We start from the raw sequence: 57671 nt of genomic DNA, 5'->3' as shown, positions 1-57671 counted from the left end.
CGCGGGTGAGCAGGCCGTCGGCGACGAGTCCGACGTCGAGGTCGCCTTGGCGGGGGCCGCCGAGGACGCCCTGGGCGACGGCCTCGTGCGGGAGTCTGCCGAGCGGTTCGACGACGCCGGGCCGCACCAGGTACTCGCCCCAGGGCCGCCGCCGGTCGGGTCCGGTGCCGGGCAGGCGGCAGTGCGCGGAGGTCTGCAACACGCGGCCCTCGGTGAGCGCGGCGTGGGCGGTGACGGTGCCGACGGCGCGGACGCGGGCGCCGTTGACGCTGGGCAGGGGGCAGTCGACGCCGGTGAGGGTGTCGGGGGAACGCGCGTAGAGGCCGGGGCGTTCGGAGAGCAGGACGCGTTCGCCGGCGCGCAGGCCGAGGAGCTGGGCGGCGGAGCGGCTGTCGAGGGCCTGCCGGGCGGGCAGCAGGCAGGTGCGGATCTCGCCGCAGGCGAGGACGGCGGGCGGGGTGCTCTGCCGCGGCGCCATGTCAGGGCCCCGAGTAGTACACGTAGGAGATGCGGTCGGCGACCGAGTCGGGGACGGGCATGCGTTCCTTCCCGGAGCGGTCGGCGACCTGCGCCAGTGCTCCCGGGTCGACCTCGACCTGGTCGAGGATCACACGGACGGCGTGTTCGACGGGGAGGAAGCGGGTGGGCAGGACGGAACAGGTGCGGTAGGCGGCGAAGGGGTCCGCGCGGTCGTGGAGCTTCAGCAGGGTGGGCAGATCGTCCCACCGGTCGGGGAAGCCACCGGGGGTGTGGGGCTGGGGGACGAGGACGGCCTCGCCCTCGTTGCGCAGGAGTCCGAGGCGGGCGAGCTGCCAGACGGCGGCGAGGAAGGGGCAGGACCACAGGCGCTGTCCGTCGGCGTCGTCGCTCCACAGCTCCACGTCGAGGAAGACGGAGTGGCGGCGGGCGGCGGTCTCGTGCGGGGGCTGCCAGGGCACGGCCCGTTTCATGGCCTGCGGGGCGCGGGCGACGGGGCTGCGTTCACCGTTGGCGAGCCAGCCGGTCTGCGCGGCGGGCGGACGCAGGCCGTAGCTGCCGGGCGGCGGGGACTCGACGATGCGGGCGGCCACCGCCTCGGCGACGGGGATCTTGCCGGTGACGGCGCAGCCGGACTCGCGGGCCAGGTAGTCGACGGTCAGTCCGGCCCGCTCGGCCTCCGCGAGGAGCATGGGGACGACCTCGGCGGGGGTGGAGAAACGGGTGAAGTAGTCGTCGATGAGGAAGCAGGTGCTGATGCGGGGCCGCTTGCCGCCGGACCGGGCGGTGGCGGCGGTACGGGCCGCCTCCACCCAGGGCCGTACTTCGGCGAAGTGCGCGCGCAGCCGCTCCGGGCCGGCCTCGAAGTCCTCCATGTAGAGGTGGCCGAGCTCCACGGAGAGGTGGGCCAGCGGCACGGACCGCGTGCCCGGCTCGGCGGCGGTCTCGCGGAACACGCCGTCCCTCACAGACACATCAGCTCCCTGCGTTCCGTGGCCGAAGGACTCTTGGAGACCTGTGTCGATCGGTAACATACAAGCCCGGAGACTCAGGCTGACCGGAATGGACGAACATGCCCGCATGGTCCACCAGGAAGGCCGACGCTTCCGACCGGGCCCGGCTGCAATCGCTGCTGATGGACTCGTGTGCCGCGGCCGCCATCCCTTCCTCCGGCCGACTGGACACCGCCGTGGCGCGCGGCTTGGTCCGAGTCGCGGAAACCGACGGCGTGTTGACGGGCTGCCTCGTGGCCGAGGCACCGTCGGAGGGCCATGTGCGCCTTTCCGTGATAGCGGTGCACCCGGCGAGGCGCCGTCGGGGCGTCGCCGCCCAGCTGCTGGCCGATGCCGTGCGGGACTTCTCCGGCCGGCAGTCCGAGCCGCCGCTCATATCCGTGTTGGCCGATCCCCGGGACACGGCGCTGTCACGGCTCTTCCTGTCGTGCGGCTTCCTGGGCACCAGGCTCATGCGCACCGGTGGTTCCGAGGAGGACGTACGCATTCACTACCAGCACAAGCCACGCATCGCGTATGTGGACCCGGACGCCCGGCATCTCGTCCCGGTGGAGGACCGGGAGCAACTCGCCGAGTCCCTGGCCCCGTCCGACCACGCGGTGACGGCGCTGCTGCCGCTGGGCGGCGGATCGGCGTTCGAGGTGGCCCGGTTCGAACAGGACGATCCGGCCACGCTTCAGTCCGGGGAGGCGGCGGCGGGCATCGCCTTCGCGGGATCCATCCTCGCCGCCATCACCTTCCTCCTCGGCTTCGCCTTCTCGTCGACCCGCTTCCCCGACGACGTGCGTCTGCTCCTCATCGGGGCGACGTTCAGCACGGTGCTCTCCCTGATCGTGTACGCGAGTGCTTCCGGCGAGCTGGCCCGTATCCGCTCCAACTCGTTCGGGAAGGTCATGAAATGGGGCAACGTGCTGTCCGAGTACGGTGGCGTGCTCCCCTTCCTGATCTCCCTTCCCGTGACGTACGCACAGGCCAGCGGGAATCTCTGGACGACGATGGTGCTGGCCGTCGCGCTCAGCGCCGCCATCGCCTGGTACGAACGGTCCGAGTTCTCCATCGCCCACCGCTTCCGACGGAGCCTGGCCGAGCGGGCATTGACGGTGCTCACCGCGGCCTCGCCGGCAGTCGGCGCGGGCCTGGTGGCCGCCGATGCCACCAGTTGGCCGTGGACCACCGTCCTGGTCCTCACCCTTGCGGCCCGCACCTGGCTGTATCTCTTCCACCGGGGGTCCGAGGCCGACATCGCGGAGCGTCGGCAGTGGCGCATCGGTCAGTCACCCGGTTGACCGCACCCGTTCCACCACTTCTCGCGCACAGCCCCAGGAAAGAGTCACTCCGGCCCCACCGTGGCCGTAGTTGTGCACCAGCAGCCCGTCCTCGTGCCGCTCGTCCGTCAGTCGGACGCGCTTGCGCACCGGCCTCAGCCCCACCCGCTGTTCGAGGACCCGGGCACCGGCGAGGGACGGCTCCACGGCAACGCACCGGCGGACGATCTGCTCGGCAGCCCCGTCGTCGAACGTGACGTCCCACTCGCCCCGGCCGGATGTTCCGCCGAGCACCACGGTGTCGGAGTGCGGGTAGATGTAGGTGAGTTGGTCCGCTCCCGGGGTGTCGTCGCAGAAGAACGACGCGATGCCGGGGTTCTCCACCACGACGAGCCGGCCCCGCACCGCCTCGACCTCGGGGTCGTCCACCAGGGCTCGTGCTCCCGTACCGGAGCAGTTGACCACCACCGGTGCCTCACGCATCGCGTCCGCCACCGTCTCGTAGCGATGACGGCGGAACGTGCCTCCCGCCCGAGTGAACCGCCGGGCCAGGTAATCCAGGTAGCGCGGCATGTCGACGACGGGAGCACGGTAGCGCCATCCGGTGACGAAGCCCTGCCTGAGCTCTTCCGGCGTGCACCGGCGCGCGCCGACGGCGCCGGCCCATGTCGGCAGGGGGCAGGGGGTCCTGGACTCCTGGGTCCCCTCCACGATGCGGATCCCCGTGTCGCCGTCGGAGCTCAGGGAGGTGAGTTCCGCCAGGGTCGTCACTGCCCAGCGCTCCACCAGTGCGCGGGGCTCGGCCAGGTAGGGGTCCCACATCGCGCCCGCGGCCGCCGAGGTCGTCTCACCGGGGGCGAGGTCGGCGTCCACCCTCACCCGCATTCCCGACTCCGCGAGACACAGCGCTGTCGTCAGACCTGCGACTCCGGCACCGATCACCACCGCGTTGGCCGACACTGCTCGCCTCCGTCATGAGCGCGGTCGGAACCGGGCGGGTCGGCACCGATTCCCTGATCACCGAGGCTAACCGAACCGTGTCCGGCGGCAAGGAACGGCGCTGCGTCACGGCCGCCCCCAGCAGGAGTCGTCGGTCAGCCGCCGGGCGATCTCCTCCAGCGCCTCGAGGGTCTCCTTGTTCGCCGTCTGGTGGATGAGGACGTCCTCATCCGTGATCAGCTGCTCGCGCCACTGGAGTGTGGGTTCCAGGGGTACGACGCCGAGGACGACGTCGTCGCCGACCCGGTGCTCGGCGGCGAGTCGGCGCAGCGCCTCGTCGCAGGCCCGCATCCAGCCGGACTGGGCGGGCGAGAGCATGGGCCACAGGGGCGAGTCGAGGTCGGGGACCGCCGCTCGTACGAAGCGCAGGGCGGACCGCAGGGCCTCCTCGTGGTGGCCGCGTTCCACCCCGCCTCGGACGATGCCGTGCTCGCCGTGGACCAGTCCGGCGGCGGCGATCACGTGCTGGCGGGTCCAGCGGTGGAAGACGAGCCACCGGAAGACGGTGTGGCGCATCCGGGGGCGGGCGGTGGCGGTGAGCACCATGTCGACGGCGTAGCTGCGGCCGGCGGTGAGGTCCACGACGGTGAGGTCGAACTCTGCGTCGAGCTTCAGCAACAGATCGACGCACCGCTCCAGACCGTCCTCACCGGCGGCGATCTCGCCGCCTCCGATGTCGCCGGGGAACAGGACGAGACGACCGGAGCGGGCGGGGCGGGAGTGCGGCGAAGTGCGCTCGGTCCGCCGCCAGACGTCGATCCTGGCCGGCTCGGCCGTCTCGCCCTCCAGGTAGGAATGCAGACCGCGCTCTCCGGTGCCGCGCGGGGCGTCGGCCACGTCGAAGACGGCGGGGACGGTCGGCGAGCCCAAGTCGAGATCCAGGTAGGCGACATGGTCGCCGCCCAGCGCGCGACGGTAGGCGAGGTTCGCACTGGTCACCGAGCGTCCCGTGCCCCCTTTGTCGGAGGCGGCGAAGACGAGCACGGCTCACGCCTCCCGGGTTGCCGCGAGGGCGGGGCCGTGGTGGGGCCCGGCGTGGCCGCGCGGGAACCGGGAGGGTGTGGTGATCAGGTGCGCCTCCGTACGTCGAACCGAGACCACGGCGCGGCGGCGTCGCGGGCCGTGGACGGGGGAATCACGACGGCGTCCCCGCCGACTCCAGGAGGCGGGTGACGTCGTCGGAGCAGAGGGTCAGGGCCGCGCCGACCGTGGCCAGGGCGTCGCGTTCGGCGGGGGTGTAGGGGCCGTCGGCCAGGGCGATGCGGGCGCCCTGGAGGAGGATCGACTCGCGGCCGACGGCGGCGAGGTGCGGGGCCAGCGGGTCCAGGGCCTCGTGCAGTTCTATCGCCAGGCCCGGCACGCAGGGTTCGCCGCGGACCCGGCCGGTGTCCGCCTCCAGGGCCTCGACGAGCGCGTTCAGCCGGTCCTCGGTGCAGTCGTCGAAGCCGGCCGCGCGCACCGCCACGGCGGCGGTCTCCAGAGAGGTGCGGGAGCAGGTGCCGCCCGCGGTCAGGACCGCGAGGGCGACGGTGTGGACGGCGTCGCGGAGCATCGCGGAGAAGCGGGTGGTGGTCGGGTGGTCGAGGACGTCGGTGCCGTAGTGGCGGCGGCAGGCCGCGCACTCGACGGCCGGCGCCGACTCGCCGCGCGGCAGCACGGGCACGCCGAGCACGGTGAAGCGGCGGTGGCCGGTGAGCCGGGTGTAGTTGCGGTCGCCGCCGCAGCCGGGGCAGAAGAACTCGCCGTCGCCCACGGGTGTCCACGCGGTGCGGGTGCCCAGGATGCGTGGCAGCCGGACAGCTCGGCTGGTTCGTCCCCGTCCAGGCAGCACGTCGCACCTCCGTAACGGCGCGACAGCATCGTCGCGCTGGCGTGATGTTAGCCACATCACCGACGTGGAGTCAGTACCCGGGACGAGACCTTTTCGTGACCATCACAGATATATGGCCGGTATATGACGGGGCCCCGCCCGCCGTTTTCCGGCGAGCGGGACCTCAAACCACTGATTCGGCTGGTCAGCGCGCCGCGCGGTTGACGGCGGAGACGACGGCCTTCAGCGAGGCGCGCGTGGTGTTCGCGTCGATTCCGATGCCCCACAGCACCTTGTCGCCGATGGCGCACTCGATGTAGGAGGCGGCCTGCGCGGAGGCGCCCTCGCTCATCGTGTGCTCCTGGTAGTCCAGCAGCCGTACGTCGATGCCGACGCCCTGCAGCGCGTGGAAGAACGCCGAGATCGGGCCGTTGCCGGTGCCGACCAGGGTGGTCTCCTCGCCGTCGACCGTGGCGTCGACGGTGAGGGTGTCGACGCCGTCGCGGTCGGTCGTGGTCTGCCCGTTGGCGACCTGGATGCGGCCCCAGGGGTTGTCCGGGTTGGGCAGGTACTCGTCCTGGAAGACGTCCCAGATCGCGGTCGGGGTGATCTCGCCGCCCTCGGCGTCCGTCTTGGCCTGGATGATCTTCGAGAACTCGATCTGCATCCGGCGCGGCAGGTCCAGGCTGTGGTCGTTCTTCAGGACGTAGGCGATGCCGCCCTTGCCGGACTGCGAGTTGACGCGGATGACCGCCTCGTAGGAGCGGCCGACGTCCTTGGGGTCGATCGGCAGGTAGGGGACGGCCCACTCGATGTCGTCGACGGTGACCCCGCGAGCCGCCGCGTCGGCCTCCATCGCGTCGAAGCCCTTCTTGATGGCGTCCTGGTGGGAGCCGGAGAAGGACGTGTAGACCAGGTCGCCCACGTACGGGTGGCGCGGGTGGACCTCCATCTGGTTGCAGTACTCCCACGTGCGACGGATCTCGTCGATGTCGGAGAAGTCGATCTGCGGGTCGACGCCCTGGGAGAACAGGTTCATGCCCAGCGTGACCAGGTCGACGTTGCCGGTGCGCTCGCCCTGCCCGAACAGGCAGCCCTCGATGCGGTCGGCGCCGGCCATCAGCGCCAGTTCGGCCGCCGCCACCGCCGTGCCGCGGTCGTTGTGCGGGTGGACGGACAGGCAGACGTGCTCGCGGCGGGACAGGTTGCGGCCCATCCACTCGAAGCGGTCGGCGTGCGTGGACGGGGTGGAACGCTCCACGGTGGCGGGCAGGTTGAGGATGATCTCGCGGCCGGGGCCGGGCTGGTAGGTGTCCATCACCGCCTCGCAGACCTCCAGGGCGAAGTCCAGCTCGGTGTCGGTGAAGATCTCCGGCGAGTACTGGTAGCCGAACTCCGTCTCCGGGCCCAGCAGTTTCTCGGCGTACTCCATGACCAGGCGGGTGCCGTCGACCGCGATCTGCTTGATGTCGTCGCGCGAGCCGCGGAAGACGACCCGGCGGAAGACCGGCGCGGTCGCGTTGTACAGGTGGACGGTGGCCCGCCTGGCGCCCTTCAGGGACTCCACCGTGCGCTCGATCAGGTCCTCGCGGGCCTGGGTCAGTACGGAGATGGTGACGTCGTCCGGGATGGCGTCCGGGTCCTCGATGATGGACCGTACGAAGTCGAAGTCGGTCTGGCCGGAGGCCGGGAAGCCGACCTCGATCTCCTTGTAGCCCATCTTGACCAGCAGGTCGAACATGGCGCGCTTGCGGACCGGCGACATGGGATCGATCAGGGCCTGGTTGCCGTCGCGCAGATCGGTGGAGAGCCAGCGGGGAGCGGTGGTGATCCGCTGGTCGGGCCAGGTGCGGTCGGCGATGTCGACCTGGTCGTAGCCGCGGTACTTGGCGGTCGGCATGGGGCTGGGCTGCTGGCGGTTGGCCATGATGGCGTGGGCTCCTCGTGATGTCCGCGGATCTCGGCGGTGTCCGCGTCGTCCGCGTGTCCGGAAGGACGGCCGACGGCACCACCAAGCTCCGCGGGGAGGGAGTCGGCCTCTACAGGCCCTCGCCGCGGCAGCTAAGGAGAAGCAGCCCGAATCGCATGATGCCCAGCACCTTAGCCGAGTCACGCGGGTCACGCGGGTCCGTATCAGTATGCGGGACCGAGGCCGGAACCGGGACAAAAAGTGCCGTATACCACTCGTGGCCGGATCGCGGGGCCACCTTGGCGCCGTCGTGCACCAATCGTGGTTGCGGGTGGTGACAGCACGGTCACACAGTGCGAAAGTGCCGGACATGACGACATACGGGGGCTTCCAGCCCGTCTTCTGCACCATCGTGCCGCCCCACGTGCTCGACCGGCTCGCCCAGCACGCGGATCCCGTGCTCGCCGGGCCCGCCCGGCGCACGCTCCAGCGCGACGCCCTGGAGCGCACCCGCCGCGGTCTGACCACGGTCATCGGCGCCCCCTCCGTGGCCCCGCTCGCCGGCGCCGAGCCCGGGAAGCCGCAGCGCACGATCTACGACGCCCGGCACGGCACCGACCTGCCGGGCCGCAAGGTGCGCGGCGAGGGCGACGAGCCCGGCCAGGACGCCACCGTGAACCGCGCCTACGCGGGCCTGGGCGCCACCTTCGAGCACTACCTCACGGTGTACCGGCGCGACTCCATCGACGGCGCCGGACTGCCGCTGGACGCGACCGTGCACTACGACCGCGAGTACAACAACGCGTTCTGGAACGGCGAGCAGATGGTCTTCGGCGACGGGGACGGGGAGATCTTCCTCGACTTCACCGTGGCCCTGGACGTGATCGGCCACGAGCTGACCCACGGCGTCACCCAGCACACCGCCAACCTGACCTACTACGGCCAGCCCGGCGCGCTCAACGAGTCGGTGTCGGACGTCTTCGGCTCCCTCATCAAGCAGTACGCGCAGGGCCAGACCGCCGCCGAGGCCGACTGGCTGATCGGCGCCGGGCTGCTCGCACCCCGCGTGACCGGCGAGGCCCTGCGCTCCATGAAGGCGCCGGGCACGGCCTACGACGACGACGTGCTCGGCAAGGACCCGCAGCCCGCGACGATGGACGACTTCGTGCGCACCGGCCGGGACAACGGCGGCGTGCACATCAACTCCGGCATCCCCAACCACGCCTTCTACCTCCTCGCCACCGCGCTCGGCGGGCACGCCTGGGAGCGCGCCGGGCAGATCTGGTACGACGTGCTGACCGGCGGCGAGCTGGCCCAGGACGCGCTGTTCGCGGACTTCGCGACGCTGACCCTGAAGGCCGCCCGGGAGCGCTACGGCGACGCGGACGAGCTGGAGGCGGTGCGCAAGGCCTGGGAGCAGGTCGGGGTGCGGACGCTGTAGTTCCGTACTAGACACGGGTCCATGCGGATTCAGGTGAGGCGCACAGGAGGCTTCGCGGGCATCGAACGCCACGCGGAGGTCGACACGGCGGGACGCCCCGACGCGGGCGAGTGGCACGCCCTGGCCGAGCGGGCGGTCGCCGACGGCCGGACCACCCCGCCGGTCGGGGTGCCGGACGGGTTCAGCTACCAGCTCACCGTGGACGGGCGGACGGTGTACGCCGCCGACCCCCGGCTCACCGACGAGCAGCGGGCGCTGATCTCGCGGGTACTGAAGGAGGGCGCGTAACGCCGCCCGCGTGCACGGGCGTTGACTTCGCTCACCGCGGGTACGGATGATCCGCGCATGGCGACTGACGACGCACTGCCGACGCAGCCGATGCCGCGGTTCCCGGACGGCTTCCTGTGGGGCGTGTCCACGTCCGCGCACCAGATCGAGGGCGCGGCCGGACTGCGGGGGCCGTCCGTGTGGGACGCCTTCACGGCCGAGCCCGGGCGGGTGAAGGACGGCTCGACGGCGGCCGTGGCCTGCGACCACTACCACCGCTACCGCGAGGACGTCGCCCTGCTCGCGGACCTCGGCGTGGACGCCTACCGCTTCTCGGTCTCCTGGCCCCGGGTGGACTCCCCCGGCGGCCTCGACTTCTACGACCGCCTGGTGGACGAGCTGTGCGCGGCGGGCGTGCGGCCGGTGCCGACCCTCTTCCACTGGGACCTGCCGGCCGGCCTCGACTGGCTGGAGCGGGACACGGCGGCCCGGTTCGCCGCGTACGTGTCGGTCGTCGCGGGGCGCCTCGGCGACCGGGTCGGCAAGTGGATCACCCTCAACGAGCCCGCCGAGCACACCCTGCTCGGCCACGCCCTGGGCACCCACGCCCCCGGCCGGAAGCTGCTGTTCGACGCGCTGCCGACCGCCCACCACCAGCTGCTCGCACACGGGCTCGCGGTACGGGCCCTGCGCGCGGCCGGGGCCACGGACGTCGGCATCGCCAATTCGCACGGCCCGACCTGGCCCGCCTCCGACGACCCGGCGGACCGGGAGGCGGCGGAGTTCTACGACCTCCTGCTGAACCGGATGTTCGCCGACCCGCTCCTCACGGGGCGGTACCCGGAGGGCATCGGCGATCTCATGCCGGGTGATGTGGCGGCCGACCTGGAGATCATCGCCGAGCCCCTGGACTGGTACGGCGTGAACTACTACGCGCCGACGCGGGCGGGCGCCCCGCAGGGTGCCGAGATCGAGTTCGGCGGGGTGACGCTCCCGGCCGAACTGCCCTTCTCGGTGCGCGAGATCGAAGGGCGGCCGCTGACGGACTTCGGCTGGCCGGTCGTCCCCGAGGGACTGACGGAGCTGCTCACCGGCTTCCGCGAGCGCTACGGCGACCGCCTCCCGCCGGTCGTGATCACGGAGAACGGCTGCTCCTACGAGGGCCTCGACGACCGCGACCGCATCGCCTACCTCGACGGGCACGTGCGCGCCCTGCACCGGGCGATGGAGGCGGGCGTGGACGTGCGCGGTTACTTCGTGTGGTCACTCCTGGACAACTTCGAGTGGGCCGAGGGGTACGCCCGCCGCTTCGGACTGGTCCACGTGGACTTCGGGACGCTCCGGCGCACGCCCAAGGCGTCGTACGGCTGGTTCCGGGATCTGCTCGCCGAGCAGCGGCGGGTACCGGTCGGATAAACGACTCGGTGCTGTGGACGGGGAGTCGTACGCTGGAGTCAGCAGACACACCCGTCACGCGGCGCACGCCGCAGAGGAGGACGAGCAGGCCTAGAGCGCCGGCCCATGACTCAGACACCCTCAGCCCACACCCCCGCGCAGGGGCAGGCGAGAGCACAGATCACCGTCCCCGCCCAGCACCCGATGGTGACCGTTCTGGGCTCCGGAGACTCCCTCCTGCGCGTGATCGAGAAGGCCTTCCCGGCGGCCGACATCCACGTCCGGGGCAATGAGATCAGCGCCGTCGGTGACACGCATGAGGTCGCCCTCGTACAGCGCGTGTTCGACGAGATGATGCTGGTGCTGCGCACCGGGCAGCCGATGACGGAGGACGCAGTGGAACGCTCGATCGCCATGCTCAAGGCGAGCGAGAACGGGGAGAGCGACGGCCAGGAGACCCCGGCCGAGGTGCTCACGCAGAACATCCTGTCCTCGCGCGGCCGCACGATCCGCCCCAAGACGCTGAACCAGAAGCGGTACGTCGACGCGATCGACAAGCACACCATCGTCTTCGGCATCGGCCCCGCGGGCACCGGCAAGACCTACCTGGCGATGGCCAAGGCGGTGCAGGCCCTGCAGTCCAAGCAGGTCAACCGCATCATCCTGACCCGCCCGGCGGTCGAGGCCGGCGAGCGGCTCGGCTTCCTGCCGGGCACGCTGTACGAGAAGATCGACCCGTATCTGCGCCCGCTGTACGACGCGCTGCACGACATGCTCGACCCGGACTCGATCCCGCGGCTGATGGCGGCCGGGACGATCGAGGTCGCCCCGCTGGCGTACATGCGCGGCCGCACGCTGAACGACGCCTTCATCATCCTGGACGAGGCGCAGAACACCAGCCCCGAGCAGATGAAGATGTTCCTGACCCGGCTCGGCTTCGACTCGAAGATCGTGATCACGGGTGACGTGACCCAGGTCGACCTGCCCGGCGGCACGAAGTCGGGTCTGCGGCAGGTGCAGGACATCCTGGAGGGCGTCGAGGACGTCCACTTCTCCCGGCTGACGTCGCACGACGTCGTCCGGCACAAGCTGGTGGGCCGTATCGTCGACGCCTACGAGCAGTACGACAGCAGGAACGGCACCGAGAACGGCGGCCACAACGGCGGCCGGACACCCAGACACGGTGCCAAGGCCAAGGGGAAGTAGACCAGCACGACCATGTCGATCGACGTCAACAACGAGTCCGGAACCGAGGTCGACGAGCAGGCGATCCTCGACATCGCCCGCTACGCGCTCGCGCGGATGCGCATCCACCCGCTCTCCGAGCTCTCGGTGATCGTCGTGGACGCCGGCGCCATGGAGCAGCTGCACATCCAGTGGATGGACCTGCCGGGCCCCACCGACGTGATGTCCTTCCCGATGGACGAGCTGCGTCCGCCGTCCAAGGACGAGGAGGAACCGCCGCAGGGGCTGCTCGGCGACATCGTGCTCTGCCCGGAGGTCGCCACCAAGCAGGGCGCGGAGGCGGCGACGCAGCACTCCATGGACGAGGAGCTCCAGCTCCTGACCGTCCACGGGGTGCTGCACCTGCTCGGGTACGACCACGAGGAGCCCGACGAGAAGGCCGAGATGTTCGGTCTGCAGGCCGCCATCGTGGACGGCTGGCGTGCGGAGCGGGGCCTGACCGGTCCGTCCCCGGCCCCGACGGTCTCATGAGTCTCCCGCTCGTCGCCGGCGCCGTCGCCCTGGTGGTGGTCGCCTGGCTGGCCGCGTGCGCGGAGGCGGGGCTCGCGAGGGTCTCCAGCTTCCGCGCCGAGGAGGCGGTACGGTCCGGGCGCCGGGGCGGCGAGAAGCTCGCCCAGGTCGCCGCGGACCCGACGCGCTACCTCAACGTGGCGCTGCTGGTCCGCGTCGCCTGCGAGATGGCGGCCGCAGCGCTGGTCACGTACGGCTGTCTGAGACAGTTCGACGGCACCGGCGAGGCGCTGATCATCGCCATCGCGGTGATGGTGCTGCTCTCCTACGTCGCCGTCGGGGTCTCCCCGCGCACCATCGGCCGCCAGCACCCGCTGAACACGGCGACCGCGGCGGCGTACGTACTGCTGCCGCTGGCCCGGATCATGGGCCCGATCCCCTCGCTGCTCATCCTCATCGGCAACGCGCTCACCCCCGGCAAGGGCTTCCGCCGGGGCCCCTTCGCCTCGGAGGCGGAGCTGCGGGCGCTGGTGGACTACGCCGAGGCGGAGTCGCTGATCGAAGCCGAGGAGCGCCGCATGGTGCACTCGGTGTTCGAGCTGGGCGACACGCTGGTGCGGGAGGTCATGGTGCCGCGCACCGACCTCGTGGTCATCGAGCGCTACAAGACCATCCGGCAGGCCCTCACCCTCGCCCTGCGCTCAGGTTTCTCCCGGATACCGGTGACCGGCGACAGCGAGGACGACATCGTCGGCATCGTCTACCTGAAGGACCTGGTCCGCAGGACGCACATCAGCCGGGACGCGGAGAGCGACCTCGTGTCCACCGCGATGCGCCCGGCGTCCTTCGTGCCGGACACCAAGAACGCCGGTGACCTGCTGCGCGAGATGCAGAAGGAGCGCAACCACGTCGCCGTCGTCATCGACGAGTACGGCGGCACGGCCGGCATCGTCACCATCGAGGACATCCTCGAGGAGATCGTCGGCGAGATCACCGACGAGTACGACCGGGAGCTGCCGCCGGTGGAGGAGCTGGGCGGGGACCGCTTCCGGGTCACCGCCCGCCTGGACATCGGCGACCTGGGCGAGCTGTACGGCCTGGACGAGTACGACGACGAGGACGTGGAGACGGTCGGCGGCCTGCTCGCGAAGGCGCTGGGCCGGGTCCCGATCGCCGGGGCCTCGTCGATCGTGGAGCTGCCCGACGGCCGTGAGCTGCGGCTGACGGCGGAGGCCGCGGCGGGCCGCCGGAACAAGATCGTGACGGTGCTGGTGGAGCCGGTCGCCGCGGAGAAGCCGGCTTCGGCCGAGGAGGCCGTGTCGGAATGACCCCCGGGGAACTGCGCGGCTTCTGTCTCTCCTTCAACGCCGCGGTGGAGGACTTCCCCTTCAGCCCGGAGATCTCGGTCTTCAAGGTGCTGGGGAAGATGTTCGCGCTCACCTCGCTGGACGGGCGCCCGCTCACCGTCAACCTCAAGTGCGACCCGGACGACGCGATCCGGCTGCGGCGCGAGCACCCGGGCCTGATCGTCCCGGGCTGGCACATGAACAAGCGGCACTGGAACACGGTGACGGTGGCCGGCGGACCGGACGGAGGACGGCTCCCGGACCGCGTGGTCCGGGAGCTCGTGGAGGACTCGTACGACCTGGTCGTCGCCGGTCTACCGCGCGCCGACCGGCTCCGCCTCGACCGTCCCTGAGCCCGCCGTCCGGTTGCCACGCAGCCCCACCGCGACCAGTACGGCCGCCGCCAGCACGATCGCCGCGTCCAGGACCAGCACCGTGTGGACGCCGGAGCGCAGGTCCGCGGCGGTGGTGGCGAGCACGCCGAGCAGCGGGATGCCGACGGTGATGCCGACCTGCTGGGTGGAGGTGACCAGGCCGGTCGCCAGTCCCTGCTCCTCGTCGGGGACGCCGGAGGTGACGGTCAGGCCGTAGGAGATGATCGCGCCCAGGTGGCACATGCTGGCCAGGGACACGGCGGCGGTGGCGAGCAGCACCGACCAGCCGCCCTCCCCCAGGGCCAGCAGGGACAGGCCGAGGGTCCCCTGCCCGGCGAGCGCGCCGACCAGGGTGCGGCGGGCGCCGAAGCGGCCGATGACGCGGGGGGCGAGGGAGCCGGCCACCACCGACAGCACGCCCTGCACGCCGAAGACCAGACCGGTCTCGAAGGCGCTCAGGCGCAGGATCTCCTGCAAGTACAGGGTGAGCACGAAGACGATCGTCGACATCATCGAGAAGGTGACCAGTCCGCCCAGGTTGCCCCAGGCCACCGTGCGGCGGCGCAGCATCGGCAGCGAGACGAGCGGCGCGGCGGTGCGCGACTCGACGGCCACGAACGCGGCCAGGAGCAGCAGGCCCGCGACGAGGGTGACGACGACGTCGGTACGGCCGAAGCCGTGCTCGGCGGCCGTGGTCAGGGCGTAGATGAGGGAGAGCAGGCCGCCGGTGACGGTGACCGCGCCGGGGACGTCGAGGCGGGGCCGCTCCGGGGTCCGCGACTCGGGCAGCAGACGGGGCGCGAGGGGCAGCACGATCAGGGCGAACAGGGCGAGCAGGCCCATGGTGGAGCGCCAGCTCAGCAGGTCGGTCAGGACGCCGCCGGCCACCATGCCGACGGTGAAGCCGAGCGAGAGCAGGGTGCCGGAGATGCCGAGGGCGCGGTCGCGGGCGGGGCCCTCGGGGAAGGTCGTGGTCAGCAGGGACATGCCGGTCGGGACGATGGCCGCCGCGCCGAGCCCCTGGAGGGCGCGTCCGGCGAGGAAGGAGGCCGGGTCCCAGGCGAGCGTGGCCAGCAGGGAGGCGGCGCCGAAGAGCGCGAGCCCGGCCAGGAAGAGCCGGCGGCGGCCGTAGAGGTCGCCCATGCGGCCGAAGAGCAGCAGAAACCCGCCGGACGGCAGCGCGAACGCCGTGACCGCCCACTGGAGGGCGGAGGTGCTCATGCCGAGGTCCGCGCCGAGCACGGGCAGGGCGACGTTCAGGACGGAGAAGTCGAGCGCGACCATGAACTGGGCCGCGCAGAGCACGAACAGGACGAGCCGGTCGCGGGCCGAGAGCCGCGGGGCGGCCTGCTGTCCGGCCGCGGGGGCCGGGGTGGAAGTCGGGGTGGTGTCGATCGCCATGGACATGAGCCTCGGGCCCCCGGAATAGTTGTGGGGAGACGCCGATTGTCCTGGTGGTGCCACCACCAGGCACCGGGATGATCGGGATGACTACGGGGGGAGTACGTACGTGCCGGACGTGATCACGCGGGCGGAGGCGTCGTCGGGCCGGGACCGGCGCCGCAGTGAGCTGCGGGAGTTCCTGATGAGCCGGCGGGCGCGGGTGTCCCCGGCCGAGGTCGGTCTGCCGGACGGCGGGGCGCGGCGGCGGACGCCGGGGCTGCGCCGCGAGGAGGTGGCCGTGCTCGCCGGGGTGGGCGCGTCCTGGTACCAGTGGCTGGAGCAGGGCCGCGACATCTCCGTCTCCCCGCAGGTCCTGGACGCGGTGGGCCGGGTGCTGCGGCTCAGCAACGCCGAGCGCCGCCACCTGTACGTGCTGGCCGGGCTGAACCCGCCCGCCGCCGAGGTGGAGCCGGCCAAGCGGGACATGTGCGAGGGACTGCGGCGGCTGATCGACACCTGGATGCCGTATCCGGCGCACATCATGGACCGGTACTACAACTGCGTGCTGTACAACGACGCGGCCGCGATGGTGCTGGGCATGCGGCCCGAGACGACGTGGAACTGCATCCTCGACTTCTTCACCGACCCGCTGTACCGCTCCCGCGCCCGCAACTGGGAGCACAACGCGCGCACGGTCGTCGCCCAGTTCCGCGCGACCTGCGCGGCCAATCCGGACGACGAGGGGTTCCAGCAGGTGCTGGCCGATCTGAGGGAGGCCAGTGCCGAGTTCGCCGCGCTGTGGGAGGAGCGGGACATCGAGGACGCGGGGCAGATCCGCAAGGAGCTGGACCACCCGCTGGTCGGCCTGCTGAGCCTGGAGTCGACGGCGCTCCAGGTGCCCGCGCGGCCGGACCTGACGATCGTGCTGCACACACCGCTGGACGAGGCGAACACGGCGGCGAAGCTGGAGTGGCTGGCCTCGCCGGAGGGCCGGCGCGGGGCGATGTACCCGGTGGCGGGATGAGGGCGGGCCGGTGTCCGGGCGGGAGCGGACCGGTGCCGGGGCGAGCGGACCGGCGCCCGGCGGGGCTACGTATGCTCACCCCATGACCACCGAGACCCCCGGCCTCGACCCCGAGGACCGCAAGATCGTCACCCTGGCCCGCTCGGCCCGCGCCCGCAACGGCGTCTCCGAGGGCGCCGCCGTACGCGACGAGACCGGCCGCACGTACGTCGCCGGGACCGTCGCCCTGGACTCCCTGCGGCTCAGCGCGTTGCGCACGGCGGTGGCGATGGCGGTGGCGTCCGGTGCGAAGTCCCTGGAGGCGGCGGCCGTGGTGACCGAGTCGCAGTCGGCGTCGGCGGAGGACCGGGCGGCGGTGCGCGACCTGGGCGGCCCGCAGACGCCGGTGCTGGTGGCCTCGCCCGACGGGACGGTGCGGGAGACGGTCAGCGCGGGCTGACGCTCGCGGGCCCGGCGGGCGACCGTGGTACGGCGGGGCTTCGGGGATCAGGGACAATGGGCGCCATGAGCGTTCGTACCCAGTCATCCGAAGAACCGGCCGAGGCTGTTCACCGGGCCGGCTTCGCCTGCTTCGTGGGCCGCCCCAACGCGGGCAAGTCCACCCTCACGAACGCTCTGGTCGGGCAGAAGGTGGCGATCACGTCCAACCGCCCGCAGACCACCCGGCACACGGTGCGGGGCATCGTGCACCGCGAGGACGCCCAGCTGATCCTGGTGGACACCCCGGGGCTGCACAAGCCGCGCACGCTGCTGGGCGAGCGGCTCAACGACGTGGTGCGCACCACGTGGGCCGAGGTGGACGTGATCGGCTTCTGCCTGCCGGCCAACGAGAAGCTGGGCCCCGGTGACCGCTTCATCGCGAAGGAGCTGGCGGGGATCAAGAAGACCCCGAAGATCGCGATCGTCACCAAGACCGACCTGGTGGACTCCAAGGCCCTGGCCGAGCAGCTGATCGCCGTCGACCAGCTGGGCAAGGAGCTGGGCATCACCTGGGCGGAGATCGTCCCGGTGTCCGCCACGACCGACCAGCAGGTGGACCTCCTGGCCGACCTCCTCACCCCGCTGCTGCCCGAGGGCCCCGCGCTCTATCCCGAGGGCGACCTGACCGACGAGCCCGAGCAGGTCATGGTCGCGGAGCTGATCCGCGAGGCCGCGCTGGAGGGCGTACGGGACGAGCTGCCGCACTCCATCGCGGTGGTCGTCGAGGAGATGCTCCCGCGCGAGGACCGCCCGGCGGACAAGCCCCTCCTCGACATCCACGCGAACGTCTACATCGAGCGCCCCAGCCAGAAGGGCATCATCATCGGCCCCAAGGGCAAGCGCCTGAAGGACGTCGGCATCAAGTCCCGCAAGCAGATCGAGGCGCTCCTCGGCACCCCGGTCTTCCTGGACCTGCACGTGAAGGTCGCCAAGGACTGGCAGCGCGACCCGAAGCAGCTGCGACGGCTCGGGTTCTGAGGCGCCCCGGCGGCGCCCGTGGTCAGGGCGTCGGGGGGCGGTAGCCGATGGTGGGGACCGCGCGGCGCAGGGGCCAGGGTGCCACCAGGTCGTCCGGGACCAGGCCGGCCAGGAAGGCGTAGCGGCTGAGGGCCGCCGGGTCCTGGTCGTCCAGCGACTGGACCTTGCGCCACCAGGTGGCGATCTCGCACCAGCCCGGTGCCGACAGCGAGCCGCCGAACTCCTGGACGGAGAGCGCGGCGGTCAGGCCCGCGAAGGCCAGGCGGTCGGCCAGCGGCCAGCCGGCCAGGGTGCCGGTGACGAAGCCGGCCACGAAGACGTCCCCGGCGCCGGTCGGGTCCAGGGCCTCCACCTCGATGGCGGGGACCTCGGCGCTCTCCCCCGTGCGCCGGTCGACCGCGTAGGCGCCGTCCGCGCCGAGGGTGACCACGGCGAGCGGCACGTGCTCGGTCAGGGCGTGCGCGGCGGCGCGGGGGCAGCCGGCGCCGGTGTAGCGCATGGCCTCCTCCGCGTTGGGCAGGAAGGCCTCGCAGTGCGCGAGGTCGGGCAGCGCGGCCAGGTCCCAGGCGCCGGTGTCGTCCCAGCCCACGTCGGCGAAGACCCGGGTGCCGCGGGCGGCGGCCTGGGCGATCCAGGGGGCGCGGACGCCGGGCGTGAGGGAGGCGACGGCGGCACGGGCCCGGGGCGGGCAGTCGGGCGACGGCTCCTCCGGCGGCGGCTCGTGACCGTGGGAGACCATCGTGCGCTCCCCCTCGTACGCCATCGAGACCGTCACCGGCGAGTGCCAGCCGGGCACGGTGCGGGACGGGGACAGGTCGATGCCCTCGCCCTGGGCGAGCGCGTCCCAGCAGTAGTCGCCGTAGTGGTCGTCGCCGAACGCGGCGGCCAGCGAGGTGCGCAGGCCGAGGCGGGCCAGCGCGGTCGCCATGTTGGCGATGCCGCCCGGGCTCGACCCCATCCCCCGGGCCCAGGACTCGGTCCCGCGCACCGGGGCGGAGTCGAGCCCGGTGAAGATCACGTCGAGGAAGACGGTGCCGGTCAGGTACACGTCCCACGGCGGGTCCTGCGGTGTGCGCAGGCCGGCGAGGGGATCGACCTGGGGATGGCGGTGCGATCCCTCGGGCGGGACGTGGCGGTGCGTTCTCTCGTCGGCCGGCATGACGGGCACGCCGGGCACGTCGGTGGACACGGTGGACGCTGTCACGGTGCGCTCCCTGGCATGGTGCGGACCCCGCCAGTGTGCACCACGCCACCGACGGTGCGGTGGTGCCGGCCGCCGTGGTGTCACGCCGGGGCGGGCCCCGGGTCCGCGCGCCGGGCCGCCCCCGGAGTGGACTCCGGCGCCGGGGCGGCGGGTGCCTTCGCCGGGCGGGTGCGCACCCGGTCGTTGCGCCCGCCGCCGCGCACCAGCAGGACGCTCAGCGCGGCCAGGAAGCCCAGGACGGTGAGGCCGACCAGGCCGCCCTTGGTCGAGCCGGTCGAGTCCTCGATGATGCCGAACGCGGTGGGGGCGACGAACCCGCCGAGGTTGCCGATGGAGTTGATCAGCGCGATGCCGGGGGCCGCGGCCCGGGCGTCCAGGTAGCTCTGCGGGATCGTCCAGAAGACCGGGGAAGCCGGTTTGAAGCCCATCGCGGCCAGGCACAGCGCGCCGAGCCCCACCCAGGGCGAGACGAACACGGCGAGGAGGGTGCCGCAGCCGCCGAGCAGGAGCAGGACCACCAGCACGGGCCTGCGCCTGCCGATGCGGTCGGAGACCCGGCCGCTGACGAACAGGGCGACCAGCGCGCACAGCCACGGCACGGCGGTCAGCAGCCCGATGGCGAAGTAGATCCACAGGAAGAGCAGCATCTGGGGGTCGGCGAGCAGCTTCCAGCGGGAGACCCTGGCCGCCTTCTCCCCGCGCCGCGCGTCCCGTTCCTCCTGCTCGGCGTCGACGGCCGCGACCAGGCCGGACTTCTCCTCGTCGGTCAGCCATGTCGCCTGTTCGACGCCCGAGTCGAGGAAGCGGTAGACGACGAAGCCGAGCACGACGGAGAAGACGCCCTCGACGAAGAACATCCACTGCCAGCCCGCGTGGCCCCAGATCCCGTGCATCTCCATCAGCGCGCCCGAGATCGGGCCGACGATGACGGTGGCGGTGCCCGAACCCATCAGGAAGATCGACGTGGCCCGGCCCCGGTGGGAGTCGGGGAGCCAGCGGCTGAAGTAGTAGATGACGGCCGGGAAGAAGCCCGCCTCGGCGACGCCGAGCAGGAAGCGCAGGGCGTAGAACATCTCCACGCTGTTGACGAAGGCCATCGCGGTGGCGACGACACCCCAGCTGATCATGATGCGGGTGAGCCACACCTTGGCCCCGAACCGCTCTGTTTGTGCGGCTAACCCGCCGCCGCTCTCGCGGAGGTGGTTGCGCGCCGTCGGGGTCCTCAATTGATGGTTGCGGTCACAGCCGCACACCGCGCGGCTCCGGCCCTATGTACCCACGCCAGTGCCCAGCCACCACAGATGCCGGCCACGCAGCAGCCTTGCCCACGGTGTCCGGGCATGAAGGTGCACCACCTCGGTCCCGGAGATCACCAGCGCGGACCCGAAGGCGTCACCCACTCCGGGTCGGCGACCCGCATCGCCGCCGCGTCGTCGCGGTCGCGGAGGGTGCCGTCGTCGTCGAGCCAGCGGCGGTGGAGGAACGCCAGCTTGTCGCCGTCGAGTTGGACACCGAGGCCGGGGGCGTCGGAGACGGCGACCTTGCCGCCGTCGAAGGTGAGCCGTTCGGTGAGCACGTCCTCGGACTGCCAGGGGTAGTGGGAGTCGCAGGCGTGGTGGAGGTTGGGCACGGTGGCCGCGACGTGGGTCATGGCGGCGAGACTGATGCCGAGGTGGGTGTTGGAATGCATGGAGACACCGACGCCGAAGGTGCGGCAGACGGCGGCGAGTTGCTGGGTGTTGCGCAGTCCGCCCCAGTAGTGGTGGTCGGAGAGCACGACCTGGACGGCGCCCTTGGTGAACGCCTCCGGGATCTCGGCGAACGTCGTGACGCACATGTTGGTCGCGAGCGGCACGCCGGTCCGCGCGGCGACCTCGGCCATCGCCGGGGTGCCGAGCGCGGGGTCCTCCAGGTACTCCAGGACGTCCCCGAGTTCCGCCGCGACCCTCAGCGAGGTCTCCACGGACCATGCGCCGTTGGGGTCCAGCCGCAGGGGGTGGCCGGGGAAGGCCGCGGCGAGGGCCTTGACGGCGGCGATCTCCTCGTCGGGCGGGAAGACGCCGCCCTTGAGCTTGAAGGAGGTGAAGCCGTACCGCTCGGTGAAGGCGCGGGCCTGGGCGACGACGCCGGCCGGGTCGACAGCCGCTCCCCAGTCGTCCTTCTCACTCGCCACGCCCTCGGGGTGCTCGGCCCACTTGTAGAAGAGGTAGGCGCTGTACTCGACGGCGTCGCGGACCTTGCCACCGAGCAGGGCGTGCACGGGCAGGCCGAGCGCCTTGCCGAGAGCGTCGAGGCAGGCGACCTCGAAGCCGGAGACGACGGACAGGCGCAGCTTGTCGGCGGTCTGGACGCCGCGCAGCCCGCCGACGTCGACCTGTCCGGAGACCCGGGAGTCGTCCACGGCGACCTCGTCGGCGACGGTGAACAGGCCGTTGAGGTCGCTCACCCGACGGCCCACCAGCCGCTCCGCGAACGGGCGGGCCAGCTCCAGGTACTTGGCGTCGCCGTAGGTCTCGCCGACGCCGGTGGCCCCGCCGGCGGTCTCGACCTCGACGATCAGCCGGGGCGTGTACGGCTGGTGCACGCCCTGGGTGTTGAGGAGTGGCGGGTCCGCGACGAGGATCGGCGTGAGGTGGACGGCCGTGATGGTGAGGTCGGCGGTCACAGGGCGGCTCCTACGAGGTCGAGTCCGGCGGTGAGCAGGGTCTTCAGTTCGGCCGACTCGGCGGCCGTGGGGTCGGTGAGCGGGGCGCGCACGGGGCCGACGGAGCAGCCGCGCAGCCGGGCCGCGGCCTTCACGAGGGAGACCCCGTACCCGGGGACCCGGTCGCGCAGTTCGACGAAGGGCACGTAGAAGTCGCGCAGCAGCTTGTCGACCGTGCCGCGGTCGCCGGCGCGCAGGGCGGCGAGGAAGGCGTTCGCGATCTCGGGGGCGAAGGCGTGCACGGCGGAGGAGTAGGCGGGGACGCCGACGGCGGCGTAGGCACGGGCCTGGATCTCGGCGGTGGCGGCGCCGTTGAAGAACAGGAAGTCGTCGGGGGCGGCGAGGACCATGCGCTGGAGGCGGTCCAGGTCGCTGTGGCCGTCCTTGAGGCCGACGACACCGGGGACGCGGGACAGGCGACGGAGGGACTCGGCGGTGTAGGCGACCTGGCCGCGCTGGTAGGCGATCAGCGGCAGCCGGGTGCCGGCGGCGATCCTCTCCACCTGCGCGACCAGGCCCTCCTGCGGGGCAGCGGTGAGGTAGTGCGGCATGACGAGCAGGGCGTCGGCGCCGGCGTCCTCGGCGATGCGCGCGAACCGCAGGGCCTGTGCCCAGCCGTATCCGGTCCCGGCGACGACCGGCACGCTCCCGGCCGTCTCCTCGACGGCGATGGCGACGGCCTGCCGGTACTCGTCCTCGTCCAGGGAGAAGAACTCGCCGGTGCCGCAGGCGGGGAAGAGGGCGCCGGGACCGGCGGCGAGCCGTTCGGCGACGTAGGCCCGGTATCCGTCGGCGTCGAAGGAGCCGTCCTCGTGGAAGCTGGTCAGCGGGAAGGACAGCACGCTCGCCGCCATGCCTTCGCGCAGCCGCCGGACGACGGCCGCCCGACCGGTGTCCGGATCGGGATCGGGGACGGGATCGGGGACGGGGCCCACACGCGTCATCTCCACCACTCTCTGTCTCCGTATGTAGATGGCGTCTACGTATGGAGATGGAGATTAGAGAGGTGACCGTCGGGCGTCAATGGGTCGAGGGCATCCGTTTACGATCGGCCCATGTCGGAGACTGGGGACGCGACGCCGGGCGGCGTCCGCGAGGTGAAGTCCGCGGCGCGCACGGTCGAACTGCTGGAGGTACTGGCCGCGCGCGGCGACCGTCCGGCCCGCCTCCAGGAACTGGCGGACGAACTGGGGGTGCCGCGCAGCTCGATGTACGCGCTGCTGCAGACCCTGATCTCGCGCGGCTGGGTCCGCACCGACGTCACCGGCTCCCTCTACGGCATCGGCATCCACGCCCTGCTGACCGGCACCAGCTACCTCGACTCGGACCCGCGGGTGCGGGCGGCGCGGCCGTTCCTCGACGAGGCGTCAGAGGCGCTGGGCGAGACGATCCACCTGGGACGGCTGGACGGCTACGACGTGGCCTATCTGGCGACCCGCGAGTCGCACGAATACCTGCGCACCATCAGCAGGGTGGGCCGCCGGCTGCCCGCGCACGCGGGCGCGCTGGGCAAGGCGCTGCTCGCCGAGCGCCCGGACGCGGAGCTGCCGGACGGCCCCTACGAGGCGCTGACCCCGAACACGCACACCACCAGGGAGTCCCTGGCGGCCGATCTCGCCCGGACCCGCGAGCGCGGCCACTCCGTCGACCGCGAGGAGGGCGTGACGGGCATCGTCGGTTTCGGCTTCGCGCTGCGGTACGAGGTTCCGGCACTGGACGCGGTCAGCTGCTCGGTGCCGGTGGCCCGGCTGACGCCGGATCACGAGGCGCGGATCGTGGCGGTGATGCGGGAGACCAGGGCCAAACTGGAGGCGACGGTTCCGGCCGGGAGCGGCTCGGTCCACTGGCGTTAGCGCTCGCTGCTACCCGGCTTCCAAACCCCCAAACGCATATGTGATCCAGATCACACCTGCCCAGCTGTTTCGCGCCTCCCCGCGCTTGATACAAATTGCCCGCGCGTTCCGGTCAGTCGACGGTCGTCGCCCCCTCCCCTCCTCCCGTCCCTTTCGCATGCCCTGGGAACGCCCGTGTTCGCCGCCCGCACCACTCCCTGGCCCCTCGTCGCCCTTTTCACGGCCGGGTACCTGCCTCCGTATCTGCTGCCCACCACCGTCGGCAGACTCGACACCAGCCTTCCGCTGTCCACCACGCAGGCGGGCGCCGTCGGCAGCGCGCTGCTGCTGAGTTCGGCGACCGCGGGCTTCCTGCTGGCCTCCCGCATCCAGCAGGTCGGCGCCCGGACACTGGCCCGCTTCGGGCTCGCGCTGGCCGTCCTCGGCTACGGCGCCGCCGCGTGCACCACCGCCCTCCCTGCCGTCGTCGTCGGCGCGGTCGTGGGCGGTTTCGGTTCGGGGACGGCCAGCACGGTCGCCGCCGGCCGGATCGCCGCCGAGCACCAGCCGCACCGCGCCTCGACCGCGGGCCTGCTGAGCGTGTCGGCGCTGGCCGGCGCGGTGTACCTGACGATCCCGCACTTCGGCCGGTCGCACGGCCTGCCGCTGGCCGCGATCGCGCTGACCGCGCTCGTGGTCTGGCCGCTGACCGGCCGGCTGCCGGGCGCCGCGGCCACGTCGGCGGGCGGGCCCGGCACCGCAAGCACCGCCCCGCTCCCCCACCGCCGTTCGGGACTGGTCCTCGCCACCACCGTCCTGCTCTGGTCGCTCGCGCAGAACTCTCTGTGGGGTGTCAGCAGCCGCATCGGACTGACGCAGGCGAAGCTGGGCGACGCCGCACTCGGAGCCGTCCTGGCCGCCGCACTGTGCGCGGGGCTGGTGGGCGTGCTGGCGGCCGGGGCCCTCGGGCCGCGGCTGGGGCGGGCGATGCCGATAGGCGGGGGCACCGCACTGATCGCGGTGTGCATCGCGCTGACCGCGTCCGCGACTGCCCCCGCGACCTTCGCGACCGGCCAGATCGCCTGGAACACGCTGTACCCGGTCGTCCTGTCGTACCTGATCGGCCTCGCCGCCTCGCTCGACCCGCGCGGCCGGTGGGCGGTCCTCGTCGGTTCGGCGTCCTCGCTGGGCACGGCGGCCGGGCCGCTGACCGGCACCACGCTGGCCGCGCACGCCGGGTACGCCGGCATGGGCCTGGTGCTCGGCGCGGGGCTGCTGCTGGTCGCCGCGCCGATGACCGCCGTCGCCCTGCACACCGGCGGACGCCCGCTGCTGCCCGGCGCGATCCGCCGCCGCGGCGGCACCCCGGCCGCGCTGGTCGCCGCCGCCACGGGCACGCCGAGCGGTGCGGTGCCGGAGGTCGGCGCCGTGGAGCAGCCGGTGGTGGAGATCGACGTGGAGGCCCCGGCGGTGGCCGTCCGGCGCGCCTACGACACGGCGGGACCCCGGCAGGCGGCGGCCGCGCCGGGGTCCGGGACGGGCTGAGCCCTACGCCGTCGGGAAGGTGTAAGCCTCGACCTCCGCGAGATACCGCGCCCGCAGCTCCTCGTCGTCCTCCAGGAAGGAGGCGAGGAACGAGTTGCGGGCCAGCTCCCGCAGCCGCTCCTCGGTGAGGCCGAGGGCCTCGCGCACCGCGTCGAAGTTGTCGCCCGCGTAACCGCCGAAGTAGGCCGGGTCGTCGGAGTTCACCGTGCACATGAGGCCCGCGTCGAGCATCGCGGGCAGCGGGTGGTCGGCGAGCGTGTCGACCGTGCGCAGCCGCACGTTGGACAGCGGGCACAGGGTGAGCGGGACGCGCTCGCGCACCAGCCGCTCGACCAGCGCCGGGTCCTCCACGGAGCGCAGCCCGTGGTCGATCCGTTCCACGCCGAGGACGTCGAGGGCCTCGACGACGTAGGCGGGCGGCCCCTCCTCGCCCGCGTGCGCGACCCGGCGCAGCCCGAGGGCGGCGGCGGCCTCGTACACCTCGCGGAACTTGACCGGCGGGTGGCCGACCTCGGCGGAGTCCAGGCCGACGCCGGTGATGCGGTCGAGGTACGGCTTGGCGGCGTCCAGCGTCGCCAGCGCCGACTCGGCGGACTCGTCGCGCAGGAAACAGAGGATCAGCCGGGTGGAGACGCCGTGGTTCTCGCGACTGGCGCCCAGCGCCCGCCACAGCCCGTCCACCACCGTGCCCATCTCCACGCCCCGGGCCAGGTGGGCCTGCGGGTCGAAGAAGATCTCCGCGTGCCGGACACCCTGCGCGGCGGCGCGGGCGAGGTAGGCGTTGGCCAGGTCCTCGAAGTCCCGCTCGGTGCGCAGGACGGCCATCAGCTCGTAGTACAGGTTCAGGAAGGACTGGAGGTCCTCGAAGCGGTACGCCTCGCGCAGGGCGTCCTCGTCCGCATACGGCAGGGACACGCCGTTGCGGGCGGCCAGCGCGAAGGCCAGCTCGGGTTCCAGGGTGCCTTCGATGTGGAGGTGCAGTTCAGCTTTGGGCAGGGGCATCAGAGCATCGTACGGCCGTTCTACCGGCGTTTCGGAACCGGGACGCGGGTGAGGTCCCGGGCCACCGTCAGCTCCCCCTCGTACCCGGCCGCGCGCGCCTGCCGCTCGAACTCCTCGGGGTCGGAGTAGCGCTGGCTGAAGTGGGTGAGCACCAGGTGCCGTACGCCCGCGTCCCGGGCCACCCGCGCGGCCTGCCCGGCGGTGAGGTGGCCGTGGTCAGTGGCGAGCGTCTCGTCCTCGTCGAGGAAGGTCGACTCGATGACGAGCAGGTCGCAGCCCTCGGCGAGCGCGTGCACGCCCTCGCAGAGCCGGGTGTCCATGACGAACGCGAACCGCTGGCCGCGGCGGACCTCGCTGACCGCGTCGAGGGGTACGCCGTTCAGCGAGCCCTCGCGCTGGACGCGGCCGACGTCGGGCCCCTCGATGCCGTGCGCGGCCAGGCGGTCGGGCAGCATGCGGCGGCCGTCGGGCTCGGTGAGCCGGTAGCCGTACGACTCGACGGGGTGGGAGAGCCTGCGGGCGTCCAGGGTGTAGGCGGGGGTGACCGCGAGCGGGCCGTCGGCGGCGACCGGGGCCTCGGTGAGGGCGACGGTCTCGCGGTAGGCGGTGGCGTACCGAAGCCGCTCGAAGAAGCGCTGCCCGGAGCGCGGGTAGTGGGCGGTGATCTCGTGCGGGACCTGGTCGAGGTTGATGCGCTGGATCACGCCGGCGAGGCCGAGACTGTGGTCGCCGTGGAAGTGGGTGACGCAGATCCGGTTCAGGTCGTGGGCGGCGACCCCGGCGCGCAGCATCTGGCGCTGCGTGCCCTCGCCGGGGTCGAACAGGATGCCCTCGCCGTCCCAGCGGAGCAGGTAGCCGTTGTGGTTGCGGTGCCGGGTCGGGACCTGGCTGGCGGTGCCGAGGACGACGAGTTCACGTACGGACACGGTGTCTGCCGCCCCGGGCTATCCGGGGGGCCACTCGAGGCCGCGGCCGCCGAGCACGTGGGCGTGCGCGTGCCACACGGTCTGGCCGGCGCCACTGCCGGTGTTGAAGACGATGCGGTAGCTGTCCAGCTTCTCGTCGTCGGCGACGGCCTGGGTCTCGCGCAGGACGTCGGCGGCGAGCTGCGGGGCCTCGGCGGCGAGGGCGGCGGCGTCCTTGTGGTGGGCCTTGGGGATCACGAGGACGTGGGTGGGGGCCTGGGGGTTGATGTCCCGGAACGCGACGGTGGTGTCCGTCTCGCGGACGATCGTCGCGGGAATCTGCCCTGCGACGATCTTGCAGAACAGACAGTCGTCCTGTGGTTCGCCAGCCACTTGGCTCTCCTCACGCCGGTGATCTTCTAAAGGCATCGTATCGGCCACCACCGCCGCCGTAGCTGCGGACAGTCGCGCCGCCGCCCGCCCCCCAGCTGCGGGCAGTCGTGCCGCTGGGGCGGCACGGGTGGGCGCAGCGGCACCCGGCCCGCGCCGGCGAGCGCCCCCACCCGGCGTCCACCACGGCGCGCGGTGCCCGTGCCGGCGTGGGGGTGGGGTGCGCAGCCCGGCGGAACGGGGTGCCGCCCGCGCCCACCCGTGCCGCCCCAAGCGGCACGACTGCCCGCGGTTGGAGCGGCAGGACCGCCCGGGGATGGAGCACGGCACGACTGCCCGCGGATGGAGCACGGCAGGACCGCCCGCGGTTGGAGCGCGGCGCGACTGCCCGCAGGCTTGGTCACGGGCGCCGCGGGCTAGGGGAGGCTCGGCGGTGTTTTCGCCGGGGTTTCCTCCAGCGCCGCCAGCGCGAGCGTGATCGCCTCGTCCAGTTGGGGGTCACGGCCCGCCGCATGGTCCTGCGGGCGCTGGGGGACCTCGACGTCGGGGTCGACACCGTGGTTCTCCACACCCCAGCCGTACCCCTCCAGCCAGAACGCGTACTTCGGCTGCGTGATCAGCGTCCCGTCCACCAGCCGGTAGCGGCTGTCGATGCCGATGACGCCGCCCCAGGTGCGGACGCCGACGACCGGCCCGATCCCCAGCGCCTTGATCGCCGCGTTGACGATGTCGCCGTCCGAGCCGGAGAACTCGTTGGCGACCGCGACCACCGGCCCCCGGGGCGCGTCCAGCGGATAGCTGGACGGCCGCATCCCGCGCGGCAGGTCCCAGCCGACGATGCGCCGGGCCAGCTTCTCCACCACCAGCTGGGAGGTGTGCCCGCCGCGGTTCTCGCGGACGTCGACGACCAGGCCCTCCCTGGCGACCTCGACCCGCAGGTCGCGGTGGATCTGGGCCCAGCCGGGCGCCTGCATGTCCGGGACGTGCAGGTAACCGAGCCGCCCGCCGGACTTCTCGTGGACGTAGGCACGCCGGTCGGCGACCCAGGCGTGGTAGCGCAGCGGCTCCTCGTCGGCGAGCGGGACGACGACGGCGTGCCGCACCTCGCCGCCGCCGGACGGCGAGATGGTCAGCTCGACCGGCTTGCCCGCCGTGCCGACGAGCAGCGGCCCGGGCCCGGTGACCGGGTCCACGGCCTGTCCCGCGACCGCGACGATCGCGTCCCCGGCACGCACGGCGACACCGGGCGCGGCGAGCGGGGAACGGGCGTTGGGGTCGGAGGTCTCGGAGGGCAGCACACGGTCGATGCGCCAGGTGCCGTCCTCGTGGCGGGAGAGGTCGGCGCCGAGCAGGCCCTGCCGGGCGCCGGAGCCGTGGCCGCCGCGCGGGGTGACGTAGGCGTGCGAGGTGCCGAGTTCGCCGTGCACCTCCCACAGCAGGTCGACCAGGTCGTCGTGGGTGGCGACGCGGTCGAGGACGGGCCGGTAGCGGTCCAGGACACCGTCCCAGTCGACGCCGTTCATGTCGGCCCGCCAGAAGTGGTCCCGCATGATGCGCCCGGTCTCGTCGAACATCTGCCGCCACTCGGCGGCCGGTTCGACGGTCTGGCGGACCCGGGCCAGGTCGACGGTGATGTTGGTGTCGCTGTCCTCGTCGCCGGAGGCCCGCCGGTCGCTGGGTACCACCTTGAGCCGTCCGTCGGTCCACAGCAGCACCCGCTTGCCGTCGCCGCTGACCTCGTAGTGGTCGGCGTCCCCGCCGAGGTGCTCGACGCGCTGCTGGGCGAGGTCGTACCGCTCCAGCTCGGTGTTGGGGTCGGGGTCCTCCGGGTTGGCGCGGGAGGCGCCGAGGACGCCGGTGAGCGGGTGGCGCAGCCACAGGACGCCGTCCTTGGCGGCGCGCAGCCGGGAGTAGCGGGCGGCCTCGACCGGGAAGGGCACGATGCGGTCGGCGAGGCCCTCGATGTCGATGCGGGTGGTGGGGGTGCCCTCGCTGTCGGGGGTCTCCTCGCGGTCCGGGGTCTCGAAGGCGCGGCCGTGGCGCTGCGGGCCGAAGGGCGAGGGGGTGGTCGCGGCGAGGGTGATCAGGTAGGGGCGGGCGCCCTCGACGAAGGCGAGGTCGAAGACGTGTTCGTCGTAGACCGGGTCGAAGGAGCGGGTGGAGAGGAAGGCGAGGTGCTTGCCGTCCAGGGTGAAGGCGGGCGAGTAGTCGTTGAAGCGCAGCGGCGTCGCCTCGCTCACCGACAGGTCGGTGGTGTTGGCGAGCTTGAGCTGGCGCAGCGGCTCCGGACCCGGGTGGGACCAGGCGAGCCAGGCGGAGTCGGGCGAGAAGACGAGGCCGGAGGCGTCGCCGTCCTCGCTGCGGTCGACCTCGCGGACCTCGCCGGTCTCGCGCTCGACGAGCAGCACCCGCCCGTCGTGCGAGGCGACGGCGACGCGGCTGCCGTCGGGGGCGACGGCGAGGTGCAGCACCCGGCCGAGCTGCCCGGCGGCCAGGCGCCGTGCGGTGGCGCCGGGGGCGAGTCCGGTGGCGGGCGCGAACTCCAGGGCGTCGTCGCCCTCGGCGTCCGTCACCCACACCACCCACTCCTCGCCCTCGGCGCGGAAGGTGCGCGGCAGCCGGTTGCGCACGCCGGGCGTGACCGCGAGCGCGCGGGCGGGGCCGGAGCGGTGGGTGACCCAGTGCACGCCGCCGCGTACGGCGACGGCGCTGCCGCGCGCGGTGTGGTCGGGGGACGCGGAGCCGAACCAGCGGGCGGCGTTGACCGGGTACGACTGGAGGTCGACGCGGGCGCCGCCGAGCCGGATGTCCAGGCGGCGCGGTTCGGCGCCGTCCAGGTCGTCGAGGGTCCACAGCTCACCGGCGGACGAGTAGACGACACGGGTGCCGTCGGTGGCCGCGTGGCGGGCGTAGAAACCGTCGAGCGGCGTGTGCCTGCGCAGGTCGGAGCCGTCGGCGAGGGAGGAGTAGAGGGCGCCGGTGCCCTCGTGGTCGGAGAGGAAGGCGATGCGGTCGCCGACCCAGAAGGGGTACTCGATGTTGCCGTCGAGGTCGGCGTGCAGGCGCACGAACTCGCCGTCGTCCTCGGCGTCGATCCACAGCTTGCCGGCCGTGCCGCCCCGGTAGCGCTTCCACCAGGCGGCCTCGCGGCCCATCGGCGCGGACAGCAGCACGGTGTGCGGGCCCTGTGCGACGTCGCCGACGGGGCCGTACGGCAGGGTGGTGGCCGGTCCGCCGTCGAGCGGGACGGCGCGGGCCCAGCTGCGGCGCAGGCTGGCCTCGCCGTAGGTGCTCAGGGCGAGGACGCGGCCGTCGGCGGTCCAGCCGCGTACCTGGGTCCGGCTGCTGCCCCAGTGGGTGAGGCGCTTGGCGGGGCCGCCCTCGACGGGAGCGACGTGCACCTCGGGGGCGCCGTCGCGGGTGGAGGTCCAGGCGACCGTGGTGCCGTCGGGCGAGATCCGCGGGTGGTTCACCGGCACGTTGTCGGCGCTGACCCGCCAGGCACGGCCGCCGTCGAGCGGGGCGAGCCACACGTCGTCCTCGGCGGTGAAGGCGACCAACTCGCCGTGCGGGTGCGGAAAGCGGAGGTAGGCAGGCGCTGCGGGCTGAGTCACCCCCATACCCTATGCAGGGGCGCGGCCCGCCGACAGAGGTTTGGATCACTTCCCGGCCACGGCCGCCGTCCGGTCACTTGCCCTCGACCGGGCCGCAGTGCGGGTCCTTGGGGCACCAGATGGTCCGGGTGACGGTCACGGTGGGCCCGGGCCGGTCCTGGGAGGGCCGGTTCGCGGGCGGCGCGCCGGTGGCGTCGCAGTTGCCCAGGCCCTTGACCCGGAACCACTCCTTGCCGTCCACCTTCGCGGTCAGATTCCCGCGCACGCAGGCGCCGTTGACCACCTTGGTGACCTTGCCGTCGACGGTGATGTCCTGGCCGCCGTCCGTCCTGCCCTCGCAGTGGACGGAGGCGACCGCGTGCTCGGTCGCCGAGGCCGTGGTGCCCTTGTCGCCGTAAGAGGCGGTGCAGGTGAGCCAGCGCACCTCCGCCTTCTGCCGCTCCAGTTCGCGGGTCACGGTCTGGTCGGTCGTGTACGCCACGGTCGCGGTGCCGAGTCCGCCCGGTTCGCACGCGGCGAGACCGCCGACGACGACGGCCGAGCCGACGACCACCGGAGCCATGCGCCAAATCCGCCTCAATGCCCCCATGGAGGGCAGCCTGCCACCGCCCGGGGGCCGGCGGTAGGGCGCATACGGCCACTCCTCACTACCGTGGTCGTCATGGGTGACGACCGCAGGCAGCGCAGGCTCGTCGTGGACGCGGGCACCACCTGGCTGTGGAGTCACCGGCAGAAGCGGGGCCGCGACGGCGTCTGGCGGGACGCGCTGACGCTCCACCGGGACGGAGTCCGGGTCCGGTTCGTCTTCCGCGCGGGCGCGCCCGACTCCGGCCGGTGGACCACGGAGGGCGGCTCCTGGTACGAGGGCTGCGCGGGCGACGATCGCGGCAACCTGCTCAACCTGCGCGAACCCGGTGTCGTACGGGCGCTGGTCGACGAGGCCGGGCGGCGGGGGCTGCTGCCCGGGCCCGGGGACCGGCCGGTGGAGCTGGACGGCTGGGAGCTGTTCCCCGCCGTGGTCGCCGCCACCGACGGCTGACCGGGGCCGTCACAGGACCGGCCCCGGCACCGTCAGAAGTCGGCTTGCGGCACCGTCAGAAGCCGGCTCACGGCGCCGTCAGGACCAGCGGCCGGTGCGGGCCAGGAGTACGGCGGTCGCGGCGGTGCCCGCGGTGGAGGTGCGCAGGACGCTGCGGCCCAGTCGGTAGGGCCGCGCACCGGCCTCGGCGAAGAGCGCCAACTCCTCCGGGGACACGCCCCCTTCCGGGCCGACGACCAGCACGATGTCGCCGGCGGCGGGGAGTGCGGCGACGGACAGGGGCGCGTCGCCGCTCTCGTGGAGTACGGCGGCGAAGTCGGCCTCGGCCAGAAGTGAGGCAACCTGCTTGCTAGTCGCCGCGTCCGCGACGTCGGGGAAGCGGACCCGGCGGGACTGCTTGCCGGCCTCCCGGGCCGTCGCCCGCCACTTGCCGAGCGCCTTCAGGCCGCGTTCGCCCTTCCACTGCGTGATGCACCGGGACGCCGCCCAGGGCACGATCGCGTCGACGCCGACCTCGGTCATCGTCTCGACGGCCAGCTCGCCGCGATCGCCCTTGGGCAGGGCCTGGACGACGGTGACGCGCGGCTGTTCGGAGGGCTCCTCGCGCACGCCGTCCGGGACGGTGACGACGAGTCGGTCCTTGCCCTCGGCCGCCTTGACCACGCCGTCGGCCCAGCGGCCGCGTCCGTCGGTGAGGACCACCTCCTCGCCCGCGCGCAGCCGCTTCACGGAGACGGCGTGCCGTCCCTCCGGGCCGTCGAGGACGTACTCGCCCGCGGGCAGGTCCTCCGGCCGCAGGGAGTCGACCACGAACACCGGTGCGGTCATCGGCCGCCGCCTCCCGTCGCATAGCCCGACAACGCTGTCCCGGCGGCGGCGAGTTCGGCCACCAGCACCTCCACGAGCTGTCCGGCGGGCAGCTCCCGGGCCATCCGGTGGCCCTGTCCCGCCCACAGCGCCATGCCCTGCGCGTCCCCCGCCTTCGCCGCCGCCTTGCGCACCGGCGAGGTGAGGTGGTGCACCTCGGGGTAGGCGGCGGGGGCGTAGGGCCCGTGCTCGCGCAGGAAGCGGTTGACCAGCGCGCGGGCGGGGCGGCCGGAGAAGGCGCGGGTGAGTTCGGTGCGCACGAACAGCGGGTTGGTCAGCGCCTGCTTGTGCAGGTCGTGGGCGCCGGACTCGGGGGTGGCGAGGAAGGCGGTGCCGAGCTGGGCCGCGCTCGCGCCGGCCGCGAGGACCGCGGCGATCTGGGCGCCGCGCATGATGCCGCCGGCCGCGACGATCGGCAGGCTCACCGTCTCCCGGACCTGGGCGACCAGCGACAGCAGTCCGGTGCCGGCGCCGCCGGTCTCCGGGTGGTCGCGGTGGGTGCCCTGGTGGCCGCCGGCCTCGGCGCCCTGCGCGATCACCGCGTCGGCGCCGGACTGCTCGACGGCCCGGGCCTCGTCCGCGGTGGTGGCGCTGACCAGGGCGAAGGTGCCCACGCGGTGCAGGGAGTCGACGACCTCACGGCTCGGGACGCCGAAGTGGAAGGACACCACCGGCACGGGGTTGTCGAGGAGTACGGCGAGTTTGGTGTCGTAGCCGTCGTCCCGGCCGCTGTCGGGGTCGCCCAGCTCCGTCTCGTACCAGGCGGCCTCTCCGGCCAGCTGGTGGGCGTAGACGTCGACGGCGGCGGGGTCGGCCGCCTCCGGCTGCGGGAGGAAGAGGTTGACGCCGAAGGGGCGGCTCGTCAGTCCCCGCAGGTGCTTGATCTCCTGGTACATCCCGTCCGCGGTCTTGTACCCGGCGGCCAGGAAGCCCAGCCCGCCCGCCTCGGACACCGCGGCCGCGAGCTGGGGCACGGAGACGCCGCCCGCCATGGGTGCCTGCACGATCGGGTAGGGGAAGAGATCGGTCAGTGCGGAGGACATGACGGCATGTTGTCACGTCCTCCGCACAAGTCCGAATCCGGGCTTCCGTTGGCATACGCCAGGAGCATCCGCATCCCCGGCGGGCCCGTCAGCGCCCGTTGAACGCGTCCTTCAGCCGAGAGAACAAGCCCTGCTGCCCCGGCTGACTGTGTCTGCCCGGGGGACGACCCCCGGACCCCCGGCAGGCTCCGGCCGCCGCCCACACCCACGCGGCAAACCGACACCCGCCGAGCTCCACATCAGCGCCCGTTGAACGCGTCCTTCAGCCGAGAGAACAAGCCCTGCTGCCCCGGCTGGAACTGGCCCTGCGGGCGTTCCTCTCCGCGCAGCTTGGCCAGCTCGCGCAGGAGGCGTTCCTGTTCGGGGTCGAGCTTGCCCGGGGTGGTGACCTCGACGTGGACGATGAGGTCGCCTCGGCCGCCGCCGCGCAGGTGGGTGACGCCCCGGCCGTGCTTCGGGATCGACTGGCCGGACTGGGTGCCCGGTCGGATGTCGATCTCCTCCATGCCGTCGAGGGTCTCCAGCGGCACCTTGGTGCCGAGGGCCGCCGCCGTCATCGGGATGGTGACCGTGCAGTGCAGGTCGTCGCCGCGCCGCTGGAAGGTCGAGTGGGCCAGCTCGTGGATCTCGACGTACAGGTCGCCGGCGGGGCCGCCGCCGGGGCCGACCTCGCCCTCGCCCGCGAGCTGGATCCGGGTGCCGTTGTCGACCCCGGCCGGGATCTTCACGGTCAGGGTGCGCCGGGAGCGGACCCGGCCGTCGCCCGCGCACTCGGGGCACGGGGTGGGGACCACGGTGCCGAAGCCCTGGCACTGGGGGCAGGGTCGGGAGGTCATGACCTGGCCCAGGAAGGACCGGGTGACCTGCGAGACCTCACCGCGACCGCGGCACATGTCACAGGTCTGGGCCGACGTGCCCGGCGCCGCGCCCTCGCCGTTGCAGGTGTTGCAGACGACCGCCGTGTCGACCTGGATGTCCTTGGTCGTGCCGAAGGCGGCCTCGTCCAGCTCGACCTCGATGCGGATCATCGCGTCCTGGCCCCGGCGGGTGCGCGAGCGCGGCCCGCGCTGCGACGCCGTACCGAAGAACGCGTCCATGATGTCCGAGAAGTTCCCGAAGCCGCCCGCGCCGAAGCCGCCGGCGCCACCGCCGCCCCCGGCCTGGGAGAGCGGGTCGCCGCCGAGGTCGTAGACCTGCTTCTTCTGCGGGTCCGACAGCACCTCGTAGGCGGCGTTGATCTCCTTGAACCGCTCCTGGGTCTTCGGATCGGGGTTGACGTCCGGGTGCAGCTCGCGGGCGAGCCTCCGGAACGCCTTCTTGATCTCGTCCTGGGAAGCGTCGCGGCGCACGCCGAGTACGGCGTAGTAGTCCGTGGCCACCTACGACTCCGCCAGGATCTGTCCGACGTACCGTGCCACTGCGCGTACCGCTCCCATCGTTCCCGGGTAGTCCATGCGGGTCGGTCCGACCACGCCGAGCTTGGCAACCGCCTCGCCGCCCGAACCGTAGCCGACCGACACGACGGACGTTGAGTTGAGTCCCTCGTGGGCGTTCTCATGACCGATCCGTACGGTCACGCCCGGATCCTTCGCCTCGCCGAGCAGCTTGAGGAGCACGACCTGCTCCTCCAGTGCCTCCAGCACCGGCCGGATCACCAAGGGGAAGTCGTGCCCGAAGCGGGTCAGATTGGCGGTGCCGCCGATCATCAGCCGCTCCTCGTTCTCCTCGACCAGCGTCTCCAGGAGAGTGGAGAGCACGGTGGAGACCGTACCCCGATCCTCGGCCTCGAAGGGCTCCGCAAGATCTTCCACCAGAGACGGGACATCCGTGAAACGGCGTCCCGCGACCCGGCTGTTGAGCCGGGCCCGCAGATCGGCCAGCGAGGCCTCGCCGAACGGCGCCGGGCAGTCGACCATGCGCTGCTCGACCCGGCCGGTGTCCGTGATCAGCACCAGCATCAGGCGCGCGGGCGCCAGCGAGAGCAGCTCCACGTGCCGCACCGTCGAACGGGTCAGCGAGGGGTACTGCACGACGGCGACCTGCCGGGTGAGCTGCGCGAGCAGCCGCACCGTGCGGGCCACCACGTCGTCGAGGTCGACGGCGCCCTCCAGGAAGTTCTGGATGGCACGCCGCTCGGGCGCGGTCATCGGCTTGACGCCGGCCAGCTTGTCGACGAAGAGCCGGTAGCCCTTGTCGGTCGGGATGCGCCCGGCGCTGGTGTGCGGCTGGGCGATGAACCCCTCGTCCTCCAGGGCCGCCATGTCGTTGCGCACGGTGGCCGGGGAGACGCCGAGGTTGTGCCGCTCGGTGAGGGCCTTGGAACCGACCGGTTCCTCGGTGCCGACGTAGTCCTGGACGATGGCGCGCAGCACCTGGAGCCTGCGTTCACTGAGCATCGGCGCGCACCTCCAGCTGTCGTCCGCCCGTTTCGGCCTGTCTGGCCTGCGTTGACCTGTCTGCCCTGGCACTCACGGCTCGCGAGTGCCAGACTTCCCCGGCCCAGTGTACGGCCGTGGGGTACGCCCCCGGCAAGGCCGTGACGATGCCGTTAGCGTCGTCGCCGTGACGGTGACTTGGGAAGAGCTGGGCTGGGAGCGGCTGGCGGACGGGGTGGGGCGGTGCCGGCTGCCGGGCTGGGACTGCACGGCGGGGCTGGTGCTCGGCGCGGGCGGGGCACTGATGGTGGACGCGGGGTCCAGCCTGGCGGAGGGCGCCCGGTTGCACGAGGCGGCGCGGCGGCTCGCCGACCACCGTGTGACACATCTCGCGCTGACCCACCCGCACTTCGACCACGTCTTCGGCGCGGCGGCGTTCGAGGGCGCGGAGGTGTACGGCGCGTACGGCGCGGCGGGTACGGGCGCGCTGTTCGCGCCGGGCGGACAGGGGCGGGAGGCGTTGCGCGCGGACGCGGTGGCGGAGGGGCTGGACGCGCGGGCGGCGCGGGAGGCGGCCGACGCGCTCGTCCCCGTCCGGCAGGATGTCCGCGGCGAGCAGCGGCTCGACCTGGGCGGTGGCCGTCAGCTCCTGCTGGCCGACGTGGGTCCGGGGCACACGTCACACGATCTGGCGGTGCTGGTGCCCGGCTCCCCGGCCGTCGTCTTCTGCGGCGACCTGGTCGAGGAGTCCGGCGAGCCGCAGGCGGGCCCCGACGCCGTACCGTCCGACTGGCCGGCGGCCCTGGACCGGCTGCTCGATCTGGGCGGCGACGACGCGCTGTACGTGCCGGGTCACGGAGCGGTGGTGGACGCGGCGTTCGTGCGGGCCCAACGGGACGCGCTGGCCGTCCGGTTCGGCGTGTCGCGCTGATCACCGGGCGGGCGTTCCTCGTATCGTCGGCAGAATGCGCCAGTACTCCGCCGACCTGACCCCTCCGTGGAAGAAACCGCAGCCCGTTCCCGAGGTGCCGGCCGACCCCGGTCTGGTGGTCGAGGAGCCCGGCACCGGGTTCTGCGGCGCGGTGATCCGCTGCGAGGCGGGCACGGTGACCCTGGAGGACCGCTTCGGCAAGCACCGCGTCTTCCCGCTGGAACCACGCGGGTTCCTGCTGGAGGGGCGGGTGGTGACGCTGGTGCGGCCGTCCTCGTCCACCGGCCCGGTACGGCCCTCCCGTACGGCGTCCGGTTCGGTCGCCGTCCCCGGCGCACGGGCGCGGGTGGCGCGCGCCGGGCGCATCTATGTCGAGGGGCGGCACGACGCCGAGCTGGTCGAGAAGGTCTGGGGCGACGACCTGCGCGTCGAGGGCGTCGTCGTGGAGTACCTGGGCGGCGTGGACGACCTCCCGTCGATCGTCGCCGACTTCGCCCCCGGCCCGGACGCACGGCTGGGCGTCCTGGTGGACCACCTGGTGCCGGGTTCGAAGGAGTGGCGCATCGCGGAGGCGGTGACGAGCGAGCACGCGCTGGTGGTGGGCCACCCGTACATCGACATCTGGGAGGCCGTGAAACCGTCGTCGGTGGGGATTGAGGGCTGGCCCAGGGTGCCTCGCGGTCAGGACTGGAAGACCGGGGTGTGCCGGGCCCTGGGCTGGCCGCCGGAGAACACGGGCGCGGTGTGGCAGGCGATCCTGGCCCGGGTGAACTCGTACAAGGACCTGGAGCCGGAGCTGCTGGGGCGCGTGGAGGAGCTGATCGACTTCGTGACGGCGTGACGTACTTGTCCGGCTGGTGAATCCAGCCCCTCCGGCGTTTGAGGAGCGGGGGTCCGGGGGCGGCGCCCCCGGGTCGGGACGGGAAGGGGCGGCGGGGGCGAGGAAACCCGCCGTCAGTCCACCAGGTCCCGTACCACCGCGTCCGCCAGCAGCCGCCCGCGCAGCGTCAGCACCGCGCTCCCCGCCTCGTACGGCCCCTCCTCCAGCAGCCCCTCCGACAGCGCCCGCCGAGCCGCCGCCAGCCCCGCCTCCCGCAGCAGCGCCAGCGGCACGCCCTCCCGCAGCCGCAGCTCCAGCAGGACGCGCTCCACCCGCCGGTCCTCGTCCGTGAGGACCTCGCGCCCCGCGCCCGGCGACTTCCCCGCCGCCAGTGCGCCCGCGTACGCCCCGGGATGCTTCACGTTCCACCACCGCACGCCCCCCACGTGGGAGTGCGCGCCCGGCCCCGCGCCCCACCAGTCGGCGCCCCGCCAGTACAGCTCGTTGTGCAGGCAGCGACCGGCGTCGGAGGTGGCCCAGTTCGACACCTCGTACCAGTCGAAGCCCGCCGCGGCGAGGGTCTCCTCGGCGATCAGGTACCGGTCGGCGTGTACGTCGTCGTCGGTCATCGGGACCTCGCCGCGCCGGATGCGCCGGGCCAGCTGGGTGCCCTCCTCGACGATCAGGGCGTACGCCGAGACGTGGTCGGGTCCGGCGCCGAGCGCGGCGTCCAGGGAGGCGCGCCAGTCGTCGTCGGACTCGCCGGGGGTGCCGTAGATCAGGTCGAGGTTGACGTGGTCGAAGCCGGCCGCGCGGGCCTCGGCGACGCAGGCCTCGGGGCGGCCGGGGGTGTGGGTGCGGTCCAGGATCTTCAGGACGTGCTGCCTGGCGCTCTGCATGCCGAAGGAGATCCGGTTGAAGCCGCCGTCGCGGAGGGTGGCGAGGTACGCCGGGTCGACCGACTCCGGGTTGGCCTCCGTGGTGATCTCCGCGTCCGGCGCCAGGCCGAACTCGTCGCGGATCGCACCGAGCATCCGCACCAGGTCACCGGCGGCCAGCAGGGTGGGCGTACCACCGCCGACGAAGACCGTGCGGACCTCGCGGGGGTCGTCGCCGAGCACCTTGCGGGCCAGGCGGACCTCGTCGACGAGCGTGTCGGCGTAGTTGTCGCGGGAGGCGAGGACGCCTCCGGTGCCGCGCAGCTCGGTCGCGGTGTAGGTGTTGAAGTCGCAGTAGCCGCAGCGGGTCGCGCAGTACGGCACGTGCAGGTAGAAGCCGAGGGGGCGGTCGGCGGCCCCGGCGAGCGCGGACGCGGGCAGGGCACCGTCGGCGGGGACGGGTTCGCCGTCGGGGAGTGCGGAGGGCATGCGTTCCATTGTCCCGCACCCGCGCCGATCCCCCGCCCGCTCACTCGGCCTGGAGCACCAGCAGCGCCAGGTCGTCCTCCGGTGGCCGGGGCCCGAACTCGTGCACCAGCCGCCGGATCCGCTCGGCGACCAGCTCGGCGTCCAGGCCCGTGCAGCCGGCCAGTGCCTCGGCGAGCCCGTCGTCGTCGTCGAACTGGCGGGAGCCGCTGCGCCGCTCCGTGACCCCGTCCGTGACGCACAGCAGGGTGTCGCCGGACCGCAGCTCGAAGCTCTCGCTGACGTACGTCGCGTCCTCGACGACGCCGAGCAGGGTCTGCGGGCACGCGACGGCGCTCACCGTGCCGTCGGGGCCGAGGAGCAGCGGCAGTGGGTGTCCGGCGGACGCGAGGGTGCAGCGGACGCCGCCCTCGAAGGGGACCAGCTCGCCGTAGAGGAGGGAGAGGAAACGGGTCTGCGGTCCGTCGCCCGGGGCAACCGGTGGGCCTCCGGCGGCGACCAGCGCGCGGGCGGCGGCGTCGGCGGCCTCGGTGGCGTCGTCGAGGAGGAGCTGGTTGAGGCGGTCGAGGACGTCGGGGACGCCGTACTGCTCGCGGGCCAGCAGCCGCAGCCAGGGCCGGGCGAGCCCGATGACGACGGCGGCCTCGGGGCCCTTGCCCTGGACGTCGCCCACGGCGAAGCACCAGCGGCCGTCGCCGGCCGGGAAGAGGTCGTAGAAGTCGCCGCTGGGGCCGCCCTTGTCGCGCGGTTCGTAGACGAGGGCGCTGCGCACGCCGGGGATCTCGGCGACGGCGCCGGGCAGCAGGCCGCGCTGGAGGACGGCGCTGATGGTGGCCTGCCGGGCGTACTGGCGGGCGGCGCCGATGGCGAGCGCCACCCGGCGGCTGAGGTCCTCGACCAGGCCGGTGATCTCGTCGGGGAAGCCGGGAGAGTCCTGGTGGCCGCCGGTGTCGGGGGCGTCCTGGGCGTCCGGGGTGTCCGGGGTCGGGTCCGGGGGGCCGGCCCGGCCGATGACCAGGGTGCCCAGGGGGCGGCCGCCGGCGACCAGGCGGTAGGCGAGCGCGGTGCCGTGCGTGCCGAGCGCCTCGGCGGGCCAGGGGTGGCCGACGGGACCGGAGCGCCACGGGTCGCGCGGGCGGGGCGGCTCCTTCTCCAGGGCCGCGCGCAGCTCGTCGAGGTGGCCCTCGCCGGCGTGCCACACGCGGGCCAGCCGGGCGCCGACGGCCGTCCCGGAGTCGTCGCTCCAGGCGCCCCGGCCCAGGGTCTCGTCCTCCAGCCACACCCCGCACCAGTCGGCGAGCCGGGGCACGATCAGCTGGCCGGTGAGGGAGGCGACGAGGTCCTCGTCGAGCTGTCCGGCCAGGAGGTCGGAGGCCTCGGCGAGGAAGGACAGCGCGCCGCGGCCCAGCCACTCCCGGTCGCGGGTGCGGCGCCGGCCGGGCCGTGCGGGCACACCGGACGCGTCGTGCGGGCCGTCGGGGTCTGCCGGCGCCACCGCGCCCGTGGGCGGCGTCCGGTGCGCGCCCCCGGCGTACGCCCCGGTCCGCGCCGTGGACCCGGGCGCCCCGACGCCCTCGCCGCCCTCGACGCCCGCTCCGGCGGGCGTGGCTTCGGCGAGACCGGCGCCCACCCCGGCACCGTCCGCGGGCTCCGCGCCGCCGGCCGGCAGCCGCGCCCACACCGTCTTGGAGCCCGGGCGGTAGGTGATCCCCCAGGCCTCCGCGAGCGCGGCGACGAGGCGCAGGCCGCGCCCGTACTCGGCGGGGTCGTGCGGTGTCTCGTGGTCGCCGCCGCCGCTCGGGGCCCGGGAGGGGTGCCGGTCCGCGACCTCGACGACGAGGGTGCCCGTCTCCTCCACCCGGAGGCCCACCTCGACGTCGGTACCGGCGTGCACGACGGCATTGGTGACCAGCTCACTGACGACGACCAGGGCGTCGGCGGCGAGGTGCTCGGTCAGGTGCTCCGTGCCGGGCAGTCCGAGCGCGGACCAGTCGGCGAGCGCGGCGCGCGCCATCGCGCGGGCGGCGCCCGGCGCCAGGGAGCTGCCCAGCAGGGTAACGCGCGCCCGCGCGCACTCCTCGAAGCGCTCGCCGAAGACCTCGACCGAGGCCCCCTCGCCGGAGTACTCGGCGGACGCCTCAGCGGCGCGCGCGTCCGCCGCGCCGGCGCGGGAGGCGGTCTCCCGCTGCCTCGGAATGGCCGACATGGACGTCTCCCCGGGCAGTTCGTGCGAATTCCTCACACTCAATGCCGACAGAGTGACAGACCGATCCCGCCCATAAGCACGGAGTTACCGAAGTGGGCCGCGATGAGTGAGAACCATGCTAGGCGAACGTTCGAAGACGGCCGGAATCCGAACGGAAACCGGCCGTCTTCGAACATCTGCCGCGCTCTTGCGGGCCCTACGCCTCGCGCGAGCCCTCGTACATCTCCTCGATCAGGTTCATGTACTCGCGCTCCACCACCGGCCGCTTCAGCTTGAGGCTCGGGGTGATCTCGCCATGCTCGACGTCGAGGTCGCGGGGCAGCAGGCGGAACTTCTTGATGGTCTGCCAGCGCTGGAGGCCCTCGTTGAGCTGCTTGACGTAGCCGTCGACCATCTCGACGGTCGCGGGCGCCGCGACGATCTCCGCGTACGGCTTGCCCTCCAGGCCGTTCTCCTTGGCCCACTCGGTGATCGCGATCTCGTCGAGGGCGATGAGCGCGGTGCAGAAGTTCCGGTCGGCGCCGTGGACCAGGATGTTGGAGACGTAGGGGCAGACCGCCTTGAACTGGCCCTCGACCTCGGCGGGCGCGATGTACTTGCCGCCGGAGGTCTTGATGAGGTCCTTCTTGCGGTCGGTGATGCGCAGGTAGCCGTCGGGCGACAGTTCGCCGATGTCGCCGGTGTGGAACCAGCCGTCGGACTCCAGCACCTCGGCGGTCTTCTCGGGCAGCTTGTGGTAGCCCTCCATGATGCCGGGGCCGCGCAGCAGGATCTCGCCGTCGTCGGCGATGCGCACCTCGGTGCCGGGCAGCGGCTTGCCGACGGTGCCGGTACGGTAGGCCTCGCCGGGGTTGACGAAGGAGGCGGCGGAGGACTCGGTGAGGCCGTAGCCCTCCAGGATGTGGATGCCGGCGCCGGCGAAGAAGTAGCCGATCTCGGGAGCGAGGGCGGCCGAGCCCGAGACGCAGGCGCGCAGCCGGCCGCCGAAGGCCTCGCGGATCTTGGCGTAGACGAGCTTGTCGGCGACGGCGTGCTTGGTGCGCAGGCCGGCGGGGGCGCTCGCGGTGCCGGTGCGCTTGAAGTTGTCCTGGGTGACCTTGGCGTACTCGCGGGCGATCCCGGCGGCCCACTGGAAGATCTTGTACTTGGCCCCGCCGCCCGCGCGGGCCTTCGCGGCGACGCCGTTGTAGACCTTCTCGAAGATGCGGGGCACGGCCGCCATGTAGGTCGGCTGGACCACCGGCAGGTTCTCGATGATCTTGTCGACCCGGCCGTCGACGGCGGTGACGTGACCGGCCTCGATCTGGCCGGAGGTCAGCACCTTGCCGAAGACGTGCGCGAGCGGCAGCCACAGGTACTGGATGTCGTCCTTGGTGACCAGGCCGGTCGCCGCGATCGCCTTCGCCATGTACGACCAGTTGTCGTGCGGGAGGCGGACGCCCTTGGGCCGGCCCGTGGTGCCGGAGGTGTAGATGAGGGTGGCGAGCTGGTCCTTGGTGAGCGCGCCGACCCGCTCCTTGATCAGCTGCGGGTCCGTCCCCAGGCGGGCCGCGCCCCGGCGCTCCAGCTCGTCGAGGGTGAGGACCCACTCCTCGGAGGTGTCCGCGCCGGTCGCGTCGACCACGACCACGTGGGTGAGGTCGGGCAGCTCCGCCTTCTTCTCCTTCGCCTTGGCGAGCTGCGCGGCGTCCTCCGCGATCAGCACCCGGCTCTCGGAGTCGGAGAGGATGTACGCCGATTCGTCGGCGTTGGTCTGCGGGTAGACGGTGGTCGTCGCCGCGCCCGCGCACATGATGCCGAGGTCGGCGAGGATCCACTCCAGGCGGGTGGAGGAGGCCAGCGCCACGCGCTGCTCGGGCAGCACGCCCAGTTCGATCAGGCCGGCCGCGATCGCGTACACCCGCTCGGCGGCCTGTCCCCAGGTCAGCGACTTCCAGTCGTCGGGGCCCTCGCCCGAGGCCGGCGGCACCGGGTAGCGGTACGCCTCGGCGTCCGGCGTGGCGGCCACCCGCTCCAGGAAGAGTCCCGCCACGGAGGGCGGACGGTTCTCGATCAGTGTCTGTGTGTCGCTCACGACATCCTCCGGGCCCGCGACGGTGCGGCTGGCTCGTTGCGGCTGGCTCAGGTGTGGCTGGTTCACTCTCGGGCGGTTGTTCGGACCGTGGTCAAGCGGCGCGTCGGACTGTTGCCCGATCACTTGTTTAACTCACGAGTAACTACGGGGCAGGCATCAGAGTAGAGGGCGACCGGCCCCCGCGTAAGAGCCCGCGCCCTGTCACTTCCTACAGATGCGCGCCCGTGACATGCGAAGGGACCCGCCGCACTTTCGTACGACGGGCCCCTCGGTGTCCGTTCTGTCCGGACTCGACGTGCGGTACGGCGGTTACTTCTTGCCCTTGCCCGACCCCGCGCTGTCGTCGCTGGACAGGACGGCGATGAAGGCCTCCTGCGGAACCTCCACGGAACCCACCATCTTCATCCGCTTCTTGCCTTCCTTCTGCTTCTCCAGCAGCTTCCGCTTGCGGGAGATGTCACCGCCGTAGCACTTGGCGAGGACGTCCTTGCGGATGGCGCGGATGGTCTCGCGGGCGATGACCCGGGAGCCGATGGCGGCCTGGACCGGCACCTCGAAGGCCTGCCGCGGGATCAGCTCCTTGAGCTTGGCGACGAGCCGCACGCCGTACGCGTACGCCTGGTCCTTGTGGGTGATCGCGGAGAACGCGTCCACCTTGTCGCCGTGCAGCAGGATGTCGACCTTGACCAGGCTGGAGGTCTGCTCGCCGGTGGGCTCGTAGTCGAGGGAGGCGTAGCCGCGCGTCTTGGACTTCAGCTGGTCGAAGAAGTCGAAGACGATCTCCGCGAGGGGGAGGGTGTAGCGGATCTCCACCCGGTCCTCGGAGAGGTAGTCCATGCCGAGCAGGGTGCCGCGCCGGGTCTGGCACAGCTCCATGATGGCGCCGATGAACTCGGTCGGCGCCAGGATCGTGGCGCGCACGACCGGCTCGTAGACCTCGTCGATCTTGCCCTCGGGGAACTCGCTCGGGTTGGTGACGGTGTGCTCGGTGCCGTCCTCCATGATCACGCGGTAGACCACGTTGGGCGCGGTGGCGATGAGGTCGAGGTTGAACTCGCGCTCCAGCCGCTCCCGGATCACGTCGAGGTGGAGCAGGCCGAGGAAGCCGACGCGGAAGCCGAAGCCGAGGGCGGCGGAGGTCTCCGGCTCGTAGACCAGGGCGGCGTCGTTGAGCTGGAGCTTGTCCAGGGCCTCGCGCAGCAGCGGGTAGTCGGAGCCGTCCAGCGGATACAGGCCGGAGAAGACCATGGGCCTCGGGTCCTTGTAGCCGCCCAGCGGCTCATCGGCGCCCTTGTGCTGGCTGGTGACGGTGTCACCGACCTTGGACTGGCGGACGTCCTTCACGCCGGTGATCAGGTAGCCCACCTCGCCGACGCCGAGGCCGTCGGCGGAGAGCATCTCGGGCGAGTTGGTGCCGATCTCCAGCAGCTCGTGGGTGGCGCCGGTGGACATCATCCGGATGCGCTCGCGCTTGTTGAGCTGGCCGTCGATGACACGGACGTACGTCACGACACCGCGGTAGGAGTCGTAGACGGAGTCGAAGATCATCGCGCGGGCGGGGGCGTCCTTGACGCCGACCGGCGCCGGGATCTCGGCGACGACCTTGTCCAGCAGCGCGTCGACGCCGAGGCCGGTCTTGGCGGAGACCTTGAGCACGTCGTCGGGGTCGCAGCCGACCAGGTTGGCCAGTTCCTCGGCGAACTTCTCGGGCTGCGCGGCCGGCAGGTCGATCTTGTTCAGCACGGGGATGATCGTGAGGTCGTTCTCCATCGCCAGGTAGAGGTTGGCGAGGGTCTGGGCCTCGATGCCCTGGGCGGCGTCGACGAGGAGGATGGTGCCCTCGCACGCCGCCAGCGAGCGGGACACCTCGTAGGTGAAGTCGACGTGGCCCGGGGTGTCGATCATGTTGAGGATGTGCGTGGTGCCCTTGTCGTCGGACGGGGCCCACGGCAACCGCACCGCCTGGGACTTGATCGTGATGCCGCGCTCGCGCTCGATGTCCATGCGGTCGAGGTACTGGGCGCGCATCTGCCGCTGCTCGACCACACCGGTCAGCTGGAGCATCCGGTCGGCGAGCGTGGACTTGCCGTGGTCGATGTGCGCGATGATGCAGAAGTTGCGGATCAGCGCCGGGTCGGTACGGCTCGGCTCGGGCACATGGCTGGGGATCGCGGGCACGCAGGGTCCTGATTCTTGAGGCGTCCGCAGTGTCTGCGGTCTCGGGTCTCGGGTCGGATCGATACGTAGCCTCCATGGTCCCACGGGTGGGGACCCGGGATGGGTTTGGGACCCTCGACGACCCGCTGGTAGTGTGGGGGGCTGTGTCTCTTGCCCTCTCAGCGTGAGGCACTCCTTCAAGAAATCACCGGCACGGGACCCTCGCGGCCTCGTGCCTGAACCTGCAAAGGCTCATTCGTGGCGAACATCAAGTCCCAGATCAAGCGGAACAAGACGAACGAGAAGGCCCGGCTGCGCAACAAGTCGGTCAAGTCCTCTCTGAAGACCGCGATCCGCAAGGCCCGCGAGGCCGCCGCCGCGGGTGACGTCGAGAAGGCCACCGAGTACCAGCGCGTCGCTTCGCGCGAGCTCGACAAGGCCGTCTCCAAGGGCGTCATCCACAAGAACCAGGCCGCCAACAAGAAGTCGGCGCTGGCGCAGAAGGTCGGCGCTCTCAAGGGCTGAACCCCCTTGGCTGGATTCATCCGGTTCAGCTGGTTTCATCTGGTCTGATCGCCGGAGGGACCCCGAGCGGGCCCTCTCTCATCCGCTCCCGTCCGGCACCAAGGATCCATGCGCGGCCTGCGTTCGCCACGCGGGCATGGATCCGCGAGCTTGATCCGAAGGCCCCGGTGGCCGTCCTTCCCCAGGACGGACGCCGGGGCCTTCGGTGTTTCCCGGACCAGAGGTTCCGAAGGGGTGCTTACGACTTACGACCGTCCCCGGGAACGCGCCGCCCGCGCGACGGTCACCACTGCCTTCTCCAGGGCGTACTCGGGGTCGTCGCTGCCGCCCTTCACGCCCGCGTCCGCCTCGGCCACCGCACGCAGGGCCACGGAGACGGCGTCCGGGGTCCAGCCGCGCATCTGCTGCCGGACGCGGTCGACCTTCCAGGGCGGCATCCCCAGCTCGCGGGCGAGGTCGGCGGGGCGTCCGCCGCGGGCGGAGGACAGCTTGCCGATCGCCCGTACACCCTGGGCCAGGGCGCTGGTGATCAGCACCGGCGCCACTCCGGTCGCCAGCGACCAGCGCAGCGCCTCCAGCGCCTCCGCGGCCCGTCCCTCGACCGCCCGGTCGGCGACCGTGAAGCTGGAGGCCTCCGCCCGTCCGGTGTAGTACCGCCCGACGACCGCCTCGTCGATGGTCCCCTCGATGTCGGCGGTCAGCTGGGACACCGCCGAGGCCAGCTCCCTGAGGTCGCTGCCGATCGCGTCGACCAGGGCCTGGCACGCCTCGGGCGTGGCCGACCGCCCGGCCGTACGGAACTCCGCGCGCACGAAGGCCAGCCGGTCGGCGGGCTTGGTCATCTTCGCGCACGCCACCTCGCGGGCGCCCGCCTTGCGGCCGGCGTCGAGCACGCCCTTGCCCTTGGCGCCGCCCGCGTGCAGCAGGACGAGGGTGATCTCCTCGACGGGGGCGGCGATGTACGCCTTGACGTCCTTGACGGTGTCGGCGGACAGGTCCTGCGCATTGCGTACGACCACGACTTTGCGCTCGGCGAAGAGCGAGGGGCTGGTGAGCTCGGCGAGGGTGCCGGGCTGCAGCTGGTCGGGGGTGAGGTCGCGTACGTCCGTGTCGGCGTCGGCGGCCTTGGCGGCGGCCACCACCTCCTGCACGGCACGGTCGAGCAGGAGGTCCTCCTGGCCCACGGCAAGGGTCACCGGGGCGAGAGGGTCGTCGTTCGCAGTCTTCCTGGCCATCGCGACAAGCATCGCACGCACCACTGACAGCGCCGGACGGACGCTGTCGGGCGCGCGGCTCCGGCGGGGCCTACGGGTGCGCGCTCCGGCGGGGCCTACGGCTCCTCGCGCCAGCCGTCCCACTCCCCCGCGAACGCGTCCAGCTCGCCGGGGTCCAGCGCCTCCCGCTCGTCCCGCAGGACGACGAGCCACTGGGCGTCCTCGGCGTCGTCCTCGCCGGCCAGGGCGTCCCGGAGGATCCGGGGCTCCTCGTCGATGCCGAACCGCTCCCCGAGCGCCTGGGCCGCTTCCTCCGCGGCGTCGCGGTCGGGCAGTACCAGCACATGTCTCACGTCGCTCACGGGAGCCATTGTCGGTCAGCCCTTGGGTACGGTCTGCACGTCGAGGTCGATGCGGATGCTGGGGCCGACCACGGCGATGCCGCGGGCCAGCATCGTCTGCCAGCTCACCGTGAAGTCGTCGCGGTGCAGCTCGGTGGTGGCGCGGCAGGCGGCGCGCGTCTCGCCCTCCATGCCGTTGCCGAGACCGAGGTACTCCGTGTCCAGCGTGACCGTGCGCGTCACGCCGTGCAGGGACAGCGCGCCGGTGACGGCCCAGCGGTTGCCGCCGCGGTGGGTGAACCGGTCGCTGTAGAACTCCAGGGTCGGAAACCGCTCCACGTCCAGGAAGTCGGCCGACCGCAGATGGTCGTCGCGCATCTTCACGTTGGTGTCGATGGACGCCGCGTCGATCACGACGTGCATCGCCGACTGCTCCATGTCGTCGGCGATCCGGACCGCGCCCGCGAAGGAGTTGAACCGGCCGTGGATCCGGGCCAGCCCGATGTGCCGCGCGGTGAACGCGATCGAGGAGTGCGCCGGCTCGATCTCCCAGTCGCCCGCCGCGGGCAGCTCCGGCGGCTGGGCCACCTGGAGCGTCACGTCGCCCAGCGAGGCCAGCGTGTCCTCGACGACCGTCGCGGAGGCGCGGTACGGGGTGTAGCCCTCGGCGGACACGGCGAGCCGGTACTCCCCCGCGGGCACCGTCGCCACGAACGAACCGAAGGGGTCCGTGCCCCCGCCGACCACCTTGCGCCCCATGGTGTCGCTGACCGTGAACTCCGCGTGCGGCACCGGGGCGTTGACGGGGTCGAGGACGCGGCAGCTCAGCACTCCCGCGTCCGGCGGGGTGTGCACCGCGGCCAGGGGACCCGTCCGTTGCATCCGCTTGGTTCGGCTTCCCAGCAAGCGGCCGATCATTGGCGACACCCTCTGCACGACATCGAAAAACTAGTTGACGGAGAAACATTCGACCACCGATGTGGCTTTCGGGGCAACACGGGACCACATCACGGGAAACCGTCACATGTGCTGGGAGTGGACCGGAGTGGCCCCGTGTGCGCCGGTATCCCCGCACCGGTAGGGATTTCTCACAGCGGGGACACAGGTCGCAAGCGGGGACACGGGTCGCGCCGACGGCCGGCCGGGCCGGATCCGTGTCACCTCTCCCAGTACAGGCCGCGGACCTTCACGCTCGTGACGGTGACCGGGGCGTCGTCGCCGGCGTCGGGCGGGTAGTAGACGCACTCGAAGCGCAGTCGCTCGTCGGCGACGATCGAGCCGCTGTTGCCGAAGTCGGGGAAGCTGCCGCCGTCGGTGCCCAGGCGCTCGACGATCGGACCGGTCCACCGGGTTCCGTCCGGACGCAGGTGGTAGAAGCGGCCCTGGAGCGTGGAGCCGGGGGGCACGACCGCCCGGAGGTGGGCCGTGGCCTGGTAGTGCGTCGCGCCGGTCAGCAGGTCCGTCCCGTCCACGGTGAGCGTCGTCCACTTCCGGGGCGTGATCTCCTGGTCGTCGCTCTCGGACCGGCTGATCGCTCGCGGCATGTCGTCCTCCTCGGAATCGCCGGGCGTCCAGCCGGCGGGGTGGTTGAGGCGTTCTTCGACCCGGGCGCGCATCGACGCCATGGTGAACCCGCGCGGGTCGATCTTTCCGGGCTGCCACTCCAGGTGGCCGATGACGGACCGCTGGTTCCAGCCGTGGTGACGGCACACGGCCGCTGCGGCCCTCTCGATCGCGTCCAGTTGCGCGGCGGGCCACGGGTCCTTTCCGTCGCCGAGGTTCTCGCACTCGAAGCCGTAGAAGTGGCGGTTGCCGTCGGTGTTGGCCTCGTTGTCCCGGGGCAGCGGCTTCTCCGCGACGACGGCGCGCAGGACGTCGTCGTCGCCCAGGCCGGCGTGGTTGGCGCGGCCGTAGCCGACCAGGTGCACGCGGCCGTCCTTGGTGATGACGCCGTGACACAGCGGACCGGGCAGGCTCGCGTAGCCCTTGCGGCAGATCTCCACGGTGGCAGCGCTGCCCCGGGTCACGGTGTGGTGGATCATCACACCGTTGACGGGACCCCAAGGGCCCTTGTGGTTGCGGTTGTGGCTCCGCCAGTCGCCCACTTCGACGACGGTGAGGCCCTCCGCCTTCAGCGCCTTGAGGAAGCTGCTCGCGGTCATCGGGTTCGCCATCAGCCACGCTCCGACGACGGCCGGGTGACCTGCCGGTCGTCCTCGCCGGGCCGGTGCACAACGGTGTGCCCCGGCGTGGGGGTTTGGGGCATGGGCTTCTCCTTCTTCCGTGCTGGGCCGGAAATTTCCACTTCTGTCCTGGACTTGGAATTCCCGGCGCCCACCCCGCCTACGCCTCCGAGGGCACACGGGACCGCTGCCGGGAGTGCGGGAGGATCCCTGTGAAGTCCGTGTACTGAGGCAACGGTTCCGTCGGCTCATGGACTCCTTCAGGTATTCGGGAGGTGCCCATGGGGGATGCCAAGCAGGTACGGGACGAGGAGTTCCGCAGATTCGTGATCGGCCGGTGGCCGGGGCTGATGCGCACGGCCTTTCTCCTCACCGGCGACAAATACGCCGCCGAGGACCTGGCCCAGTCGACGCTGGAGCGGACCTACACGGCCTGGCGCCGAGTGAGCGCGGCCGACGATCCGGACGCCTACGTGCGGCGCATCATGATCAACGCGCACGCCCGCAGGCACAGAAGAAGACTCAAGGAGTTCCTGGCGCCCAAGGACGACTCCGGTCCGGTGCGTGAACCGACCGACACGGCCGATCAGATGGCGCGGGCCGACGACCGCGACGCACTGCTCGAAGCGCTCGCCCAGTTGCCGGCGCGGCAGCGCGAGGCGGTGGTCCTGCGCTACTGGGAGGACCTCACGGAAACGCAGACGGCGCGGGCCATGGGCTGCTCGGTCGGCACGGTCAAGAGCAACACGTCGAAGGGGATAGCGAAGCTGCGCGCCGTACCGGCGCTGGCCGACGCCGTACTGCAGGGAGGACGGAAATGACTGGTGTGGACGGCAAGGACCAGGGCGCGGCACCGGAGCGGATCGCCGCTCTCCTCGTGGACACGGCGAACGGGTTGGAGACCGGCGCCGCTCCCGTGGACGCCGTCGTACGCGCGGGCCGCCGGCACAGGGCGCGGCGACGGACGGCCACCGCGGTCGCGGCAGTGGTGCTGGCGGGCACGACGGGGACGCTGGCCCTGACGAACCTGCCCGGGGGGAACGACCGGAGCGCCCCCGCCAAGCCCGCCCCGGCGGACGAACGACGCGTGTTCCTGCCGCAGATCTCGACGGTGGCCTACGGCATGACCGGGGACGCGAGGTGGGCCGTCAACGTGCAGGTGTGGTCGGCACCGCGCGACAAGGCCGAGGCCGTCGAACAGACCGAGGCCATGGCGGACTGGGGACTCGCCCCGGCGACCTCGGGCAGCCCTTCCGACCTCGTCGGCCGCACCAGCTACTTCGTCATCCGCGCCTACGGCCCTCAGAACGCCACGAACGACGAGCTCACCACGCGTCTGGTGGACTCCGGCTCGACGAGCAGGCTGCCCTGGCCGAAGGGGACCGAAGTCGAGGCCCTGCCCCAGCCCCTCACGGGAAAGGACGGACCGAACCGCCTGGTCGTCGGGACGGTGCCCACAACGGCGAAGCAGGTCGCCTGCCACTGGAAGGACGGCAGTACCACCCTGGCCGACCGGGCCCCCGACAACGCTCCTCTGCGCCCGACGAAAGCCGTGATCCGGTCCGTCCGCGACTTCCCCACGGCTAACTGGTTCGTCTGCACGTCCCCAGGTGCGGCCGCCTACGAGTCCGCGGAAGTGACCGAGTAACGACTCGGGGGGGTCAGTCCCCCGCCACCCGCAGCTCCCTCCCCGTACCGGCGACCGCCAACGCCCCGTCCCGGTCCGTGCGGAGCACCGTCGCTCCCTGGGCGCGCAGGGCGGCGACCGTGCCGGGGGCCGGGTGACCGTAGGTGTTGTCCTCGCCGCAGCTGATGAGGGCCAGCCGCGGGGCGACCCGGCGGAGGAACGCGAAGTCCTGGTGCGCCGAGCCGTGGTGGGCCACCTTCAGCACGTCGACGCCCTTCAACGCCGCTGCCGCCGGGGAGCGGGCCAGCTCCCGCTGGGCCGGGGGCTCCAGGTCGCCGAGGAGGAGCAGGCGCAGGCCCGCCGTCCGGACCAGGAGGGTGACGCTGGCGTCGTTGGGGCCGCTCTCCGTGCCCGGTGCCGTAGTGGTCGGCGGGCTCGGCGGGGGCCACACCACCTGCCAGGACAGCGGGCCGGAGCGGCGCTGTTCCCCAGCGGTGGCGTGCCGCACGGGGATGTCCCGGGAGGCCGCCTGTCCGCGGACGAACCCGGCTTGGTCCGGGGGCTCTTCCAGGGCGGTCGTCTCGATGGCGCCCACCGAGCGGCCCCGCAGCACCCCGGGGAGCCCGGCCACGTGGTCGGCGTGGAAGTGGGTCAGCAGCACGAGGGGGACGCGGGTGATGCCGAGGGAGCGCAGGCAGTGGTCGACCAGGGCGGGGTCGGGTCCCGCGTCCACGACCACGGCCGTTCCCTCTCCCGCGGCGAGGACCAGCGCGTCGCCCTGGCCCACGTCGCACATCACCATCCGCCAGCCGGGCGGGGGCCAGCCCTTGATCACCCGGGCCAGCGGGGGCGGTTGCACCACGACGAGGATCAGGAGCAGCGCGCAGACGCCGCACCACCAGGGATGCCGCAGCAGGCGTCGGCCCACCGGCAGCGCGGCCGCCGTGACGAGGGCGAGCAGGGCCGCCCCGGCCCAGTTGCCCGGCCAGTCCACACCCGCGCCGGGCAGCGCGGCCCCGGTGCGCGCGATCGCCGCGATCCACTCGGCCGGCCAGCCTCCGCACCAGGCCAGACTCCTGGCCAGCGGCATCGCCACCGGCGCCGTCGCCAACGCCGCGAAGCCCAGGACCGTGGCCGGGGCCACCGCGAACTCCGCCAGGAGGTTGCACGGCACCCCCACCAGGCTCACCCGCGCCGACAGCACCGCGACGACCGGTGCGCACAGGGCCTGCGCGGCTCCCGCGGCGGCCAGCGCCTCCGCGAGCCGGGGCGGCACCCCGCGCCTGCGCAGCGCCGCACTCCACCGGGGAGCGATCGTGAGCAGTGCGCCCGTGGCCAGCACGGAGAGCAGGAAGCCGTAACTGCGGGCCAGCCAGGGGTCGTAGAGCACCAGGAGCAGTACCGCCGTCGCCAGGGCCGGGAGCAGGGATCTGCGGCGTCCGGTGGCCAGGGCCAGCAGGGCTACGGAGCCGCAGGCCGCCGCGCGCAGCACGCTCGGGTCGGGCCGGCACACGACGACGAAGGCGAGCGCGAGCAGTCCGCCGAGCAGCGCGGTCGCGCGCAGGTGCAGGCCGAGACGGGGGGCCAGGCCTCGGCGCTCACTGCGTGGGGCCAGGCCCGGCGGGCCGAGGAGCAGGGCGAGCACGATCGTGAAGTTGGCGCCGGACACGGCCAGCGTGTGCGTCAGGTCGGTCTCCTTGAACGCCTCCTCCAACTCCGGCGTGACGCGTGAGGTGTCGCCGACCACCAGGCCCGGCAGCAACGCCCTCGCGTCCGTCGGCAGGTCCTCGGTCGCCGCGCGCAGGCCGGATCGCAACCGGCCCGCGAGCCGTTGCGCCGTCGACGGCCTCGACGCCACCTCCGGTGCCTGTCCGCCGGCCCGCACGCGCAGCACCGCGGCGATGCGGTCGCCGCGCGTCCTCGGGGGTGACAGGCGGGCGGCGACGCGGAGCCGGGTGGTCGGCAGCAGGTTCAGCCAGCGGGAGGGTGCGGCGGGCCGCGTGCGGGACCGCCCGCCTGCCCCGCCTTCCCTGTCGTCCCCGCCTTCCTGGCCTTCCCCGCCCTCCCCTCCCTCCCCGGCTGCGTCCACCAGTACGAGGACCGGCGTCCGGGTCGTCACCGTCGTCCCGCCCCTCTCGCTCACCCGTCGCACGTCTGCCTCGATCAGCACGGTGGGCGGCACCGCGCGGTTGCCCCGGACGCGCGGCCGGGTGAGGCGGGGATCGGCCGTGACCTCCACCTCCGCGGTGACGGTGGCGTACCGCCGCGCCAGCTCCGGCACCGGGCCCCTGCGCAGGTCCGCACCGTGCAGCGCGGCCGAGGCGGCGGACGCGGCGACGCAGAGGAGCAAGGCGGCGGCTACGAGTGTGCGGGGCCGTCCGCGCGCCGGCCCCAGAAGCAGCGCCCCGGCCACGATCAGGGCGCCCGTCACCACACCCACCGCCCAGCCGGCCGGCGCGTCCAGCACCAGCGCCGCCGTCGCCCATGCCGCCAGGGCAGGTGGCACCAGGCGGAGGTCCGCCGGACCCTCCTGCCGGGGATGGGCCGCGCCCAGCCGGTGGCCGGAGGCGGCGTGCACGGCGGCGCGCGGGGGTCTCGTCGGTGACTCCTCCGGTCCTGGTGCCGCCTCCGGTCCAGGTGCCGCCTCCGGCCGGTCCACTCGCTCCACTCGCGCCGGGTCCGTGTTCATGGACGGACCAGGTCCCGCAGGTCGGCGAAGCGGCGTTCGCCGATGCCGTTGACCTCGCGCAGTTCGTCCACCGAGCGGAAGCCGCCGTGTTGGGTGCGGTAGTCGATGATGTGCTGGGCGAGGACCGGGCCGACGCCCGGGAGGGTGTCTAGTTGGTCGGCGGTCCCCGTGTTGAGGGAGACCGGCGCCGTGGGCCCCGCTCCCGCCCCTCCGCCGGAAGCAGTCACCGATCCAGGCGCGGGCGGTGGCGCGAATGCTCCGACGATCACCTGCTCGCCGTCCACCAGGAAGCGCGCCCGGTTCAGTCCGTCGGTCTTCGTGCCGGGCTTCACGCCCCCGGCGGCTCGCAGGGCGTCCTCGACGCGGGAACCCGCCGGGAGGCTGTGAACGCCGGGTTCGCGGACCTTGCCGCCGACGTCCACCACGATCTCGGCCCCCGCCCGGGTCGTGGGCGCGGCACCCGGCTCGGGATCGTCGGCCTTGGTGCGGTCCTCGGCCGCCGGTCCCGGTGTCGCCGCTCCGTATGCCGCCGCCTCCCGCACCACCTCGGGGGCCGCCACCGGCTGGGTGCGGCCGGACCAGAAGTGCTGCACCGCGAAGACCGCCGCGACGACCAGCAGCACCGAGAGCGCCGCCACGCTGCGCCGCTCCAGCCCGCACCGTGTCTGCAGCCACAGCGGCATCCGCTCCCGCAGCGCCAGCCCGGTCCGTTCCCGCCAGGTCGTCGTGGCCCCGCCCCCGTCACCGTCACCGCCACCGGTGACGGTGACGGGGGCGTCAGGGCGGGGCAACGGCGGCCCCTTCCCCGACTCGCCCCGCACCTGCTCGTGCCCGGCCTGCTCGGCGCGCTCCCCGAACAACGCCTCCGCCCGCCGCCGCAGCTCCTCCGGCGGCGCCTGCCGGCGGTCGTGCCGGGTGTGGGAACGGGGGCGGGCGTGGGCGCGCGAGCCGGGTGCGCGGCGGTGGGCGAGGCGGCCGTCGGAGGCCGGGGCGCGGCCCGGACCGCTGGTCGCGGACGCGGTGCGTGAGCGTGATCGAAGAGCCATGCGACGAGGATCGGGCAGCTCGCCACCCCCGCGATGATCATGGTCAATTCCCGGGGACTACCCACGGGTTGTGGAAAACTCCGCCCCCCTCACGAGTGACACGAACGGCCCACCGCGGCGCCCATCACCCGCCGTCCACCGCCCGCGCCCTCACCGCGACGAGACCACGACCCCCAGCAGCCCCGGCCCCGTGTGCGCGCCGATCACCGCACCGACCTCGCTCACATGCAGGTCCGCCAGGCCGGGCACCCGCTCCCGCAGCCGGTCCGCCAGGGCCGACGCCCGGTCCGGGGCGGCGAGATGGTGGACGGCGACGTCGACGGGTGCGCTGCCCGCCCGGTCGGCGGCGATCTCCTCGAGCCGGGCGATCGCCCTGGACGCCGTCCGGACCTTCTCCAGGGGTTCGATGCGGCCGCCCTCCAGCTGGAGCAGCGGTTTCACGGCGAGCGCGGAGCCGAACAACGCCTGGGCCGCCCCGATCCGGCCGCCGCGGCGCAGATAGTCGAGGGTGTCGACGTAGAAGTAGGCGGAGGTGCCCGCGGCGCGCTTCTCGGCGGCCGTGACGGCCTCGTCCACCGTGCCGCCCGCCTCCGCCGTCTCCGCGGCGGCGAGCGCGCAGAATCCGAGCGCCATCGCGATCATGCCGGTGTCCACGACCCGGACCGGGACGGCGGCGTCACGCGCCGCGACGACGGCCGCGTCGTGGGTGCCGGAGAGTTCGGCGGACAGGTGCAGGGAGACGATGCCGTCGGCGCCGGACTCGGCGATCCGGCGGTAGGTCTCGGCGAAGAGTTCGGGGCCGGGGCGGGAGGTGGTGACCGGCCGGCGTTTCTGCAGGGCCTGGGCGAGGGAGCGGGTGGAGATCTCCGTCCCCTCCTCCAGGGCCCGGTCGCCCAGGACCACGGTCAGGGGTACCGCGGTGATGCCGTGCCGCTCCATCGTCCGGGCCGGGAGGTAGGCCGTTGAATCCGTGACGATAGCGACATGGCGGGACATGAGCTGGAGGTTACCTGGCGTAGTGCCCGTACGGCAGTCCGGCCCCGACCACCGGGCGTTCACAGGCCTTCGAGGCGTCCACGAGTCGGGCGACCGGGCCGGCCGGTCGGGCAAGTCGGGACAGGTCAGGCCGGTTCGGAGCGGGTCAGGCCGGGTCGGACCGGGTCAGGTCGTGCTCTCCGGGCGGGCCTTCTTCTGCCACGGGTACACCGGGCTCGCGGCGGGCGGGGTGATGGCGGGGCGGGCCGGGTCGCCCTCCGCCGGATCCTGTGCAGAGGAGTCCGGCCAGGTCTGCCGGGTGGTGGGGGCGTCGGCGGAGGGGGCCTCGGGCCAGGACGGGGGCGTGGTGGGCGGGCCCTCCCCCGGGCCGGTTCCGGCCGCCGTCTCCGCCTGCGTCCTGGTCTCCGTCCAGTGCCGCAGCGCGCCGGCCTCCACGTCGATCTGGGCGCTCAGCGAGTCCAGGTCGTCGTCCGCGAAGCGGCGGGCGCGGTCGCGGGCCGCCCAGCGCAGGGCGTCCGCCGACCGGGTGACGCGCTCGGTGCGCTCCCGCAGCTCGGGGAGGCGCTCGGCGAGGGTGGCGCGGTCCGGCTCGGACTCCAGCCGCCGCAGCTCGCCGTCCAGCTCGAAGCCGTGCGCGCTGAGCCGCTCGAAGAGGGCGAGGGACTCCTTGAGGGACGCGTCCTCGGCCACGCGCGCGTGCAGCGCGTCCTGGGTGGCCCGCATGGAGGTGCGCAGCGTCAGCCGCAACTGAGCCAGCTCGGCCGCGGGACCCACCTGGACGAGGGACTTGGCCCGCAGGGTGTGGTCCTCGACGGTGCGGCGGGCCTGGGTGATGCCGCGGTCCACGCTGCGCTTGGCGGCACCGACGGCCTTCACCGTGGCGTAGACGCCCAGCACCACGGCGAGCAGGAAGAGCAGGGCGAACACGGTGAGCGCTGCTTCCACGAGGCTCCTCCTTGGGACGTCCGGTCCGCAACACCGGCGGTCCACGACGCCGGTCGCGCCGCTCTTCCACGGTAAACGCAGCGGGCAGGCCCAGGGTTCCGCGAGAACCCCGAACCTGCCCGCACCGGACCCGTAGGGGACGCCCGGGCCCCCGGTCACCGGCTACGCCGGCACGAT

51 protein-coding genes and 1 pseudogene (2 of these 52 running past the window's edge) are annotated in these 57671 nt (G+C 72.8%); 19 read left to right on the top strand and 33 right to left on the bottom strand.

The window, feature by feature from the left end; all coding sequences use genetic code 11:
* Both D1J63_RS24910 and D1J63_RS24905 read right to left on the bottom strand, forming a co-directional pair.
* Positions 1-478, bottom strand: partial view of an SCO2521 family protein gene (locus tag D1J63_RS24910; protein ID WP_125631778.1) — the start only. It extends 530 nt beyond the left edge of the window; 478 of the gene's 1008 nt are visible here — the first part of the coding sequence; the start codon lies at positions 476-478; its stop codon lies beyond the left edge, outside the window.
* Position 479: 1 nt separating this feature from the next.
* Complete coding sequence (locus D1J63_RS24905; RefSeq protein WP_164713230.1) at positions 480-1445, bottom strand: SCO2522 family protein; 966 nt, start codon at positions 1443-1445, stop codon at positions 480-482.
* A 104-nt stretch (positions 1446-1549) separates the two neighbouring features.
* On the opposite strand from D1J63_RS24905, the gene D1J63_RS24900 reads away from it, so the two are divergent.
* The gene (locus tag D1J63_RS24900; protein WP_125631776.1) at positions 1550-2776 is read left to right on the top strand and encodes a GNAT family N-acetyltransferase; all 1227 of its coding nucleotides are present in this window, start codon (positions 1550-1552) and stop codon (positions 2774-2776) included.
* Here D1J63_RS24900 and D1J63_RS24895 read toward each other — a convergent pair.
* The 4 genes from D1J63_RS24895 to leuA all read right to left on the bottom strand — a co-directional run bounded on the left by D1J63_RS24895 (position 2765) and on the right by leuA (position 7491).
* On the bottom strand, positions 2765-3697 hold the full coding sequence (locus tag D1J63_RS24895; RefSeq protein WP_309317874.1) for an FAD-dependent oxidoreductase: 933 nt from the start codon (positions 3695-3697) through the stop codon (positions 2765-2767). The genes D1J63_RS24900 and D1J63_RS24895 overlap by 12 nt on opposite strands.
* Positions 3698-3820: 123 nt before the next feature.
* Positions 3821-4738: an SCO2523 family variant P-loop protein gene (locus tag D1J63_RS24890; RefSeq protein ID WP_125631772.1), complete on the bottom strand. Its 918-nt coding sequence runs from the start codon at positions 4736-4738 to the stop codon at positions 3821-3823.
* 151 nt (positions 4739-4889) lie between these two features.
* Positions 4890-5585 (bottom strand): TerB family tellurite resistance protein, encoded by a 696-nt coding sequence (locus tag D1J63_RS24885; RefSeq protein ID WP_125631770.1) that lies wholly within the window; start codon positions 5583-5585, stop codon positions 4890-4892.
* A 184-nt stretch (positions 5586-5769) separates the two neighbouring features.
* Positions 5770-7491 (bottom strand): 2-isopropylmalate synthase, encoded by a 1722-nt coding sequence (gene leuA, locus D1J63_RS24880; RefSeq protein WP_125631768.1) that lies wholly within the window; start codon positions 7489-7491, stop codon positions 5770-5772.
* A 352-nt stretch (positions 7492-7843) separates the two neighbouring features.
* Here leuA and D1J63_RS24875 point away from each other — a divergent pair, with 352 nt between their 5' ends.
* The 7 genes from D1J63_RS24875 to D1J63_RS24845 all read left to right on the top strand — a co-directional run bounded on the left by D1J63_RS24875 (position 7844) and on the right by D1J63_RS24845 (position 13970).
* Entirely contained in the window at positions 7844-8914 is a 1071-nt protein-coding gene (locus D1J63_RS24875) for a M4 family metallopeptidase (RefSeq protein WP_102929113.1), read from the top strand.
* Between the two features lie 21 nt (positions 8915-8935).
* Positions 8936-9202, top strand: coding sequence for a protealysin inhibitor emfourin (locus D1J63_RS24870; RefSeq protein ID WP_102929112.1), 267 nt, complete (start codon positions 8936-8938; stop codon positions 9200-9202).
* Positions 9203-9259: 57 nt separating this feature from the next.
* Complete coding sequence (locus D1J63_RS24865; protein WP_125631766.1) at positions 9260-10597, top strand: GH1 family beta-glucosidase; 1338 nt, start codon at positions 9260-9262, stop codon at positions 10595-10597.
* 105 nt (positions 10598-10702) lie between these two features.
* On the top strand, positions 10703-11782 hold the full coding sequence (locus D1J63_RS24860; RefSeq protein ID WP_061444832.1) for a PhoH family protein: 1080 nt from the start codon (positions 10703-10705) through the stop codon (positions 11780-11782).
* 12 nt (positions 11783-11794) lie between these two features.
* Positions 11795-12292, top strand: a complete 498-nt coding sequence (gene ybeY / locus D1J63_RS24855) for an rRNA maturation RNase YbeY (RefSeq protein ID WP_125631764.1) — start codon at positions 11795-11797, stop codon at positions 12290-12292.
* Entirely contained in the window at positions 12289-13599 is a 1311-nt protein-coding gene (locus D1J63_RS24850; protein WP_102929108.1) for a hemolysin family protein, read from the top strand. Before ybeY ends, D1J63_RS24850 begins: the two co-directional genes overlap by 4 nt.
* Complete coding sequence (locus D1J63_RS24845; RefSeq protein ID WP_102929107.1) at positions 13596-13970, top strand: MmcQ/YjbR family DNA-binding protein; 375 nt, start codon at positions 13596-13598, stop codon at positions 13968-13970. The genes D1J63_RS24850 and D1J63_RS24845 overlap by 4 nt, the downstream gene beginning before the upstream one ends.
* Here the strand turns inward: D1J63_RS24845 and D1J63_RS24840 are convergent.
* Positions 13932-15392, bottom strand: coding sequence for an MFS transporter (locus D1J63_RS24840; RefSeq protein ID WP_164712962.1), 1461 nt, complete (start codon positions 15390-15392; stop codon positions 13932-13934). The two genes, D1J63_RS24845 and D1J63_RS24840, sit on opposite strands and share 39 nt — an antisense overlap.
* A 109-nt stretch (positions 15393-15501) precedes the next feature.
* On the opposite strand from D1J63_RS24840, the gene D1J63_RS24835 reads away from it, so the two are divergent.
* The 3 genes from D1J63_RS24835 (at position 15502) to era (ending at position 17856) form a co-directional block, all read left to right on the top strand.
* Positions 15502-16398 carry a helix-turn-helix transcriptional regulator gene (locus D1J63_RS24835; RefSeq protein ID WP_164712961.1) on the top strand — a complete coding sequence of 299 codons (897 nt, stop codon included), beginning with the start codon at positions 15502-15504 and terminating at the stop codon, positions 16396-16398.
* A gap of 82 nt (positions 16399-16480) precedes the next feature.
* Entirely contained in the window at positions 16481-16837 is a 357-nt protein-coding gene (locus D1J63_RS24830) for a cytidine deaminase (protein ID WP_125631760.1), read from the top strand.
* Between the two features lie 65 nt (positions 16838-16902).
* Positions 16903-17856, top strand: coding sequence for a GTPase Era (gene era, locus D1J63_RS24825; RefSeq protein ID WP_164410384.1), 954 nt, complete (start codon positions 16903-16905; stop codon positions 17854-17856).
* Positions 17857-17878: 22 nt separating this feature from the next.
* Here era and D1J63_RS24820 read toward each other — a convergent pair whose 3' ends face one another.
* The 4 genes from D1J63_RS24820 to D1J63_RS24805 form a co-directional block, all read right to left on the bottom strand.
* Positions 17879-19015: a PfkB family carbohydrate kinase gene (locus tag D1J63_RS24820; RefSeq protein WP_232249583.1), complete on the bottom strand. Its 1137-nt coding sequence runs from the start codon at positions 19013-19015 to the stop codon at positions 17879-17881.
* Positions 19016-19140: 125 nt separating this feature from the next.
* Positions 19141-20286: an MFS transporter gene (locus D1J63_RS24815; RefSeq protein WP_241235604.1), complete on the bottom strand. Its 1146-nt coding sequence runs from the start codon at positions 20284-20286 to the stop codon at positions 19141-19143.
* 143 nt (positions 20287-20429) lie between these two features.
* Complete coding sequence (locus tag D1J63_RS24810) at positions 20430-21725, bottom strand: glucarate dehydratase family protein (protein WP_125631755.1); 1296 nt, start codon at positions 21723-21725, stop codon at positions 20430-20432.
* On the bottom strand, positions 21722-22708 hold the full coding sequence (locus tag D1J63_RS24805) for a 5-dehydro-4-deoxyglucarate dehydratase (protein WP_125631753.1): 987 nt from the start codon (positions 22706-22708) through the stop codon (positions 21722-21724). The genes D1J63_RS24810 and D1J63_RS24805 overlap by 4 nt, the downstream gene beginning before the upstream one ends.
* 111 nt (positions 22709-22819) lie before the next feature.
* Between D1J63_RS24805 and D1J63_RS24800 the strand changes: the two genes are divergently transcribed.
* Positions 22820-23617, top strand: a complete 798-nt coding sequence (locus tag D1J63_RS24800; protein ID WP_125631751.1) for an IclR family transcriptional regulator — start codon at positions 22820-22822, stop codon at positions 23615-23617.
* Positions 23618-23791: 174 nt separating this feature from the next.
* The gene (locus D1J63_RS24795) at positions 23792-25141 is read left to right on the top strand and encodes an MFS transporter (RefSeq protein WP_125631749.1); all 1350 of its coding nucleotides are present in this window, start codon (positions 23792-23794) and stop codon (positions 25139-25141) included.
* A 3-nt stretch (positions 25142-25144) separates the two neighbouring features.
* On the opposite strand, the gene D1J63_RS24790 is transcribed toward D1J63_RS24795, so the two are convergent.
* From D1J63_RS24790 to D1J63_RS24765, 5 genes are all read right to left on the bottom strand, one after another.
* Positions 25145-26143, bottom strand: a complete 999-nt coding sequence (locus tag D1J63_RS24790) for an adenosine deaminase (RefSeq protein ID WP_125631747.1) — start codon at positions 26141-26143, stop codon at positions 25145-25147.
* Positions 26144-26163: 20 nt separating this feature from the next.
* A complete protein-coding gene (locus D1J63_RS24785; RefSeq protein WP_125631745.1) occupies positions 26164-27069 on the bottom strand; it encodes a ribonuclease Z in 906 nt (301 codons plus the stop codon).
* A gap of 18 nt (positions 27070-27087) precedes the next feature.
* Positions 27088-27441: a histidine triad nucleotide-binding protein gene (locus D1J63_RS24780; protein WP_102931056.1), complete on the bottom strand. Its 354-nt coding sequence runs from the start codon at positions 27439-27441 to the stop codon at positions 27088-27090.
* A gap of 413 nt (positions 27442-27854) precedes the next feature.
* A complete protein-coding gene (locus D1J63_RS24770; protein ID WP_125631742.1) occupies positions 27855-31058 on the bottom strand; it encodes a S41 family peptidase in 3204 nt (1067 codons plus the stop codon).
* Positions 31059-31125: 67 nt separating this feature from the next.
* Entirely contained in the window at positions 31126-31614 is a 489-nt protein-coding gene (locus tag D1J63_RS24765; RefSeq protein WP_164712960.1) for a hypothetical protein, read from the bottom strand.
* A gap of 99 nt (positions 31615-31713) precedes the next feature.
* On the opposite strand from D1J63_RS24765, the gene D1J63_RS24760 reads away from it, so the two are divergent.
* Positions 31714-32091 (top strand): hypothetical protein, encoded by a 378-nt coding sequence (locus D1J63_RS24760; RefSeq protein ID WP_206436786.1) that lies wholly within the window; start codon positions 31714-31716, stop codon positions 32089-32091.
* A gap of 78 nt (positions 32092-32169) precedes the next feature.
* Here the strand turns inward: D1J63_RS24760 and D1J63_RS24755 are convergent, their stop codons facing one another.
* From D1J63_RS24755 to hrcA, 4 genes are all read right to left on the bottom strand, one after another.
* A complete protein-coding gene (locus D1J63_RS24755) occupies positions 32170-32919 on the bottom strand; it encodes a 16S rRNA (uracil(1498)-N(3))-methyltransferase (RefSeq protein ID WP_125631740.1) in 750 nt (249 codons plus the stop codon).
* Positions 32916-34001 carry a nitronate monooxygenase gene (locus tag D1J63_RS24750; protein WP_102932116.1) on the bottom strand — a complete coding sequence of 362 codons (1086 nt, stop codon included), beginning with the start codon at positions 33999-34001 and terminating at the stop codon, positions 32916-32918. The genes D1J63_RS24755 and D1J63_RS24750 overlap by 4 nt, the downstream gene beginning before the upstream one ends.
* A 239-nt stretch (positions 34002-34240) precedes the next feature.
* Positions 34241-35380, bottom strand: a complete 1140-nt coding sequence (gene dnaJ, locus D1J63_RS24745; RefSeq protein WP_102932117.1) for a molecular chaperone DnaJ — start codon at positions 35378-35380, stop codon at positions 34241-34243.
* Complete coding sequence (gene hrcA / locus D1J63_RS24740) at positions 35381-36397, bottom strand: heat-inducible transcriptional repressor HrcA (RefSeq protein ID WP_102932118.1); 1017 nt, start codon at positions 36395-36397, stop codon at positions 35381-35383.
* Positions 36398-36563: 166 nt separating this feature from the next.
* Here hrcA and D1J63_RS24735 point away from each other — a divergent pair, with 166 nt between their 5' ends.
* Both D1J63_RS24735 and D1J63_RS24730 read left to right on the top strand, forming a co-directional pair.
* Positions 36564-37307: an MBL fold metallo-hydrolase gene (locus D1J63_RS24735; protein WP_125631739.1), complete on the top strand. Its 744-nt coding sequence runs from the start codon at positions 36564-36566 to the stop codon at positions 37305-37307.
* A gap of 34 nt (positions 37308-37341) precedes the next feature.
* On the top strand, positions 37342-38148 hold the full coding sequence (locus D1J63_RS24730) for a DUF3097 domain-containing protein (protein WP_125631738.1): 807 nt from the start codon (positions 37342-37344) through the stop codon (positions 38146-38148).
* Between the two features lie 113 nt (positions 38149-38261).
* Here the strand turns inward: D1J63_RS24730 and hemW are convergent, their stop codons facing one another.
* From hemW to lepA, 4 genes are all read right to left on the bottom strand, one after another.
* A complete protein-coding gene (gene hemW / locus D1J63_RS24725) occupies positions 38262-39494 on the bottom strand; it encodes a radical SAM family heme chaperone HemW (RefSeq protein ID WP_125631737.1) in 1233 nt (410 codons plus the stop codon).
* Between the two features lie 40 nt (positions 39495-39534).
* Entirely contained in the window at positions 39535-41697 is a 2163-nt protein-coding gene (locus D1J63_RS24720) for an ATP-binding SpoIIE family protein phosphatase (RefSeq protein WP_125631736.1), read from the bottom strand.
* Positions 41698-41893: 196 nt separating this feature from the next.
* Complete coding sequence (locus D1J63_RS24715; protein ID WP_164712959.1) at positions 41894-43771, bottom strand: AMP-dependent synthetase/ligase; 1878 nt, start codon at positions 43769-43771, stop codon at positions 41894-41896.
* 309 nt (positions 43772-44080) lie between these two features.
* On the bottom strand, positions 44081-45949 hold the full coding sequence (gene lepA, locus D1J63_RS24710; protein WP_125631733.1) for a translation elongation factor 4: 1869 nt from the start codon (positions 45947-45949) through the stop codon (positions 44081-44083).
* 237 nt (positions 45950-46186) lie between these two features.
* On the opposite strand from lepA, the gene rpsT reads away from it, so the two are divergent.
* Positions 46187-46453, top strand: coding sequence for a 30S ribosomal protein S20 (rpsT, locus tag D1J63_RS24705; protein ID WP_031038253.1), 267 nt, complete (start codon positions 46187-46189; stop codon positions 46451-46453).
* A 245-nt stretch (positions 46454-46698) separates the two neighbouring features.
* On the opposite strand, the gene holA is transcribed toward rpsT, so the two are convergent.
* The 4 genes and pseudogenes from holA to D1J63_RS37685 form a co-directional block, all read right to left on the bottom strand.
* Positions 46699-47688: a DNA polymerase III subunit delta gene (holA, locus tag D1J63_RS24700; protein ID WP_197923963.1), complete on the bottom strand. Its 990-nt coding sequence runs from the start codon at positions 47686-47688 to the stop codon at positions 46699-46701.
* Between the two features lie 95 nt (positions 47689-47783).
* Positions 47784-48038, bottom strand: coding sequence for a hypothetical protein (locus D1J63_RS24695; RefSeq protein ID WP_125631729.1), 255 nt, complete (start codon positions 48036-48038; stop codon positions 47784-47786).
* Positions 48039-48044: 6 nt separating this feature from the next.
* A complete protein-coding gene (locus D1J63_RS24690; protein ID WP_125631727.1) occupies positions 48045-48926 on the bottom strand; it encodes a YceI family protein in 882 nt (293 codons plus the stop codon).
* Between the two features lie 671 nt (positions 48927-49597).
* Positions 49598-50170: pseudogene (locus D1J63_RS37685) on the bottom strand (N-acetylmuramoyl-L-alanine amidase); the annotation flags it as partial.
* A gap of 302 nt (positions 50171-50472) precedes the next feature.
* Between D1J63_RS37685 and D1J63_RS24680 the strand changes: the two are divergent.
* Both D1J63_RS24680 and D1J63_RS24675 read left to right on the top strand, forming a co-directional pair.
* Positions 50473-51012, top strand: a complete 540-nt coding sequence (locus tag D1J63_RS24680) for a SigE family RNA polymerase sigma factor (RefSeq protein ID WP_125631723.1) — start codon at positions 50473-50475, stop codon at positions 51010-51012.
* Positions 51009-51839, top strand: a complete 831-nt coding sequence (locus D1J63_RS24675) for a hypothetical protein (protein WP_125631721.1) — start codon at positions 51009-51011, stop codon at positions 51837-51839. Before D1J63_RS24680 ends, D1J63_RS24675 begins: the two co-directional genes overlap by 4 nt.
* A 13-nt stretch (positions 51840-51852) precedes the next feature.
* Here D1J63_RS24675 and D1J63_RS24670 read toward each other — a convergent pair whose 3' ends face one another.
* The 5 genes from D1J63_RS24670 to leuS all read right to left on the bottom strand — a co-directional run.
* On the bottom strand, positions 51853-54396 hold the full coding sequence (locus D1J63_RS24670) for a ComEC/Rec2 family competence protein (protein WP_125635781.1): 2544 nt from the start codon (positions 54394-54396) through the stop codon (positions 51853-51855).
* A gap of 107 nt (positions 54397-54503) precedes the next feature.
* A complete protein-coding gene (locus D1J63_RS24665) occupies positions 54504-55553 on the bottom strand; it encodes a ComEA family DNA-binding protein (RefSeq protein WP_125631719.1) in 1050 nt (349 codons plus the stop codon).
* 150 nt (positions 55554-55703) lie between these two features.
* Positions 55704-56549, bottom strand: a complete 846-nt coding sequence (locus tag D1J63_RS24660; RefSeq protein WP_125631717.1) for a DegV family protein — start codon at positions 56547-56549, stop codon at positions 55704-55706.
* A gap of 165 nt (positions 56550-56714) precedes the next feature.
* Positions 56715-57494 carry a hypothetical protein gene (locus tag D1J63_RS24655; protein WP_125631715.1) on the bottom strand — a complete coding sequence of 260 codons (780 nt, stop codon included), beginning with the start codon at positions 57492-57494 and terminating at the stop codon, positions 56715-56717.
* 162 nt (positions 57495-57656) lie between these two features.
* Positions 57657-57671, bottom strand: the final stretch of a protein-coding gene (leuS, locus tag D1J63_RS24650) for a leucine--tRNA ligase (RefSeq protein ID WP_125631712.1). 2874 nt of this gene lie beyond the right edge of the window; only the last 15 of its 2889 coding nucleotides appear in the window; the start codon falls outside the window, past its right edge — the gene reads right to left on this strand; it ends in the stop codon at positions 57657-57659.

Origin of the sequence: Streptomyces sp. KPB2, assembly GCF_003950055.1 — a bacterium.
Taxonomy (GTDB): Bacteria; Actinomycetota; Actinomycetes; order Streptomycetales; family Streptomycetaceae; genus Streptomyces; species Streptomyces salinarius.
The sequence above is the reverse complement of the archived record's forward strand: the minus strand, read 5'-3'. Positions and strand labels throughout refer to the sequence as shown.

Coding starts and splice junctions, on each gene's coding strand:
- D1J63_RS24900 (WP_125631776.1), top strand. CDS start 1,550: ATGCCCGCATGGTCCACCAGGAAGGCCGACGCTTCCGACCGGGCCCGG.
- leuA (WP_125631768.1), bottom strand. CDS start 7,491: ATGGCCAACCGCCAGCAGCCCAGCCCCATGCCGACCGCCAAGTACCGC.
- D1J63_RS24875 (WP_102929113.1), top strand. CDS start 7,844: ATGACGACATACGGGGGCTTCCAGCCCGTCTTCTGCACCATCGTGCCG.
- D1J63_RS24870 (WP_102929112.1), top strand. CDS start 8,936: ATGCGGATTCAGGTGAGGCGCACAGGAGGCTTCGCGGGCATCGAACGC.
- D1J63_RS24865 (WP_125631766.1), top strand. CDS start 9,260: ATGGCGACTGACGACGCACTGCCGACGCAGCCGATGCCGCGGTTCCCG.
- D1J63_RS24860 (WP_061444832.1), top strand. CDS start 10,703: ATGACTCAGACACCCTCAGCCCACACCCCCGCGCAGGGGCAGGCGAGA.
- ybeY (WP_125631764.1), top strand. CDS start 11,795: ATGTCGATCGACGTCAACAACGAGTCCGGAACCGAGGTCGACGAGCAG.
- D1J63_RS24850 (WP_102929108.1), top strand. CDS start 12,289: ATGAGTCTCCCGCTCGTCGCCGGCGCCGTCGCCCTGGTGGTGGTCGCC.
- D1J63_RS24845 (WP_102929107.1), top strand. CDS start 13,596: ATGACCCCCGGGGAACTGCGCGGCTTCTGTCTCTCCTTCAACGCCGCG.
- D1J63_RS24840 (WP_164712962.1), bottom strand. CDS start 15,392: ATGGCGATCGACACCACCCCGACTTCCACCCCGGCCCCCGCGGCCGGA.
- D1J63_RS24830 (WP_125631760.1), top strand. CDS start 16,481: ATGACCACCGAGACCCCCGGCCTCGACCCCGAGGACCGCAAGATCGTC.
- era (WP_164410384.1), top strand. CDS start 16,903: ATGAGCGTTCGTACCCAGTCATCCGAAGAACCGGCCGAGGCTGTTCAC.
- D1J63_RS24820 (WP_232249583.1), bottom strand. CDS start 19,015: ATGCCGGCCGACGAGAGAACGCACCGCCACGTCCCGCCCGAGGGATCG.
- D1J63_RS24805 (WP_125631753.1), bottom strand. CDS start 22,708: ATGACGCGTGTGGGCCCCGTCCCCGATCCCGTCCCCGATCCCGATCCG.
- D1J63_RS24800 (WP_125631751.1), top strand. CDS start 22,820: ATGTCGGAGACTGGGGACGCGACGCCGGGCGGCGTCCGCGAGGTGAAG.
- D1J63_RS24790 (WP_125631747.1), bottom strand. CDS start 26,143: ATGCCCCTGCCCAAAGCTGAACTGCACCTCCACATCGAAGGCACCCTG.
- D1J63_RS24770 (WP_125631742.1), bottom strand. CDS start 31,058: ATGGGGGTGACTCAGCCCGCAGCGCCTGCCTACCTCCGCTTTCCGCAC.
- D1J63_RS24765 (WP_164712960.1), bottom strand. CDS start 31,614: ATGGCTCCGGTGGTCGTCGGCTCGGCCGTCGTCGTCGGCGGTCTCGCC.
- D1J63_RS24760 (WP_206436786.1), top strand. CDS start 31,714: ATGGGTGACGACCGCAGGCAGCGCAGGCTCGTCGTGGACGCGGGCACC.
- D1J63_RS24755 (WP_125631740.1), bottom strand. CDS start 32,919: ATGACCGCACCGGTGTTCGTGGTCGACTCCCTGCGGCCGGAGGACCTG.
- D1J63_RS24750 (WP_102932116.1), bottom strand. CDS start 34,001: ATGTCCTCCGCACTGACCGATCTCTTCCCCTACCCGATCGTGCAGGCA.
- hrcA (WP_102932118.1), bottom strand. CDS start 36,397: ATGCTCAGTGAACGCAGGCTCCAGGTGCTGCGCGCCATCGTCCAGGAC.
- D1J63_RS24730 (WP_125631738.1), top strand. CDS start 37,342: ATGCGCCAGTACTCCGCCGACCTGACCCCTCCGTGGAAGAAACCGCAG.
- hemW (WP_125631737.1), bottom strand. CDS start 39,494: ATGCCCTCCGCACTCCCCGACGGCGAACCCGTCCCCGCCGACGGTGCC.
- D1J63_RS24720 (WP_125631736.1), bottom strand. CDS start 41,697: ATGTCGGCCATTCCGAGGCAGCGGGAGACCGCCTCCCGCGCCGGCGCG.
- holA (WP_197923963.1), bottom strand. CDS start 47,688: ATGGCCAGGAAGACTGCGAACGACGACCCTCTCGCCCCGGTGACCCTT.
- D1J63_RS24695 (WP_125631729.1), bottom strand. CDS start 48,038: ATGGCTCCCGTGAGCGACGTGAGACATGTGCTGGTACTGCCCGACCGC.
- D1J63_RS24690 (WP_125631727.1), bottom strand. CDS start 48,926: ATGATCGGCCGCTTGCTGGGAAGCCGAACCAAGCGGATGCAACGGACG.
- D1J63_RS24680 (WP_125631723.1), top strand. CDS start 50,473: ATGGGGGATGCCAAGCAGGTACGGGACGAGGAGTTCCGCAGATTCGTG.
- D1J63_RS24675 (WP_125631721.1), top strand. CDS start 51,009: ATGACTGGTGTGGACGGCAAGGACCAGGGCGCGGCACCGGAGCGGATC.
- D1J63_RS24665 (WP_125631719.1), bottom strand. CDS start 55,553: ATGGCTCTTCGATCACGCTCACGCACCGCGTCCGCGACCAGCGGTCCG.
- D1J63_RS24660 (WP_125631717.1), bottom strand. CDS start 56,549: ATGTCCCGCCATGTCGCTATCGTCACGGATTCAACGGCCTACCTCCCG.